The following is a 57,671-nucleotide window of genomic DNA, read 5'->3' on the forward strand; positions in this document are numbered from 1 at the left end:
GAAGCATAAAATTTCTTTAGTAGTAGGAATTGCAGTGCTTGCAATATTAGCTGTAGGAGGAAAAATATATATGGATAATAAATCATTTAATGATGAAATGGTGGATATTGTACATACACACAAATCGATAGTAGAAAAAGAACTAAGAAGTGAAGATCCTTCTAATAGAATAAAAAAAATTGAGATTGATGACTCTACGATAAAACATAATCCCATGGGGGGCATAATGTTTGAAGGGTTTGTTAATGGTCAAAGAGAGTTATCATTCTCAACAGGATTTAGGAAATATAATATGTCTGATAATGGTGAATATAGTGATATTGAATCTACAGGAATAGATATAACCGCAGAATTGTCTGATTATTTGTCAGGAGGTAGTAGTGGTGACAAGTAATTTCACAGATAAAGACAGAGAAAATATAGCTTGGAAACAGTATTCTGATTATAAAGAAGGTCAATCTGTCAATATTCCGGATAAAGGAACGATTGGATATGTGTCAAAGGTTGTAAATAATAAGGAGACTGGAGAACAGTCCTATATTATTACAGATATACGATTACCTGAAAATCCCACACAAGCGCAATTAGAAAGTGTAAAAAACGTTACGGTTCTTTATAGAGGGTCTACAGCACCTTTTAGTGGAGACGATTGGACGACAGACTGGTTTAAAAATGATATACCTATAGCAAAGCAAATCGTAACAAACGATTTTACAGGACCAACCTCACAATTAAAATCAGCAGCTGAAACGCTTAACCAACAGATGGGACGCTATCCAAATGCTTATTTTGATATATATGGTCATTCTCTAGGATCAATGAATGGCCAATATGCTCTTGCAGAAAGTGATTTTCCTGAGCGTATACGTAGTGCCTATCTATACCAAGGACCAAATATCTATGGTTTATTGACAAAGGAACAAAAGCTACAAGCAGATAAATTGAGAGACCAGGTTTTTAATTATGTAGATTTTCAAGATATGATCCCAATCGGCTATGACCTGAAAGGAATAGGAATCATTATACCAGTAAACTAAAGATGATGTAGGGTTCACAGATCGTCATATGTGGGGCGGGTATCAGTATGATAAAAATGGAAATTTAAATGTACCTGAAGGGAAAATGATCGCAATAAGAACCGCTCAAACAAAGATTTTTATCAATGATCAATTGAATACTTTGAATAAGCTAGCGGCTAAATTGAAAGCAAGTGGTGGCGGATTGTCTTTTCTGAAGAAATCTTTTTAGATAGTCAACGCGTCTTGGCTATTGCTAATGGTGTCTATCAACTAGTGGAACAAGCAATCCAAGATTTATCAAAAGAATATGATTCAATAATTGAAGAAATTGGAGAGTTATGGAATAAAACACTGGATACAGCTAGAAATACGGGAGCACATTTGAATGAAAGTGAAGTTATTGCTGCATTGTCAGCTGGTGGATGTACAAAGCAAACACTAGTCACTCAGCCAGTTAACGATCTTAAAGACAAGCTTTCTGAAATTAAGAATATTGGTGCAGATTATGTTTCGTTAGTGGATCAAATCAAAGCAGGCGTTGCAGAACAGTTGGCAGCTGATCAAGATCTTGCAAGGCAGGTGGCCATATATGACTAAAGATATAGAGAGAGTTAAACTTGAAAAAACATTAGAAACTCTAGAATCAGACTTTCTGAAGAGAAAAAGAACGTATGAAGAACAAAGAAGAGTTGATGTATGGATGTGATCAGACCAATCGACTATTTGATGATCTTGCAGACTCAACGATATACTATTTAAGAAAGTTTGAAGTAGAAGATTATGAATTTAGAAGTGCAATGTCTATTATAGAACAAAACAAAGAAGAGCTAGTAGAAATCAAGCAAAGAGCAAAGAAAGCGTGAATCAGCCTTTGAAGAGCAAAATTATGCCTATCAGAAGCAACGTAATGAGTTAGAAGACAAGATACTTAGCGTTAGGAGTGAATAAAGATGGATCTAGGGGTACTAGTTGGCGGTGCAGCGTTATACATTGCTAAAAGAAAGACAAAAACAAGCAGAGAAAGCAATTATTCAGGCTTCAGTTGCGAGTGCTGCGCTTTCAAAAATGCAGGGGAAAGTAAACAAAATAGAGCAAAGTACAAAAGATACGATGAATGTTACTAAATCAAGTGTCAATAATGTAACAACAGATATGTCTAGTTCCCTTAAAGGTTCCTGGGGAGATAGAGCAAAAGAAAGTTTTGCGAAAAACAGTGAGAAACTAGATAGTATTTAATCAGATGAGTGAGTTGATCTTCCCTAATATAAATAGAAAGAGAGTAAAAATAGGATACCAGATCAAGGTATCTTATTTTTGTAGATAATGTTCAATAGGGTATAGGCAATTGACCGTTTTGTGAACGCTGCTCTTACAAGGTTATTCAGTGTTTAATAGAGTTGCTCAATAAAGAAAAGAAAAACCATCAATTTTTTTGTCTATGGTATAATAAAAAGTAGAAAGTTTATGGCGGTGGCACTTCTTCTAAAAAAGGGGGAGAGGCCTATGTTTTTCATTGTTTTCTTTTTCCCTGGAAAGGGATAAACATTGTCTGTTTATGAAGCGTTGATGTTTGCGATAGCTTTCGCAACATTGATACTGAAGATCAGTAACAAAAACAATAAAAAATAGAACCGTCATAATCTTCAGCATGGATTAACGGTTCTATTTCTATTATTCGGCTGCCGCTTTAAACGGGCTACATAAGAGGGATATGTTGAAGCATATCTCTCTTTTCATTTGTATTATAACATAAATCATACGTATAAACCAAACGTATGATTTATACGTATGAAAATGTATTGATTTAGATAATGTATTACATAGAAACTATCAATCAATTAATTTGAAAGTCGCTTAGAATCGTTCTCTGAAGCACTAAGATCAAGCTTTCGCTTGATTTTATAGACTGTTTCTCTTGATACATGATTTTTTTTAGCGATATGGACCACCGGATCACCAGCTGCAAGCATTGAAACAATATTATGATAGATAATTTGTTTTTGTGGATCGGGAGAATCTTCAGTATAAACGGTTGGCCGTCCTTTGTAGATTCCTTTTGCTTTAGCTGCTGCAATTCCTTGTCGTTGTCGGTCTCTAATTTTTTCACGTTCATTTTGAGCAATATAGCTGAGTAGAGATAAAAACATATCAAACATGGCTTTGTCTAGTAAATTATTGCCGGTGTTGAAATTTAAAAATGGTGCGTCTAAGAAGTTTACTTCTATATTATTGTTTCTGAAATAAAGAACTGTTTCTTTGATGTCGTCGTAATCTCTTCCCAAGCGATCAAGAGAGTCAAAAAAGAGAATATCCCCTTCCCTGGCGTAACTTAATAATTTTTGGAACTCTGGTCTGTTTGTATTCTTTCCACTGATCTTTTCTTGGAAGATTTTTTCAACTTGGAGTTTTTCCATTTCAATAATTTGCCGATCAAAATTTTGATCGATCGATGAGACACGAATATAACCAATTTTAGTCATTTTTTTCTCCTTTTTGAAACTGAATAATAGGCATGTATAATGGACAGTCGTAAATAGTGTAACATAGCGTTTTTAGGAAGTCCATTTTAAGTATACTCAAAAATGACAATAAATAATGTTTCTTTAATTAAAACAATAAATATTGTCTAATAGTAGTAGACAATATTTATTGTTTTTCGGAGGTGAGAAAGTAAAGTGATCAATTTAACAGAATTAGAAATAATGACGTTTCCTGAAGCAAGTGAACGATGGAATCGAGAGCGGACGTATGTCTTTCAAAAATATTTTAGTTCTCAAGATAAATTCCTACCAGGATCAGTTGATGTCATTGGGAATGGTAAAGGAACTTGGATCATTACGAAAGAAGGAATGGAACATTTAACGGGTCAAACCGAGAAGGAAGCAAATACAGGCTTATGGCGTGTAATCGTAGAGTTTGATTTCAGGATATTAGAGGAACACAGCTGCGACTCTGAAGGAGAAGCAAAAAGTCTTCTTAAAACGTTAACTAGAAAAGAATTAATGAAACGATCACCGGAGCTGCTTGATAAAGTTGAGTTCTCCTACTTAGATAAGCAGAAGCGAAATTATGGTGTTAGGATTGCTGGTAATACACTAATCTATTCAAAAAAGGTCAGCAAGAAATAAAAAATTGGAGGAGTAGAAAATGGCAAGAAAAGCATATGATCAATGGAAAATAGAACATACTCAATTTAATCGATCAGAAGTATTCTATGTAGAATGCGATTGTGGTGAATTAGCCCAAAGTGCCTTTCCAAAGAACTATTTTGAATGTTCAGAATGTGGGAAAAGATACGCACTGCATTATGGTGATTATGTTGAAATTGAGCAAAAAAAATGAGAGCGATGGAACTATTAACTATCCTGTCAGTCGATTTTCAGCATGATGTTGTCCAGGACATCAAGGTGGAACTTCAGAACAAAATAGCTCCAATTGGCAAAGTAGAGCAGCAAGAAGGTTGCCTGGTATTAATGGCCACTGATGGGAACATGAAACCGTTGACAACTAAAGAGATAGTGACAACTTTGATGTTAAACAAATCACTGCAACTGGTTAAAAAGGCTGAAATTAGTGAACCAATATACGGTTGTAGGGTTGTTGATCGTTCGCTAATATTGTAAACTAAATCTAACGGACTAGCTTAATGCGTCAGACTGGAGGAACGAGTGGAGAAAATCCCACCACAGTTACCGAAAACTTATTTTGTTCGGAGCGGTTATTTCAAAGGTTGGTTGAAAATTGATCCTAATTGGACGAAAAAAGAATTTAAAGCAGTGAAAGAGTATCTAAGTTCTAAAGAAGAAAAGATTAAAAAATAAATTAAAATTTTATAGACCACTAAGTTAGTTCGCGTGTAGAGAAGATTTTTTCATTCTAAAAAACAAAAAAGAGTATGGCTCCTATGTCAATACTCCGAACAAAAAAAGGCGAAAGAATTGCTTAATGCTCATTAAAAATAATAAATAAAAGAGACGTGTGAACCAATGCCTCTAAATTAGACGGCACATTTCTCTACTGATCAAAAGAAGACGCACTTAAATAACCCCTTCAATCGTCTTTTTTTGAAAAAAGGGGACGTTACTAAGCAACAAGAGAAATTCGATCTGTATTGTACCAACGAATGTAACTGTCAATGCCAACGATGGCTTCCTCAAGTGTTTTAAAGGATTGGAAATTCACATATTCGCGTTTCAAAATAGAGTGGAAGCTCTCTATTCTTGCGTTGTCCCCTGGACAACCTTTTCTTGAATAAGAATGCTTTATTTTTTTATTCGTTAATGTCTGATTAAATAAGTCGCTTGTGTATTGGCTTCCCATGTCGCTGTGTACTATTTCTATTCCTTGTGCCTGTAAATTTACTTTTTCTAGCACGCTTGTTGCTAATTCTTTCGTCATGTGGGCACCAACTTTATGAGCAATAACCCGACGGGTTTCTGGATGATAGAGACTGGCTAAATACGCCCACTTTCCTCTCACTGGAATATACGTGATATCCGTTAAAAGAACCTTAGACCAATCACTCTTTTTTCTGATTAGATTAGGTAATTGAGCGACTTCAGTATAAGATTTAGGTTTTTTCATTTTCTTTATCATCCGAGAGTGAATCCCTAATTCACGCATTAAACGATAAATTAGGTAACGACTGACAGGGATATTCAGTTCTTCTTTAAAATATTTTGTCATTCTTGGATATCCATACATCGGATAGGCTAACCAGGATTTCAATACCTTTTCTTTTATCTGTTGGCGTCTGCGCATTCGATCGCTAGGCATCCAGTTTAAATACGCATAATAGGTGGTTCTTGGGATTTTAAGAACCCTTAAAATACGAGTAATGCGGTGCTTTGCTTCTAAATTGACACGAACGACTCGTAAGACAGTCGCTCGTCCTTTGGCCATCAACTCTTTGCCAAAAGCACCGCCGCTCGCTTTAAAATAGCATTTTCTTCTTTCAAGCGTTTATTTTCTTTTAGCAATTCTTGCTCTTTTATTGAAAGAACATTTCGATCCAATGGATCTGCCTGCCGTATCCATTTCGTAAGTGTAGAGACACTTACATTGTATTCTTTCGATAGTGAGTTCGCAGACCGACCGGTCTGACTTAATGAAATCATGGATTCTCTAAACTCTTTTGAATATCTTGTAGCTGTGTTTTTTGTCTGCATAATAAAAACTCCTTTAATAGATTATAGCGAACAACTTGTCCGTATTTCTAGTATAGGAGCCTAAATCTCTTAAACGCAATCCCGTTCAACAATTGGTAAAAAAGGTTCAATCAACAGAAACACCCGAAGATGATATTCATGTTGCTTGGTATGTCATTTCGGGATCAGGATCACGTATAGAAGAGGCAGAAATTGCCTTTATTAAATGGTTGCAAGAGAAAAAAGTACCTGTGATTATTGTTCTAACAAAATCTTATGATTTAAATGAAGCAATTTTATTAAAAGATCAAATTGAACAACTGCTTTCAATAGTAAAAGGAGTAGTTATAGTGCTTGCAAAAGAGACAGAGACACAATCAGTTTTTGGGATTGAAGACTTAATTCAGACAACTGTCAATTGTTTACCAGAAGGACTACAGGCGTCTTTTATTCATTCACAAGAAGCTTCGATTGGTGTCAAACATAAAGAAGCTATTAAGATTGTAACTACTACGATGGCAGCTAATTTTGGAACAGGGTTTACTCCAGTACCAGGAACAGATGCTCCTATAATGATGACCTCTCAGTCAGTGATGATCACGAAAATAACATCAATTTATGGTATCGATATTGATAAGCAAAAAATTGAAACGGCGCTTGCGGGAATGTTAGGTGTTTATACGGCAATGATTTCTGGAAAAGCAATTGCTGGGGGTATTGCTAAAATGGTACCCGGAATTGGTACTATTGGTGGTGGATTGATTTCTGGCGGAGTAGGAATGGTTATCACTGGAGCATTAGGATTTGCTTATATAGAATTAATGGAATTAGTTTTGAAAGGACAAGTAGATTTAAGTACGATCACACCAGATGCGCTAACAGATGTTTTAGTGGAGTTACTACCTAAATATTTACCAAACAATCAATAGAAGCAATTCAATATTTTTTGTTTGTAAGTTAGAAAGAAACGTTTAAAGGAAGGGAAAAAATGAATAGAGATTGGCAAAAATTGAAAAAATCTTCAAATCAAATTCCTACGAATGAATCATTACTTCCCTACATTTTGGAAGTACTAAAAAATGGCGAAGAAGTAACAAATCAAGTGGTCATTAAAAGAGTGAACGAGTTTTTAAAAATTCCAGAATCAATCTCGGCAATCAAATATCCCAAATATCCAGACAGTGAGGGTATATTGACGAACAGGTTTAGTTTTGCATTGAGTACATTATACAAGGCTAAGGCAATTGAACGTCCCAACCGAGGTATTTATAAGATTACTGAAGAAGGCTTATCTTTGTTAAACCAATTTGGGGAGAATTTAACGAAGAAAATAGTAGAACAACAACCGTCTTATAAAGAATATATGGAGGAACTAGCAGTTAGAAACGAGCGTTCAGGGAATAGATTAATTTTAAAAAATGACTCTAAGACAATAAATAATGAAGTTGAGGCGCTCATTACTACTCAAAATAATGAAGTAGCTATTGAACTTTTGGATAAAGTACGCTTAGTAGAACCTTATTTCTTCGAGAAACTTGTAGTTGATTTACTTGTTTCAATGGGTTACAGTGGCGAAAATGGTGAGGCAAAAGTAACAAGTCGAACAAATGATGGTGGGATCGATGGCATTATAAATCAAGATCCTTTAGGAACAAGTACTGTATATATTCAAGCAAAAAGATATAAAGAATCGAATACAGTCAGCCGTCCAGATATTCAGTCTTTTTATGGGGCACTTGCAGGAGTTAATGCAGATAGAGGGGTTTTTATTACAACGTCTAAATTTTCTATCGGAGCACAAGAATTTGCAAAAAAATCAAGGAATTGTTCTAATTGATGGAATAAAGCTTACAGAATTAATGATGCAGTACAGCGTCGGTATTGAGGAAGCAAAAGTTTATAAACAGTTTCGCATTATAACGACTATTTTGAAGAGAATACTTGAAGGAATTTTAAAAATAATTATTATACCGCAGCAGCATGCAATAAGTGCATGTTGTTTTTTTTGTCTTCAAGGAAAATATCTCATGCTAGACAAGGGGAACGTAAGTTTGTATACTGTTTGTATTAAATCATTCGAAAAAGGTGAGGTTAATGAAATTTGACTACGAAAAAGAACCAAGCAGAGATATCCTTTGTATCGACTGTAAATCATTTTATTCTAGTGTAGAATGTGTGGAAACGTGGTCTACACCCTCTTAAAACGATGCTAATTGTAATGAGCGGTGCAGAAAATGCTGGAGGCTTAGTGTTAGCGGCCTCTCCCCTCGCAAAAAAAGTATTAGGAATATCCAATGTGACTCGCTCAAACGAAGTGCCTTATCACAAGGATTTATTGATTGTCCCTCCCCGTATGTCCTATTATATGGCTAAAAAATGTAGAGATCAATCAGATTTATAAATCGTTTGTTGCAGATGATGATCACGCTGTTTTTAGCGTTGATGAATCGTTTCTTGATGTGACCAATTCTCTTAAATTATTTGGCTGTAAAAATGCGTATGAAATGGCTCAGTTGATCCAGCACAAAGTAAAGGATCAAACAGGCATTTATGTAACGGTAGGAATTGGGGAAAATCCGCTTTTGGCGAAGCTTGCTTTAGATAACGACGCAAAGCATAGCAAGGACTTTATCGCAGAGTGGCGTTATGAGAACGTGCAGGAAAAAGTTTGGGGTATCCACCCTATGACTGAGTTTTGCGGTATCGGTAATCGCACCAGTTAGGAGACTTAATTGGTTGGGAATTAGGACTATCAAAGAAATTACTGAAGCCGATCCCTACCGATTAAAACGAGAATTTGGTGTAATGGGTTTACAGCTGTATGCACATGCTCATGGGATCGATCGCAGTTTTTTAGGTCAACGAAAACCAGCTGCTAAAATGGATAAATCTATAGGCAATAGCCAGGTACTCCCTAGAGATTATACTCGACAAGATCAGTTAGAACTCGTGTTAAGAGAAATCGCTGATCAAGTTGCTACCAGGTTTACGCAGCAGTCACTTAAAAACGGGCTGTGTCGCTGTATCAGTGGGCTACTCTAAAGGATATATTGACAAGCAAGGAAGATCAGGATGGCGAAAACAAATGAAAATACAGCTCTCTAATAATACAAGGATCCTATCGGAATATGTCATTCAGTTATTCCGGTCTGAATACAACGGCCAAGATGTACGACACGTTGGTATCTCGTACTCAAAATTAGAAAAAACGGACTCCCTTCAGTTGGATTTATTTTCAGATCCTGAAGAAGAATTTAGTGAGCAGCGCTTAGACTTTTTAATCGATGCTATCCGGAAGAAATATGGCTTTAAATCGCTAATACATGCCTCTTCCCTGCTTGACGGAGCGACGGCCGTTTCAAGATCAGGTTTAATTTCGGGTCATGCTGGAGGAAATGTCGGGGTGCAATCATGAAACGGACTAAGAAGGAGTTTTTTGACTACAATGAATATCGTGATCGTGGGATGGCGTATAAATGGGATACAGCATTTGCTATAGGTGAGCTTCAAGAAGGAATTAAGGAGTCTTCTGCAGAATCAAGTAGAGATTTAGAACGTCTCCCCCAACAGGACAGAAAATATATTGAATACTGCCTAGAACGTTCGATGAAGCATAACAAGATACTAGAGGTACAATTGAACGAATTGGATGAATTAGGACGTGTAAAGGAGCCTATATGGGGAAATTTTAGAGGTTTTTGTGATCTGGATGTTCTTTTGATTGGTGATCAATATGTAGATTATGGAAATATCCGATATATCAAGATACACGACTTTAGGAAATGGTTAGCTGATCCGGAAGATGCCAATACCTCCCCTTTTGAAGATCAGTATACAGAGACTAAAATCTCTGAACAAGTAAAGATAGATGCTGCATTTACGGAATATTTTACTGACAATGAATGGATTGAATAAGAGGTTTAAGTTTAGAAAAAGCCACTTTCTATAAAAATAGAAGTGGCTTTTTTTATATAATTCAAAGATATTTGCTGATATTCAGTTGGTTAGATTCAATTATAAGAGTAACTTAACTACATTTCTACAGAACAATACACCTCCATAGACTATTTTTTTAAAAAAATAGTTTTGTGGCTTTACGTTTTTATTGATATAGTGTATAATCACATTATCAAAGTTAATAACAATCATACTAACGTTAACAATAACATTAATGCTAATATGTTTGTTAGCAATCATATTAGCATTAGAAAGGGAGAGATTTATGGAGGATATTTTAAAAAAAATAAAATGGATTGTTGGTTCGGAACTAACGACGTATGAGATTGAGCGACAAACTGGTATTTCGCGAGCTACCATAGCAAACATGAGAAAGAAAAAAGATACATATGACTATTCAAAAATGTCATTACAAAATGCAATAACTTTGAGTAAATATTATGACTCGATACGAGAATCTTCTCAAATCTTCCAGGATCAAGGTGGATTTATCTCTTTTACAACTTCTTTGGATCGATGGCTTACTAAGGCAGCAAGCATGGAGAATGAATCTGATGAAATGAGAATTATCATTACGAAGCTTAAGGACCTGACACTAAAAGATATGGATTTACTACAAGATTTATACAGTTTGTACAAAGATTCAATTGTTAGAGACAGCAGTACTAATTCAGATAATAAGGAGTGATACAATGAATAACGAAGAATCAATGATTCCCGTCTATAACGCAAAAACAATCGCACCGAGCACCAACAAAGGTGGCGTGCTTAAAACAACAATAGCGGTTAATGCAGCTGGATATTTGGCTAAACAAAACAATAAAATCCAACCTTGGAGGAAAAATAAAGTACTTTTGATCGATATCGATAGTCAAGGAAATGTATCGTTATCTTTTGGTTTAAATCCTGATAGGTATGAAAATTCAATTTATGATGTTTTAGTAAATAATTTATCTCCAGAAAAAGCAATTGTTTCAGTTCATGAAAATATTGATATTTTACCTGCAAATGATGACATGGCTTTTTTTGAGTTAGATGTTTTAACCAGTACAACCCCACCGGAGGTTGTTAAAAATAATGAAAAAACAATAGAAATCATAAGAAAGACAATTGCTTCATTGAAAGAATTGAAGAAAAGATCTAAAAAAGAAAATCTTGATCAATTTACTGATTTAGTTGCACAAATTGAAAAAGACATACAACAACAACTAACAGAATTAACCAACATGTTATCCCAAGATAACAAGAGAGTAGGGGATTTCTATACACTTCTAAGAACTGCTATAGAGCCTTTGAAACAGAAATATGATTTTATAATTATTGATACGCCTCCACAATTAGGTGTAACAGCAGCGAATGTGTTTACGGCAGTTGATGATGTATTGATTCCTTTTCACCCTGAAAAGTACTCATTTAGAAGTATGATTAAGACGATTAGAGCTATTGATAATTGGAAGGAATCCAATCCAGCTCTTACAATAAAAGCGATAATACCTGTTAAAGTAAAGGAAAAAACAATTACTCATTCTGTTTTCTTAGAAAACTCAGAACAGATTATTACTAGCAGTGACCCAATCGAAATAACAAAAACATATATTCCTGAATCAATTAAACCAGCTGAAGCAATAGCGAAGTATAACTTACCTTTTGAACTAATTGATGAAAAAGATTTGAAAACAAAAAAAGATAAGGAGCAGGTTCTTCCAATTCAGAATATTTTTGATAAGCTGTTTGAAGAACTTGGCTACTAATTTAAGGAGTTGAAACTTTCATGGCCAGACAGTCAAATAGTAACAGGAAGGGTTTCAGCCCACAGAACTTATTAGCAGGTCTAGATACAGAGCTGGATAATGATATCTCCCCTACTGACAAGCCTTCAGATAATGATGAATTAAAGGAAACAATAGATGATCAATCAAAAAATGATATGGATAAAAAAGAAAAAGACGATAACCTTACTGATCTCAATAGCTTAACTGAAGAACAAATATCGGAAAACAATGCTGATACAGTGGAAGAATTAGATCATGAGAATGAAGCTCGTACAGATAAAATACAATCACAAAGACCTTCTGAAACGACCAATATCGAAGAACCAACGAGACCATCGTTAGATGACTTAGTGAACAAAGTTGAGTCCAAAAAAGCCCAAGAGAATGTCTATTTACATGAAGATGTTAAGGATGATTTAGAGGTATTTGGAAAGCTTATTGGGAAAAATAACGGTGGGAAATCTTTTGTTGTTGAGACCGCCCTGCTAGAATATTTTGAACGAAATAGTGACTATTTAGAAATTGCTCGGAGTAAATATGGTAAGAAAAAGAAGAGATAAAATACGATAGACCCAAGGAATGTAAAGTTCTTAGGGTCTTTTTTTCACTAGCATAAACATTAGCGTACATATTCTCAACGTCAATCACATTAACGTTATCGATATTGACTATAATAATGTAGTTGTTAATATTAATGTTATTGTTAACGTTAATATTAATGCTAGCAACAGTAATATCATTAATAAGGATAATTATAACGTTGATAACAATATAGTTAATGTTATTGTCATTGAAAATATAAATGATAGTGATAACAATAATGACAATATTATCCATAGCGTTTAATCGTTAAACGAATAAAACATAATAAAAGATAATCACTTTACGATTATTCGGAAACGTGGTATCATTAGTCAGTATAAAAACGACTAAAATGACATACGAACAAACGAAATTTTAATTAAGTTCAGTATTTACAAAATATATGAACTAGGTTAATGTATATTCGAACAATAAAAAAAAGAGACCTAAAATTAATTTGATTGGAGTCAAACTAATTTTTAGAAATCACATACCCAAACTATGTGTTCCACTTGTCTCAATTTGTGTAAGTATATAAGTGTTTTAACCGGCACTTTTATTGATATTATTATACCAAATTTTGACAAAAAATACAATAGATTTAGGCTTATTTGTTGCGCAAAAATGGCTATTTTGCTAGTTTTTGGTAATAAATTTATTAAATCCAGTATTCGTGAGGACACAAGGGTTACTTTGTGTCCTCTTTTTTTGGAAAGGAAACCAAAATGAGCGTACTGAAGCAAGACCTAAATCTTATTTATGCTGCCATTCTAAAGGGTGGATTAAGACAATATAAATATAAAAATAGCAACTTGCGCTCATTTGTTCAGCAACCAGAGGGAAAAAAGGGTGCTATATTTGGTTTCCGATCAAAAGAAGCAATGAATATGGCTCGTGGTGTAGTGTTAACCTCTGAAGAAGCTCTTTGGGAAAATGAAAACTCGTTTACTCATTGGACGCCAAACGTGTTTAGATATGGTACCTACACAGACGATCGTAGACTCTTTGTAACAGGGCACAAGGATCAAAACTTAAAACAGATAAACACGTTCATGATCGATATCGATGTGAAAATTGGCCAATCATGCTCCGGCCAAGATATTATGGATCGCAGCATGGACTTAGGGTTTATACCCACTATGATTTTGGAAACTCCAGGAGGTTACCAGGTATATTATGTGCTGGAAAATCCCTGGTTTATTTCGAGTGCAAATGGCTATAACTCAGTAAAAATTGCAAGAAACGTTTCGAATAATTTAAGACGATATTTCGCTGAAGAACTGCCGGTTGATATGGGCTGTAATCATTTTGGAATCGCTCGAATACCTAGACACGACAACATTTTACAGTACAATCCTGAAATGACTTATGATATGCAAACTTTGATTGACTGGTCATTTAAATACTCAGCAGATAACCAAATTGACATAGAAAGACCTAAGCTATTTCTGTTGCCTAAAAAAAGTAAGCAAAAGGATGCAGCTTGGGTTGATCAGCTGCTTAATAACACACAAATCGAAGGAGATAAGGGTCTACTAGGACGTAATAGTGCTATTTTCACGATGGCATTGGCTTATTATTCTTCCGGAGAATCACTAGAAAATTGTTACGACGATATGGATCAATTCAACACTAATTTAGGCAATAAAGCTTTGAAAGATTCTGAAGTTAGACGTGCGGTTGAATCAGCATACTCAGGAAGATATCACCAAGCAGAACAAGAAAAAATCGATTTACTTATCGAAAGTTGGGGTGCAGAGAAGGCTTCTAAGGCTCCATTTAGCAAAAGAAAAGGGGACAGTGGGTATAGAAGTCACCCAAGTACCTGGTATAAATTCAAAAAAGATCGATCAGAGAGAAAATACTCTCACAAACATGAGTGGAAAGCTGATTTGTTGGCTTTTTTGAAGGAAAAAAGTTATACGTATAAACCGTATTTCGTGACGACCAAAAGAGAAATTACTGAAGAACTGAAGATCCCTAGTCGATCATTGGACAAAGTACTTAAAGAGTTGCAGCAAGAAGGACGTATTTTTTTCACTGTGAAAGCTGGTAGAGGTGGTGGAATTAGGATGGCTACAAGAAATGCCTTGATCCAAACAATACTGCACGTAAAAAAAGAAGTACAAGCAGCATATGTAGAGTCCATTTTAAGCGTCTTTCCCTGGGCAGGTAACTTAGTTAATCAATATTTTAACCAACCAAAAAGCAGAGAAAAACGCTATATACAGCTGGAATTAGGAGGCTTGGACACAGGTTAAAATAAAACGCGCAAATTGCCTATTACTTTATATCTATGATACGTTTTCTTCTTGTGGTACGATTATGTCTGTTCTTTCTGTATTTGTTGTTTATGATTTTGTTAGTGCTATTTATTTTACTCATAAAAATTAAAGGTTTAGAGGATGTGACAAGACGGGTTCCTATTTAATGTATCTGTAAGTAGCTCTATGGTATTTTTTATGTTTGAATGTAATTACCCATTGTTAGTGTATTAAGAAAACTATTATTATTTGAGGAGAAATTAAATGGAAAATGTTGTCAATATTTTTGATGAAGAGAAACAAATTATTCTGATTGGTACTAATCATGTGGAACAAAGTAGTGTTGAACTTGTTCAACAAATAATTGAGCAGGAGCAGCCGGATACAGTTTGTATAGAGTTGGATGAAAAACGTTTTGAAAAATACACTCAGCCTAAAATGTGGGCGGAGATGGACATTATTAAAGTTATAAAATCAGGAAAATTACCTGTGCTGTTTTTCGAAGTTTTGTATTCTGCATTTCAACGGAAATTGGCTTCAAATGTTGGTACCAAAGCAGGTGGAGAAATGTCTCAGGCAATTACTAGTGCGAATAAAATCGATGCGAAAATAGAACTAATTGATCGAGATTCTCAAATTACATTTAAACGTTTGTGGCGGAACCTTTCATTTTGGCAAAAGCCGAAGTTATTCGGTGCATTTGGAAACGAATTTGACATGGCTGAACAGGATAATTTAGCTGATTTACTAGAGTCTGAAAATTTTGAGAATGTATTTGTTAACATACGAGAAAAGTTTCCTAGTGTATATAAAGATATGATTAGTGACAGAGATCAGTATATGGCAAGCAGACTCACTGATTCAAAAGGGAAAAAGATTGTTGCGGTTGTCGGTAGAGCACACTTAGAAGGGATAAAAAATAATTTTGGTAATAGAATTAACATTTCTGAGTTGAACACAATCCCACCTAAAAGACTGAGCAGTAAAGTTTTAGAATGGGTATTTCCAATGTTAATAATTGCATTATTAGGTGTGTCATTTTTATCTGGTACTACGGTTGGTATTCAACAGTTAATCCGATGGTTTATGTGGAATGGTGGATTAGCAGCACTTTTTACATTACTAGCTTTAGGTCATCCATTAACTATATTGACTGCATTAATTACAGCACCTATAGGAGCGTTAAGTCCTGTTCTTTCTGTTGGTGTTTTTACTGCTATTGTTGAAGCTACTGTAAGAAAGCCACGTGTTAATGATTTTTTAAAAGTTCAAGATGATTTAAAGAAAATTTCTACGGTTTATAAAAATAGAGTTTTAAGGGTTATTTTAGTGTTCTTTTTTGCTAATATTGGTGGAGCAATAGGCAATATTGTTGGTGGATTAGACATTATAAAAAGTTTATTAAATTGAGGGGATATGTTATGAAAAAGAGTATTTCAATAATTATAACTATTTTTTTAGGCAGTTTGTTAGTTGGTTGTAGTAAGGAAAATCAAAAAAATTCAACGGATTATCAAGTTATGAAAAGGGCGGAAGCTACTGAACTGTTATCTGTGGATATTTCTTTAGCAACTGATACAGTTAGCCATACTGCATTGTATAATACGTATGAAGGGTTATATCGGTTAGGAAGTTCAAACGAAGTGATCCCTGCAGGTGCAACCAAACTACCACAAGTTAGTGAAGATGGACGAAAGTATACAATCGAATTGAATAAAAAATCTAAATGGTCTGATGACAAGCCTGTAACAGCAAAAGATTATGTTTTTTCTTGGCAAAGAACAATTGATCCTCAAACAGAATCACAATATGCACAACTATTTTCAAACATAAAAAACGCAAAAAAAATTATGACTAAAGAATTAAAACCTACCGAATTGGGAATTAAAGCTATTGACGATTATAAGTTAGAGATAGAACTAGAATCAGCAACGCCCTACTTTCAAAATCTTTTAGCATTTCCTAATTTTTTTCCACAGCGAGAAGATATAGTAAAAAAATATGGTTCTGAGTATGCTACAACCTCGCAAAAAGCTGTTTATAACGGTGCTTTCACTTTAACTAATTATGATGCAAGTTCAGGTGGAGCAACAAAGTGGACATATAAAAAAAATCAGAACTATTGGGATAGATCAAAAGTTAAACTTGATAAAATTGAAAACACAGTGGTTAAAGATGCAGGAACTGCCTTTGCTATGTATGAGTCAGGAAAACTAGATGAAACTTATCTTTTAGGAGAGTATGTAAATCAAAATAAAGGTGAAAAAGAAGTGATAACCATTTTGAAACCTTCAACATACTATTTACAATTTAATATGATTGATAAAGATTCTTTTTTGTCAAACAAAGAAGTTAGACAAGCAATGTCCAGTATTACAAACAGAAAAGAAATAGTTGAAAATGTATTAAATAATGGCTCAAGAGAAGCGATCTCATTTGTACCTAAAGGCGTATATTATAATCCTGATACTGGAGAAGATTTCTCTGAAACATATGAGCCCAAAATGGAATATAATGTTAAAAATGGAGTAGACACTTGGAACAAGGTTTTTAACAATCAAAAAATGGAAATTAAATTATTAATCCCTGATGATGACGGAATAAAAAAAGTAGCAGAGTATTTACAAGAGTCGGGGTTCACGTATCAATGGAACGAAATTTTACTCTAAGATTTCTTACATGAATTTGTAAACCCTATAAAATCAACGTTTCTAAATTTAATTATGAGAACTTACTCATTTTACAGAGGTTTTCTCTCGGAACAATGGAACGAAATTTTACGGTAGGGGTTAAAACACGAACAATAAAAAGAGCTATCTATCTTTTTTAGATAAATAGCTGTGTGATTATTGTCCTAAGGGACGAAATTCTCCTTCGTTTAATTGCTCATTATATTTGAAAGAATATTTCCCCATGAAATTAATGTGTTCTGATACTAGAGGGGAAGAGAATTGAAGAACTTCTTCTTGTATTTGGTTCTCTGAATTAGCTTCCTGAAGTTGTTCTATAGCTTTTTCCATATAAAGCGTGTTCCAATAAATAATTATATTTGCAACAAGTCCTAAAGCGTTTAATTGGTTTTCCATACCATCAAAATAGCTTTGATAGATTCGTCCATTTTTACCATAGCATATTTTTCTATACAAGCTATGGCGAGATTCTCCTTTATTCAGTTGTTCTAGAATATTTCGTGCGTATTCTTCATCAGATAGATATCTGAGTTGATGTTTTGTTTTAAATATTTTTCCAACTTCAATTAATGCACGCCCCAATGGAGTAGGATTTCCTTGATGTTGGAGAGCACGAATAAGATAGCTGGCTTGGACGGTTCCTGATTTTAGAGAACCTGCAATTCGTAAGATATCATCCCACTCTTGCTCTATAATTGTTGTATTTATAGTATTTTTTGAATGTTCGTTCAGAATTTTGTAATTAGCATTTTTGTCTATTCTCCATATTTTTGTTTCGTTTGCTTTAGCTATTCGGGGGCTAAATTGAAAACCTAGTATTCCAAATAATCCAAATACAAGATCACTGTATCCAGCAGTATCAGTCATTATCTGACTAGGTGTTAATGTACTTGTTTGATTTAACAGTCCTTCAAGCAAATAGACTGAATCTCTAATCGTCCCAGAAATAACCATACCATGAAATCCAACATAGGAATCAGATAGAAAGTTATAGTATGTGATCCCTTTACCTCGACCAAAATATTTAGGGTTCCGTCCTGAATGTAGAGATTTCTTTGGTGTAGTAAAGCGTATACCGTCCGCTGAAGCCATATCTCCTGTTCCCCATATATAAGGTAAAGCAAGTTTCTGATAGGCGTCTACGACCTTATTATTGGCTGCTGTTAAAGTATCTAATCGTATATAGTTTTGATTGACGTAGGATAAGCGGTCATTTTTTAAACTTTCTGTACTCTTCTTAGCAACGGGTGACAGCCCTATATTGCACGCTTCAGCTAATAACACTGCTAAGATACTTATATCCAGCTCTTTCATACGCGATCGATTTTCATTTAAATGTGAAAAACACTCTGTAAGCCTTAGTCGCTGATTTACCTCTAATAATATTTCAGGAAGGTCAACAATGGGAAGATTTCTATGAATTTCCTCAATAAGACGTGGTTTAGATAAACTTTGTCTTTTTAGCGGACTAATAATCAATTCTGTTTGTCCATTTTTTTCCTCTATCCTAGCCATGTTGCTATTATTCCAGTTTTTTAGTGTTTCTCTATAAGACATTTCTAAACTGATTTTAAAATCTTCTACAGCAATAGCTCCGTCCTCTGCAAGACCTAACTGATTTACAAAGGATTTTCTTTGCTCATTCCATACATTTTTAGGTATTAGATTTTGCAATGGATCATTATATCTATGACTATAAGGGACATAAACAGTATGTGTCTTTATGCCTTTTATAAAAAGTTCCATAGCAGCAATTATGATTCCTTTATTAGCATATGCTTGATTTTTATCGATAAAATTATGCCACTTGGTTGGCAGATAGTCTTGTATTTTTTCAAAATCTTGATATCGAAGAAATAGATCTCCTTTATCTCTTAAAAAAGACCAAATATAAGCTACTGGACTATCTTTATCACTAACTAAAAAAGGAATATGAGCAAGAATATCCGGAAGTAACCTTTTAAATTTTGAAAATGAGTTTAATAATTCTTTGATTGCCACAGGTTCTTTATCCGAACTCACAATACGTTTTACTTTTGACACAGCTGCTACTATCTCTTGTTTCTCGCGTAGCTCTAAAACATAATCTAACAGCTTCTCAGGTGGAGTTTGTTCGTCAATCAGATCCTCTACAATATGAGACAGCATGGCTGCTGCATTGTCCAAATCTTTTAGTGATCGGAGTCGTTCTTGCTGTTCCTTTTTCTTTGCAAGGTTGATAATACTAGTAAAATACTTTTCTAATGCTAATAATAATTCGTCCATAGCAACTGATCGATACTCTGCAATAAATGAAACTAGGTAAGCTAAACGTCTACTTTCAGGCATACGCTGAATACTTTGCGATTTGGCTTTAGCTGTATACTCAGCATATAATTTTATCTTCCCTTTAGGAATCTGGCTGAAATCCCAAAAATCAACTGAAAAAGAAGCAAATTCTTTTATTCTTTGAAATCCACGTTTAATCTCATAATAAGACGGTTCTTTTAGAGGTTCTCTTAAAGCGTCCAACTTTACTGTAAACAAAGACGTTTTTCCTTCCATAAAAAACAGCGTCAATTGATTGATTCGTTCAATTTCCTTCTTACTAGGAATATTTACAATTGCTTGCTCTATATCTTTGGTTACAGCGTCTATAATGCGCGATATAAACCGTTCGAATGTAGTAAGACCTGGGAGAATTATTTTTTCGTTTATACACTTATTCAAGAAACGATCAGCAAGAAGAGTTGTTTGCTCTGTAGAATACCAAGCACCTTCATATATCCACTGCTCTAAATAATCTAAAACGGCTTGGTCATGGAACTGCCTGTAAGAGTATAGTTCCTGAATCATGAGTGCATGCTGCTTGATTGTAGGAATTCTTGTATAGTAAGAGAACATACGACTTTCAATAGACAACTGCTCTGCCATGTACTCTATTACTTCATTAGGAACATTTGTTAAATCAGAAAGAAATGTTCCTAAAAATCGTACAGTCCCTAACTGTACTGCAAAACCAATTTTAGTACTATCGTTTCGCAAAGTTTTAATAATTGATTTGTCATAATCGTCCAAATGAAAGTATTTCACTAATTGTTCATCGGAAGGAAGGCCCGCATAAGATCCAAAAGACTGTTTTTGTTCTTTACTCATTATCTGTACAGGCATTTAGTCACCTGCCATTTCTTGTTCGAACTCTTTTACTCGACGATAAAATGTGCTTGGGGACAATTCTAGTTTATTTATAGTATCAGTTGCTGTTTGCTCCCCATTTTTCCAACTAAAATACTGTCTTTTGAATTCTTCTGTTATTGCCAATTTAGGTCTACCAAAGACCGTACCAGCAGATTTTGCAATTTCAATCCCTTCAGTTTGACGCAGTTTGCTCTTCTTTCGTTCCTGATCTGCTACATAAGAAAGCATGCTCAAAAACTGATCTTCTAATAAAAGACCAATGTCCCCCATAGTTTTAAACTTTCTACTATCAAATAATTCTGAATTTTCTAGAACAATAATATCTGCTTTTATCTTTCTTGTAATATACTTCCATTCTTCAATTACACCAGAATAGTTTCTCCCTAAACGATCTAAAGAGTCTAAGTAAACAATATCTCCAGAACGAAGCATATGAAGTAATAGTTGATACTGTGGACGATCAAACTCAGCACCTGATTGTTTATCGACAAATATATAACGAGATTCAATACCTAAATCATTAAACTTCTGTATTTGTCGATCTAAATTTTGTTCTTTAGTGGAAACTCTAGCATAGCCAAAAAGCATGTTTATTTTCTCCTTTCATATATCAAAATGTCATTAATAATTATGACACATATCAAAAGTGAAAAACATAGGTTTTGACACATGGTTTTGCATAAGAAAAGACTTTATCAAAAAGTATACTTTTTGACAGACCAAATTTAGAAAAACAAACATTATTATAGAGAAGAACCAAAACATTCGACTTTATACCGTAAAGTTTCGTTCCACTGATACCTGAACCCCTTAACTGATGAACCTATAGTGCCGTTATTTCAACAAGCAGTTGTTATTATGAGAAAAACAGAGTTTAAAAAAATTGAACAATATTCTTTTGGAACAAATTTTGACTTTAAAAATGCAGAAAAAATAAACTAAAAAGACAGTGCCTTTCAATCAACTAGAGGCACTGTCTTTTTAGTTTATTGAGTAAGCTTGTGTATAAACAGCTATTTCTTTAGGTATTTGAAAATTCTCGTTGATGGCGATTTTACTAATTTCTTCAACCAAAAGTTTGTGGATTTGTTTGTATCCTAATTTTAGGAATAAATTCGCTATTTTAGATGCTTCAAGAAATGCGTTGATATCTCTTGTTTCATAGAATTCTTTTAGATGTTCTAGATAAACCACTTCTAAATTTACGGTTGTCGAGATATTAAAATGTTCAATACTACGAAGGTTGTCAAAATACTCATTATAGACTTTCCATTGATCGTATTTTTTTTCATGAATGCTTGAAGATATAAGATTTTTCAAAGCATTTTGAGCACAAAGATCATAAACTTCTCCCTCAGATTGAGTAATTGGAAACATTTTTGAAGTCATGAAATTAATGTCTATTTGTGGTAGAAAAAATGTTAAATTACCTAATACTTCATAGTCTATAGCAAAAAAAATTTTTCTGTTAGAGTACATTTTTTCTAAAGAACGTAGGTGTTTTTTGCTAGGCATGTAGTCTGTAATTAGTCCGCTTAATATACCTAATACTAATAAACCCAAGTATAAGCTGTAATCCCCTATACTATCAAATCTCGTTTTTTTGTAAATATTAAACTGCTTAAAAAATAATTCTCTGTCTTGTGTAAGGTTAGGTAAATTGATCTTATTTTCCCAATATGGGAGTGATTCAAGGCGAGTAAAGTCTGTCCTGTATAATAACTCGGATGGTCTCATTCTGAGCCTTTCACAAATGAGAGATAGTTCACCAATAGTAATATCTTTTTCTCCTTTTTCAAGTTTGTAGTAACTAGAACGAGATAAGATATCTTTATACAAATCAACTTGAGAGATTCTAAATTCTTTTCTAATATCTCTAATAATTTTTGAGTTAAACAATAAATATTCTCCTCCTCTAAAAAGCTCTAATTTTAGCACATAAAACATCAACTTTAAAAAAAACTAAGTGATTACTATCGAAACAGTGTATAAATAAAAAGCGAAATTGTTCTTTTTTGAAACTAAAATAGGCATAATAGTAAAATGGTTTTTACTTATAATAAAAAAACGTTGATAATGCTTTTTTTATATGCTATTATATAACCAGTAGGAGGGGATATTATGAATTTTAACAAAAAAGAAAAAATAAAAGCTTTATTATCTCTTGCAGTAGCATTTTCACTTACACTTGTTGCATAAAAAAAACTAGAACAAACCGTAGAAGAGTGATCTAGTTAAAGCTTTATTAGTTTCATTATAACAAAAATTCTTATTAATTCCAACAACTACAAAAAATTTAATTGAGCTAATCAAACTCTAAGTAATTTTAGGTGTGAGGTTAGCGGGAAACAAAAAAAGAGTCGTCTCCATAGGACTGGTAATCCTAGAGGGAGATGAAACAATTCAAGGTACGCTTGAACTGTACAACTCTTTTGTCGTAGCAGTGCTACAACTTTGTATTATATCAACTTTCTAAGAAAAAATACAGTATTAATTCAATACTTTCAATAATATCAAAGCCCCCAAAGTTCTGATAAAATTATTTTTTCTTTGAATGGATGTATACGAAATGTAGGGAATTGCTATTACAAAGGTGTAGTGTATGCAGTTTAAGCATACACCACACCTTTTTTGTTTTCCGTTAACCTGTCATTTGGTCAGAAAGGAGGAAGTTATGAAGCAGAGAATGATACTTACACCAAAAATACTTTTACGGGTTGAAAGTGGCAGGGTACAGTTATTCAATCATCATTTTTATAGGCTCTGTAAAGGAAAAGCATTCCGTCAAATGGTGACCTATGAGAACGGAGTACAGCAATTCAATGATTTTGGGAAAGAGGTTGAGATCTTAAAAATTTATGATCAAATTAAATTAGTTTTTGATCCTGAAGGAAAGATCGTAGCAGTTAGACCTGCTGAAAAGGAGTCTTTATTAGCGAAGGACGATAGTATTTGGAGTAATTTTCATGCTTTAAAACCTGAACCAATGAGTAATGCTCTTAAATGCTACTACGAACATGAAGCACTGGAGTATTACAGGTGGATCAAAAGAGAAAGAAGGTATTGTTCTCAGAAGTATGGCAAAAAGAAAAACAAAGGAGCAACCTGTTGATGGATAATTTAGAATCTATTAGTCAGTTGATGGCTAGTCATAGGAAAAAGTATACAGAAACTATGAATAAAAATCAGGGGAAAGTGTTGACAGAACTAGCAGACTTCAAGCATGGCGATGTTGTTCGAGTGATTTCTCATGAAAGGAACTGTGGCATTGATCAAACTGTATTTACTGCATTAGTAGTGGAAACCAAAGACTATGGTTTAATTGTGATTCCACAAGACTTTCAGACCTATATCTACAATCAAGAAGTACTAAAAGGGGCTGCTTGGGAAACAGAAATCAATTGGTTATTAGAAAATGATGTTGAAATTGAGTTATTACAGCGTTTTTGAACATGGACCAATACATTTAGGGGGGATTTGTTATGGTAGATAAGTTAAAAACACTGAAAGCAAGAGATATTTTTTGGTGGGTGTTTTCAGCTGTAGGAATATTATTAGTAAGCTATTTCATTTTTAAATGGTTAATGTTGAGTGACGTGTTTTTCTTATCAGTCATTATGACGATAGCAATCTATTTAGTTGTTATAGCAGGCGGACTTTTATGTGCTGCTATTGAGCAAACTAGCATTCCAGTGCATGCTAAAGTGGTTTGTTTTATTGTTATTGGCTGTGCTGCACTATATGTGATTTTTAATAATTTTGATGGAAAAGTGGAATCAATACTAGTATTCTATGAACAATTGACGCACTAAGAGAGAGGCTAAACACTTTTTGTTTGCTAGTTTTTTAGCAAATATATTTAAATCAAAAGGTTCTAATGCGGTCAATCGATAACGGATTGACTGTATCGAAATCTTTTAACCAATTGAATAGTTTTATTGGGTTTAAGGACGACCCCTCAAATCAATCAGCGTGACTTATAAAGGATTTGAGAAATTGCCAGTGTCGAGAGACGGGCGTGTCACATACATGCAAAGATTTTGCGATGATAGAAGCAAAATATCCGGCTTTGCTAGAGTTTACGTTTACGGTTGCTATAAAACGTGCAAATTATTTCGTCCTGTTAAAACTGGTAAACAAAAAGTGTTTAGAAGAAATCGAGTAGGGGGAGAAGAAATGAAGGATGAACAAAATGACAAAGACAATTTCATTATTTTACGACCAAGAAACACGCAACCAATTGTACTTAAGCCAACTTTTGGAGAAGAGGTCGAATTTGAAGAACATGGGCCAAGTTTTGGATTCGTAATTATGTTTCTACTAGGAAGTATAATTATCTTAATATCTCTACTAACTTTATGGAACCAACTTAGAAGTAGGCGCCGAAAACAACAAGTGCTGACCTTGATTGAATGTTCAGCTAACCGTACTCTGGTATATGATGAGCACGTCTTTTCTAAAGAGATAGATATCTACGCATATGATTCGGTAGGGTTAATCAGAGAAAAACTAAGTTTTCCTTTAAAATACAAAAAATGTATCGAAATAATCACTCAAGAGAACAAATGCAAGTTAATTTCAAGTGAAGAGTACACCAAAAAAAAGGATAGATTAGAAGCTGCTGGTGATGGCAGCTTGGTCCAAGAAGAGATCTTCTCGATCTATCTAGCTAGTGGAGGAAGTTTTGAACATGATATGAGTGAAGTGAAAACAGACAAAGAATACATAAAAAATGTGGTAATGAATTTTCAAGTAGATCATTTTACGATCGAAGATGCGGATGGAATAAGCAGTTATAAAACTTGTAATGTTGAAGCAATGACAATGGAAGTGGTGTGAAAATGAAAAAATTTAGAATTAGACGTTTTATTCGTCAATTTTTCGAAGAAAACAGAGACAAAGAAATGTTAATTATCGACACAACAAAATTTTCTGAACACCAAAATAGAGTGATTGTGAATGAACTTTGGAAGAAAAACCTACTTGCAAGTAGTCGTAAAAAAAATCAAGTCATATCAATTAATACACACAAGAGTTAGGAGTGAAAAAATGGCTGAATCAGTAAAAGAATCAATAGATTATGCAGAATATAAGCTAAAAAAGAAAAATCTTTTGAAACTTCTTGATAGGAAAACAAAAAAGGTTCTTTATCTAGAAAAAAGAACAAACCTCCTAAAGAAGTTACCATTTTTAGGGTATTTTGATCGAAGCAAACTTGTTTTGAGAACAAAATGGTACATGATTCCACTTCTAGCTGTAGTTCCATTATTCGCCCTTTTCGGGAAAATGATTTACGATTCTGGGTTTGAACAGCCAGATATTGTACATATGATGGTGCCTGCAACATATCTTTCTTTGTTTGGAAATGTAATTTTCACTTTAATTGTACTCTTCTTGTGGTTATTGATTTTAGGAATCATTAGCCTAGCGATACTTGGAGTAATTGTTGAGGTAGTAAAGTTTACTTCTTACGTATTTTCAGATCGTTATTTAGTCATTGAGCTAAAGGAGTTAGCAGAACGAATTGAAAAAGATAAACGAGCGATAAAAAAAGCACAAGAAGAATTGAATTTACTAAATAAGGAGTGGGAACTTTATGCCGAAGAAAAAGAATAGTAGTTTTGAATCCAGTATTCACGTATACAGAGCAATGCAACGTATGACCCAACAGGAGTTAGCTGATAAAGTAGGGGTCTCACGTCAAACGATCATTCAATTAGAACGGAATCGCTACAACCCTTCACTTTTACTGGCGCATGATATCGCTGATGTTTTTGAAGTCCCGATTGAACAAATTTTTACTTTTAAACGAATAAATCAAGATGTTGAAGCTTAGTATAGACTAAAAGTGTTTAATACTTTACTATCAATATAAGGAGGAGAATCAAATGGTTTGTTCAAACGAAGAGTTCCTTACAGTAGATCAAAAATTAGGAATCATAGTGGATGTATATGTTCCTTTGAATCATAGAGAAACAAATTTAGAACCAAACGAAAAAATCGCATTATTCAAAATTCAAGCGAGCAAAAATAAAAGAAGAAAACCTTACAAATGGAATTGGAGATAAATTTTTGACCAGGTCAGACTTTTTTCGAGGATGTGAAAAAATGAAGCAAATAAAAGTGTTGGGTTCGTTACTTATTGCAATTGTTTTGTCACTCATAAATTTTGATCAATTATTTATACTCATTGTTTTATCAGGTGTTTATGCCTTGTTCAAGGCGATGGATCTGTATTATGAATATTCAAACTGAGAAGAAATTGGAGGATTTAAAAATGGAAAAGTTAAGTAAAAAAACGAAATTAATAATTACAAGTGTTGGGGTTATCGCAGCACTAGCAGTTGGTGGTAGTGTTTATGCTAGTAACCAGTCAAAACAAAAACTAGATGAAGCTCAAAAAGTAATCACAACAAAAACAACAGGGCTTACGGATCTAGAAGTAAAGATCAACAAACTGTTTGACGATAAGGACAATAATTTCCTAGCAAAGAATGTTACTAAAGATCAGGTAAAGACACTACGTGAAGAATTTGATCGTCTATCGATCGGGAAACAAACAGAGAAAGTAGATTTAAAAGAGTACAACAAGGAAGCTGGAGACACCGAAAAAGCTTTAAAGGCACTGGAAAAGAAAGTTGATGCTCAAACAGCGATTAACCAATTATTTAAGCAAGAGAAAGAAAATGCGGCATTGAATGGATCTGTTGTAAAAAAAGATTTATCAATTGTAGACGATCTTAAAAAGGAAACAGTAGAATCGACAAAAAAGGAGTATTACAAAAAAGACTCTAAAACGGCTTATGACAAAGCAATCAATGATTTGATTGTAAATGCAGAAAATCAAGTAAAGCAAATTGAGACTGCAAAACAAGCCGTCAGCAAAATATTTAAAGAAAATAAAGTGATTTCAACTGACCATAAACTTTATGATACAGCTAAAACAGAGACAGATAAGATTAAAAATGCAAAAGCTAAAAAATCTCTAAATGATCAACTGTCTAAGGTCAAAACAGACATTGAGAAAAAAGCAGAAGAGTCAAAAAAACAGTCTGAAGCGAAAGAAGCCGCTTCAGCTGATTCGATGCAACAACCACAAAATGGTGTTACTAGTCCTGGAACCGTTGAAGCAGCACAAGAACAAGTTCAAACAGATCAAGGTGCAGCAACTACAGATTATACAGGTGACGGTGCTGCGACAGATACAGGTGGTTATGTGCCGCAAGGAGGAACAGACACAGGATATCAGCAGCCACAATACCAAGCGCCACCTGCTGAACAAGCCCCTCAAACACCACCAACAGGAGGCCAATCTACACCACCTGGAGATAATGGGGGGAGTAATACAATTCATTTAAAACCAGAAGATATTCAAGGTTCAGAAAATAATAACCATGGAGGAACTAATGAGTGGTGGGGATTTGAATAAATAGAACATAGATTAAAGGAAGTCACGTAAGTATATATGCTTACGTGACTTTTTTATGTGAAAGAGAGGAAATGAACATGAAAATGATTCGATCACCTGCGAAGTGAAAAGGTCAACTCAACCAACTAAAAAACAATTTTATAAAAAGGAGAACTTATGAAAATCAATAAAGTATTTAGTAAATGCGCAACAGTTTTAACAACAGCGATGGTGTTAGGCCAAGTAGCGTTAACGCCTATCCAAGCATTAGCAACAGAAGGAACACCAAGTACAGAAGATACCAGTTCCAAAGAAACGATAGAATCTACCACCGAAGAAACAAGTTCAGCGACAGCTGAATCAACAGAAGAGAATGAATCAACCCAAGAAGTACAAATTCCAGAAGTTACAATCGCTCCACCTATAAATAATGCGATTGATAATTTTTTAGCCTCGCAGCCACTAGTTTCTAGCGGTTTTACAGCTGATGGGGATCAAATCACATTTAATCAACGAATGAACTCTTTGTTTAGAGAGATTGGAAATAGTACTGGTAAGTTGACAAAATATTATAGCTCAACAGCCTATATTTCAACACCATATATTGATATTGTTGGTGAGGACAATGGAGCTGTATGGTGTATCAAACCTGACAGTCCATTTCCTGTAAATGTTGAGTATGCGAAAAGCATTTACAATGACGAAGGTGTTGTAAATATCTTATACTATGCCGTAAAAAATGGCTGGGATCAACCAAATGAAAATTACGTAGATGTTTTCGTAGCGCTAAATGCATATTTAGGACACTCATATCAAGGAGTAGATCTAAATATGCCAGTATTTACTTCAGATCCTAATGTTGCTTTCTTGCTTCAAAAAGCGAAAGATAAAGATGCGCCAACTGGTAATTTCTCTATCAAAAATAAAATTCAAACAGCTGGATTCGATCGAAATACAAAAAAACAAATTACTGATTGGTATACACCTGAAACAGATGGACAGAATGTGACATATGATATTCCAACGAACGATTTTGACAAAGAAGTAACAGTGGAATTAGACAATGGACAAACTTTCAGTAGTCAATCAGGTACCAAAACAATTCCGGCAAACGTTAAGTTTCGTCTTATTGCACCAGCTAACTATACCAAAAAATTAAATTTTACAATTAATACAAACTATAAAAAATTAGCAGCATTACTATTTGAACCTCTCAATGCTAATGCTCAATCTGTAGTTAAGCCTGGTGGTATGAAAGATCCGTTAAAAGAAGAAAACGTACAAGCGACATTTTTCGCTCGACAAGGAAAGTTCAAGTTGAAAAAGACTTCAGAAATCAGCAATCTTCCAATGAGTGAAGTTGGTTTCAAGGTAACCATGTCAACTGGTGAAGTATTAGAACTTGAATCAAATGAAAACGGGGAAACGCCTGAAAGTAAAGACTTTGATTTTGGCACAACGGGTGAAGTAACCGAAGTAAAAACACCTGCCGGTTATGTAAAATTAGCAAGTCCAATCAAATTTACGATTGAAGCAGGGACAACGATTGAAGTTGCGATTGAAAACAAGATCCAAAAAGGAAAATTTACTTTCCAAAAATTTGAAGAGGTGTATAATCCTCAAGCGACATGGGATGCAGGGAAACCAATGTATGACAGAAACCCAGCGGCCAATCGTGAGTTTGACCTTGTTCGAGTAAATGATCACACGTTACCTGATGGCAAGACCATTGTAGATAAGGCAGGCGAAGTAGTCGATCATATTGTGACAGATAAAGACGGGAACGGTAGTTCAAATGTGGAATTGTTTATCGGTAGCCAAAATAAATACAAATTAGTGGAAACAAATACTCCTGAAAATTACCGTGATCCTTCTGATATTCAAACAGAGTTCTCTATTCCTTATGGAAACAACACGGAGAAATTAGTCTTGTTTGACCAGGGCGAAATCGACAATGAATTAAAAACAGTGAATCTAACATTCAACAAAAAGAATGCCTTAGATTTAGCAGGATTGAACTTAACAGGTGCTCAATTCTTGGTTCAAGGCTTAACAAATGATGTGAAATTCATGTTTACAACAGAATCTACTTCTACTTTACTAAAATTATTGGCAGATAAAGGAACAGCTACTTATTCATTTACGGAAGTAAAACGTCCAGATGGATTTGACCTAGTACCAGGAACAACAGATACACGAATTGTGACTGTCACTGAAGGAAAAGACATGACCATTGATTGGGAAAACATGCCAAAAGCACAAAAAGTTGGTATTTCAACTCAAGCACATACTGGTGACGGCAGCTCTCAAACGTTTGTATGGGGTGAGGATGCAACATTCTACGATGACAGCAACCTTACACATGAAAACATTCCAAACGGTACTAAACGGAAAAAAGAAGTGAAACTTCATGCAGATTATGAAGATGGAACATCAGCGATTGTTTGGAGATCCGGTGTGGTTGATTATACAGTAGTAGATAAAGAAATGACTGAACGTGCAATCGCAGAATATGACTACAAAAAAGATCCCAAAGCAACACCAAACACTCGCTGGTACTTCTCTGAAGACGGTTATGATAAGGATGGTAAAAAAGATACTGAGCATAACCCTGACGGAAAAGATGCCAAACAAGATATTCGACCAGTTCTAAAAGAAACACCTAAAACACCAGCTACACCAAGTACACCGGCAAAAAGAGGAACACTACCTAGTACCGGTGAAACGATTCAAGCAACATTCGCCCTCATTGGTTTGATGATCACAGCGATTGTTGGTTTTTTCTTTGTTTCAAAGAAAGCAGAAAACGAATTAGTATAAAATAATGATAGCTAAGCGGTGAACTTTTCAGTAAGTTTATCGCTTTTTTATTTTCAGGGAGAGGAATATATGGAGACAAAAAAATTGTTTCTAATGGAGAGTGATACCCTTTTAGACTATCGCAGTAAAGTTAGAAAACTAAGATTTATAAACATAAAACACAATGAAATCATTAAATTAGCAGGGAATCAGGTACTTACGGCGGACAACATTGTTGAGATTGAAACAATTGTATTGATCAAATTAGGAAAGTCAGTTGAAATTCCTCTTAAAAAAGGATCTGGTACATTTCAATATGTTCATACCAGGTATGGCCGTAAGAAAGAAAAGATTGCTCGTTTTGAAGTAGATCCTGCTTATTTTGTGACAGAGGCGATGATTAAGATTGAATTCGGCTCAAACAAAGCTAAATCCCCTTTTAAACAAAAAATACAGTTGGAGGTGAACACCACATGAAGACAGCAGAGACAGGAAATCAAGTAATAGAACGTATTTCTTTTTTAGAAAAATCTAATCACCAATACCACTGTTTATTAGAACAGAAAAAAATAGATTGTCAGCTGTTAGAAGAAGAAAATCGGCAAATGAAGCGACAAATTGATTTATTAAAACGGGAATTATCCCGATTAAAGGCACCTAACTATTTGGTAGCAATCTAAGGAGGATCATACTTTTGAAAAAAGCAGTTACTTTATTTTCAGTACTACTCATTTTTTCTAGCACCTTTCCTATCATGAGTTTTGCGGAAGAGATCAATCAGGAAATAACAATAGGGAGCAACAAACCTATTGAAGTGCCGGAAGAAACAAGTACAAGCGGATCAGCGACACAAGAGTCGTTTAGTCAACCAGAAACGTCGACAACGCAGGAATTGGCACAGGAAAGCCAAACAACGGATAGAACGGAATCAAGCAATGAAACCACTCCTTCAGAAATACCTGTCCAAGTAGAACCAACAGAAACACCACAAGGGGCACCAACGGAAGAAGTTCATGAGGTAATGCCGGCAGAACCAGTTGTAAATGAAGCTGTTGTAACGGTGGAACCGTCAGCGCTTCATTTTGACAAGGACGCTACGACAGAAGCGTTTATCGCTCGAATTGGTGAACCCGCTCGTAAAATAGGACAAGAAACGAATTTATTTGCTTCAGTAATGATCGCCCAAGCCATTTTAGAATCAGGATCAGGTGGCAGCCAATTAAGCCAGGAACCGTATAATAATTTATTTGGGATCAAAGGAGAATTTGAAGGTCAGTCTGTGACCCTACCGACGTTGGAAGACGACGGATCAGGAAACTACTATTCTACTAATGCACCATTCCGAGTATACCCAGGTCCAGAAGAATCGTTAAGAGATTATTCTAAGCTATTTACAGACGGTGTAGATTGGAATCCAACTATTTACAAAGGAGCTTGGAAAAGCGAAGCAGGAAGCTATCAGAACGCTACACAAGCCCTTACGGGTGTGTATGCGACAGATACTCTTTACAACCAAAAATTGAATGGGTTGATAGAAACCTATAGTGCGACACGTTTCCTTATAATCGTGTGAACGAGAAAAAGGAGAATTAACTACAAAAAGGTTAATTACAACTAACTACTTGATAATTGGAATGAAAGCCGTCATGTTGGCTGAAACAATTAATCTGATACTTCTACATGCCTGAAATAGTAACAGATATGCAAGGTATGAAGCTAGATAAAGTCGGTAGAATATTTCCTAAGTGAAGGTTTTTATCCATTCATAAGGAAATAGATATACCGGGATGCTATAAATTTTCTATGGTGAGAATGTAATAAAAAAATTACTGACGAACTTACGAATGTACGGGTCTAAATTTCGATATATATGAAAGTATATAGTTGCGTGCGCAACGAACAATACCGAAAAGTAAGAGTTGTAAGTATGAAATTTGGGATAAGGAACAATGACCTTATAAATTGTTCAGGCTTATAGTAAGCACCTAAGGAAAAATGTAAAGCTAGAGTAGTTGGAACGTGGAAAGCGAAAAACATGTATAAAACGACTGTTATCGGCATGGTGGATATAAGACAACAAGTCAAAAATCCTTAATTTTCGTGAGAGTAAGGGCACAGTACCTATGAAGCGGGTAATGACCGTGGAGGGATAGCCCTAAGACTTTTTCGTAATAAATAGATACTAGTTAAATGAAACTCACAGAATCTGGTAAGAAGATGAGACTATCAATGATAGGAGAGAGACTTCATCAGTGAGTACAAAAAGTTTGCGTTATTCAGAATATTACAATATGCAGTCAACATTTGATTGGCTGTACCAAAGAAGCCAAAATAAATGCACAAAAGGGTTAAATTTATATGAAATCATCACGTCTGAAAATAATATACTACTAGCATACCGAATGATAAAAACGAATACTGGATCACGTACCGCAGGAGTTGACGGTATAACAATATCTGATTTCAAAATAAAAGATACACAAAAATTTATCAAAGAAATCAGAGAAGCGTTAACCAACTTCCAACCTCAAGTGGTAAGACGAGTTGAAATACCTAAAGCCAATGGAAAGAAGCGTCCATTAGGAATTCCGACTATGAGAGATAGGATAATACAACAAATGTTCAAGCAAGTAATGGAGCCAATTTGTGAGGCACAATTCTTTAAACACTCCTATGGATTTCGCCCGAATCGTTCAGTAGAACATGCGATTAGTCGATGTAGTCACATTGTAAACGTATCAAAGAACCAGTATGTAGTGGACATTGATATAGAAGGATTTTTCGATAATGTAAATCATGCAAAATTATTGAAACAACTCTACACAATAGGAATTAAAGATGCACGAGTTTTAAGTTTGGTTTCTAAAATGCTCAAGGCTCCGGTTGATAAGGTGGGTGTTCAAAGTAAAGGAACCCCACAAGGAGCTATACTATCACCACTTTTGTCAAACGTAGTTTTGAACTCGCTAGATTGGTGGATTGCCAATCAATGGGAAACGTTTAAAAGTGATCATCGTTATTTCAGTAATAGTGGTAGATATAGAGCTTTAAAGACAACAAATCTAAAAGAAATGTACATTGTTCGATATGCAGATGATTTCAAAATATTTACAAGGAACCCAAAAAGTGCGATAAAGATATTTCATGCAGTTAAAGGGTACTTAAAAAACCAGTTGAAACTTGATATATCACCAGAAAAATCCAAGATAACGAATCTCAGAAAAAGGTATTCAGAATTTTTGGGATTTGAATTAAAAGTCAATAAGTGTAGAAATGACTACGTTGGAAGTATCAAGATTTCAGAGAAGGCTAAGTGCCGACTGAAAAAAGAAATTAGAGCAAGAATAATAAGATTAAAAAAATATCCAACAGTGGAAAATATCATAGTATATAATTCATTCGTTCGTGGAATACACAATTATTATTGTAAAGCCACCCGAGTAAATTTGGATTTTTCAGCAATCTATTTCTCATGCTTACCAGTAATGTTCAATCGTTTAAAATCTATTGGAAAATATGAAATTCCTAGAAGTCCGCCACAATCCTATGTAAAACTGTATGGTCGAAATCACAGAACCTTCCAAGTACAGGGGATTAATTTAATCCCTATAAGCAAAGTTCGATGGAAGTTAGCGTTGTTTTTCAATCCTAATGTATCAGATTACACATCGGAAGGAAGGGCGCTCCAAATCAAGAAATTAGAACATACAGTCATCGAGGAATTGTATAAACTTTGCAAAAATGACATTGGAAATAAAACAGTCGAATTTTCGGACAACAAGTTGTCAAGGTACTCTATGCAAGATGGAAAATGTGCTGTAACAGGAAGATTTCTAACTGCAAATGAAGTACATTGTCACCATAAAATACCTCGATATCTTGGTGGTAAAGATACATTTAGTAACTTAATTATCGTCCATAAATGGGTTCATAGACTTATTCATATGAAGAAAATAGAAACGATTAATGAGTATATGGCTATACTGAAGTTGAATAAAAAGCAACTTAGCAAGCTGAATACAATGCGAAAATTATGTAATTTAACTGAAATCTATCAATAATGAAAAAGTTGGAACGCCGTATGAGGTGAAAGTCTCACGTACGGTGTGGAGCGGGGGAAAATCTGGAGATGACTTCAAAGGATTACCTATCGCTATACCTAACTCAATACGATCACGAAAAAGGCGATATCGTCGCCGGTGGTGATTTTGAACCATACAACAATGAGAATTATGACAAAGGTAATAGTTATGCGCCAGGAAATTGCACGCAATATGTTTATAACCGCATTACTCAATTAGGAGGTCATGTGGATCTACACATGGGCAACGGTGCAGATTGGGATGCTACAGGTATTGCGAAAGGATATGAGGTAAGTAGTACACCAAAAGCTGGTACAGCTGTTTCGTTTGAACCAGGTGTTTTAGGTGCTGATCCATTTTATGGCCATGTTGCTTTTGTCGAGCATGTCTATGAAGACGGGTCTATTTTGATTTCTGAAATGAACGCACAAGGCTTTGGTGTTATTTCTACACGTACGATTTTAGCTGAGTACACGTATTTAATGAGCTATATTTCCCCTAAATAAAAACATAGAGACTGAAGGAGAAACACACATATGAAAAGAACGAAAATTTTGAGCTACACAACAATGATCACTTTACTTGCCCCGGCAATCATAGGGGTTCACCAAGCCTATGCAGATACTGTTACAAGCACAACAGCAGAAACAGAAGAAATGCTAGAAACAACTGCCACAACAGAATCAAGCAGCATGGAATCAACCACTGAAACAACCTTAGAACAAACGGAAGCAAGTTCTTCAGAAGAACTGACCTTGGATTCGGTTGATACAGAAATTGAAGAACCAATGATCGATAGCAGCGTTCAACAGGATATTCAAGTGCCAGCTGTAGCCAACGCACAACTTATAGGGCAAACATATGCTGATATCTTCCCTGACGAAAACCTAAGAAAAGCCATAATGGAACAACTAGGAGCTACTTCAGAAGCCGAAACGATTGAGCAATACCAGATAGACAAGACAAGTACTATTTGGATACAGGATAAAAACATATCAAATCTAGAAGGAATTCAGGTGTTTCAAAGGTTACATGATTTGAATATTTACCAAAATCCAATATCTGATATTTCTGTTCTGTCGCAGTTTCCACTATTAAAATACTTGAGGTGTGGGGGAACAAAAATTACAGATTTTTCAGCACTAGGAGGACTAAAAAATCTGGAATGGTTAGAACTTGGAAGAACAGCAGCAACTTCACTTGAATCAGTTGCTAATATAACAAGTTTAAAATCCCTTTTTTTTAACGACAGTCCTGCAATTAATGATTTATCACCCCTAGAAAATTTAGTGAATTTAGAGGTAGTAAGTGCGCAATATTGCGGTGTTACGGATATTAGCCCGTTAGGGAAATTACCAAATTTAAAAAAATATTATGTTAATGCAAAAATCGAATTACCTGTTCGAACGCCATTAAACAATGTGCTAACGGTGCCTATATCGGATGTGCAAGTTATTGACATTGATGGTTCTGTGGGAGTTTTTGAAAACTATGTACCAAATATAGATAGTGGAGTGTCGGGGCCTAATTGGACAGACTTTTCTAATGACCAGTTTATATGGAACAACAACTACACTGACAAAGCTAATATTATTGGAGACGTTGTCTATTTAACATACGCAGCACCGTCTAGTGATAGATTTAAAAAATGGTTTGAAGTGTACTATGTAATTCCATACACTGATTCCAGCACGACAGATCCAACAGAAGAGTCAAGCACTGATCCGTCTATTCCCGAGGAACCAACCGTAGAAACAGATTCAACTACTCCGGAGACAAGCACAGAAACTACTTCTAGCGATCAGAAACCGGATAAAGCAGTTGCTACACCTAGTTCAAGCACTCAATCTACAGAAACGAGTACAGCTGGTGCAACAAAAAATTTACCGGAGACTGGAACGGTTAATAATGGGATTCTTGCTGCCTTAGGTGTTGGGGTACTTTCAATGTTAGCAATTTGGTTCGGAGTTAAAACGAAAGCGAGGAAATGATGAGTGATTATGTAAAAAACTTTAGTAGTGATTTAAAACAAACACTGACAAATAAGCGATTTTGGCAAATACAGTGGTTAAATTTGATGTATATCTTGAAATATATAGTTAAATATCGATTTATCATTATAGCTTATTCGCTTTCTATGAGTTATCTGTATGTTGAAATTGAAAAAGCGTCTAATGGATTATTTTCAAAAAACCAAAGTGAAGCTATTGTTGCAGCATGCGTCTCATTTTTTATTCTGATCCGTCATTTATGGCTTTTTATTAGTTTAGGAAAGTTAGTCATGCCAAACTCTGAAGAGCTTGATAGGGTCAAACGATGGAACAATGTATTTAAGCAGGCTCTATTTGTCATTCTTGTTACTAGTAGTAAATATCTAAAAATAGATGTGATTTTTTCAAATACTTCTGTTGAAGCGATACCGAAGGATATGGTTGCCAGTGGAGCAAGTGCAATCTTTACTTTTCTAGGAATGATTTTTTGTATACGTCAATTTTGGAAGCGACTGGACAAACAAATGGTTATATTTGATTATACAACCGATGAGCCGTTAAATACTGATGTATGTAGTCGGAAAGTTTGTTTTTACAGTGATTGGAATCCATTTTTACGAGTAATTGAAACAGGAGTTACGTATCGGAATAATCAAAATGGAGATCTATTTTATGTCGCACCTAACAAATATGCTCATAATAGCGTGACCCAATCGGAAATGAACGTTTCAGTTTCTTTGAAGTATTCATTTATTATAGGAGAGCTAACTCGTTTAAGGGCACCGATGGTTTTTACTGAAAGGCCATAATATAAATGATCACGTAATGTAGGAAGAATTAAACAAAAAAATGACCGGAGAATAGTATGAAAATCTATTATGCTTATTTTAAAAATAATCAATTTAGGGAGGTGAAAAACACTTTTTTTATTAGACAAGTATTAGGCACTGACACGGATACTTTAGCTAATGGTTCTCAAATTTTAACTATTGGCCTAAATGAAGAAGGAATGAATGCTACTGAATTTCTTATATGGAGTAGTAATGAAAAAAATCTTAATTCTTTATTGGAAAAAGAAGTGATCAAAGTGTTGAATTCATTAAGTGATTTTATGGAATCAGACATAAAAAAGGGGGTTGATGAAACACTTAAGTGGTTAAAAGAAAACCCTCTTGATTCAAGAGAGCTCTTCATTTAATTCTTGTTCAATGACAACAATTTCGTTTTCTTTTGGAAAGACAGAATATGCCACAGATATATCATGATCTTTTATAGAGTTAAACAAATCAGGATAAAGTAACCTTGTCTTTTCTAAATTCTTTGGATCACGACCTTTCTTCAACTTTGGATTTTTCACTCTTGCCTTTTCCCAATTTATTAAGTGATCAAAATGAATCTTTTCACTTTCTTCGATTGGAAATACAGCAGAAAGAATGTTTCTTTTTTGGGGTGAACTTTGAGTAGGTAGAGTAGGTATTCGCTTATTTAAATGATCAAAAAATTCAAGGATACTAAATGCACCCTTTTGGCGTTTTATATTGAAGAATCTACAAAACTGATGAAAGTTGTTCCCCTGAATTTCTAGATTGTAGCCTGATTTTACGGGTAATTTCAGCATTTCAGCATTTCCAGTCTTAAAAAAGGTCAAGGTAAAACCTTTTTGATAGTCAGCATTGAAGATAACGGAACATTCGACGTCATTGTAATTATAATCAAAGATATCAACGGATATATTCAACTTTTTCATTTCTTTGTGTAGTCGTTCTAAGTTAGAGAGCTTCATAAAAATCTCCTTTATTTATAAGTATATCAAAACGTTATAAAGATATACAAATTGCATAGAAACGTAAGAGAAATTTGTACTAAAATATTAAAAATGAAAGTAGGAAATAAAATGACATTTTGGACAGCAGTAACGTATGTAGGATTTGTGTTAGGGATCAGCTTGGTTCTCTTTATGGGCTACCAAGTAGGTTCACAGCTGTATAAGAGAAAGAAAAAAACAGGACGCTTTAAATAATGGTCCTAGATTGGAGGTGTAAATGATGAGTACGAAACCAACGCAAAAAGAGCAACAAGCAATGAAGAAACAGGCGCAACAAGTATTAAAAATTCAAGGAAAGGACTATGATGAATACCTTTACGCTATTCATAAAGATATCTGCGTGGAAAGTCAAGATTTGATCCTGAAATCGTTAGAAAATGAAGCGAAACGAATTGAACAAGAAAAAAATAATAAACTGAAGCAGGAAGAACGCAACAAATTAGAACAAGAAAACAGAAATAAACAAAATGGAGGACAAACAACATGATGAAAAGAATTGCTGAAGGGGTAACAAAAGCAGTTATTGATTTTCAGGCTGCGTATTATCGTTTAAGAAAGAAAAAGTACTATGGGGTAATTGTCGCAAGTAGTTGCTTAGCAATTGCTTGCTTCTTCTTATATTCAGGTGGAATTACAGCATTCGCTGACATTCAATCAAGTGCTACATTGGCCGAAACGGAAACAAACAACTTCATTAAAATCATTGGAAACTCTGCTTTATTCATTTGTTTGCTGTTGTTTGGCGCAAGTCAATATTTCGGTACAGAGTTAGGACGTTGGGGGAAAAAACTAATGTTTGGTGCTATTTTAGGCTCTGCCGTGATTTTGAATGCATCAAGTTTGAGAGACCTTATTTGGGGCAATGTCGGCGGTTAAAGGAGGCGTAGTGAATGATAACCGTTGAAGTATTATCGTCAAATCTTGAATTTTTTAACCATTATGTACTAGAAGAACGGTTAACGTACACAGAGTTTCAAAAAATAAGTGAAAATATGCAGGACCAGGAGTATATTGAGTTTGCCCTTTATAATCCTGAAAATGAGCCTTTCTACAAAGGAAAATTTACGAAAGAAGGTCAGCTGACAATTACTGATGATATATTTTCTGTGTTAAAGAAGTACAAGAAACAGAAAAAAATATCAAGCAAGGATAAAAAAGAAATTGAAGAACAAATCAAGGCTAGTCTGTCAGAAAGCGACGTAGCAGAGCCTAAATTAAAAAAGCCGAGAAAAAAACTTCGAGTGCCCAAAATAACTAAGTGGACAATCCCTATAAAAAAAATAGGGATTGTTTTTCTTTTTCTCTGTTTGCTAATTGGTGGAGGGTTTGCTGTAAGAAGTGCTTTCAGTGAAAAAATAGAAAAACAACCGTCTTTCCAAGAATACCTAGATAAAAAAGACTATGAAGGGGCTGCTGAAGCATACCCAAACAAAATTTCAGCAGTAGAAAATGAACTATTCTTGATTGTACAAAACGAAGGAAGGCAACACTTAAAGGTACTTTCTTCTTTTCAAAAGAAATATCCTACCGAACAAGGTTTGTTTGATCTAGCGATGTTTGACTATCAGTATGACGAAGGTATCGCTGTCTATGAAAAAAATGAAAATCTATTTAAACAAGACGATGTCAGACAAGTATTGGTTGGTTATGCTTACTTGAAAGAAGGAAAAGTCAAAAAAGCTGAAGTAATTCAACATACACTCAATAGTCCCGAATTGGAAAAGCTCGTTCGTCAGTACAAGCAGTATCAACTGATAATTGAAGAAAAAGAGAAGGAAATTGCAGTTTTACAGAAGAAACCGTCTGAAAACAAGCAAAAGATTGAAAAAGCGATCGATGAATTGTATGAAGCAAAACAATCACTATCAGAATTGTAAAGGAGAATTAGACATGAAAAAACCAAAGAACATAAAGATTGTGGCTATAAGCAGTGCTTTAGTGTGCGTAATGGCTTTGGGTGGATACATTGGGTATTCAAAGTTCTATTCGTCAGAAAATGAACCGCAAGAAGTAAGGAAAGGAAACATTCCACTAATTAAAAAGAACGAAAAAATTGAGCCAGTGATCCCTAAAAAATCGACTAAAAAGAAAGCAATAGGACCGATCATTAAGCCGGAAACGTCTTCTAGTTCGATTGACACTTTTAGATATGGATCAGGTTCAACTATTCAAGAAGAAAGAAAAGCTGCTTTAAATTTATTAGACAATCAAATTAAAGATGAACAGAAACAAGTAAAAACGCAACCTACAGTTATTCCATTAGTAAATGAAGTAAAGCCGGCAACTCCCAAGCCTGTTGAACAGGCTAAACCTAAACCAAGTATTCCGCAACCCACTCCTACTCCTGTGCCAGATCCAGAGCCTGAACCAACGCCGACTCCTGTTCCACCAGTTGAAACGGTGGATTACACTGCATTGGCAGAACTAGTACAAAAGGCGGAACTAATTCATTTAGACAATTACTTCAAAGCAGGAGCAGAAGTAGTTAGAACTGAATTGATGATTGCACAGCGTATGATTGATGAGCAGGGAAGTTCCCAGGCAGCAGTGAATAATCAACATGTCCGACTTCAAAATGCATTGAATTCATTAGTTTTATTGGGGAATAAAGTTGAGTTACAGGCATTATATGACCAAAGTGAAGAAATTAAAACGGACATATATACAGCTGAAAGTATTGCTGAATTACAAACAGCTAAAACGCAAGCAAATGACGTACTTAAAACTGTAGAAGTAACACAAGAAACAGTCGATCAAGCCAAAACCAACCTTCAGCAATCAATAGATGCATTGAAAGAAAAAGAAGAACCATATTTGAGTTTAGCTTACTTACAACGATTGGTGACTGAAGCAAACGCAATTGATCTTACTGAATATATTATGAGTACTGTTTTGATTTTCCAAAATAAACTAGACCAAGTGACTACTTATCTGGCTGCTGAAACATATACTAAAGCTGAAAATGAGCAACATTTGCAAGAACTTCAAGAAGCGATGGATCAGTTACAGAAAAAAGCGGATCTTACACAACTAAAAGCATTAGAAGGACAAGCAAACTCCATTGATCGGATGCTTTATACAGACGAAAGTTTAGTTGCATTAGATAGCGTGCTATCTCAAGTTACAGAAGCTTTGTCTAATGAAGAAATTTCACAAGAACAAGTTGATACTTTAGTTCAAAATTTGTCCCAGGCAATCAATGGACTAATTGAAAAAGAAGTATCTGCGGATTTGTAATTTATTGAGGAGGAATTGAAGTGGAGAAAAGTTCAACAATAAATGTTCAAAATGTTCAAAAAGAATGGTTAAAAAAATATGTTGAAATTGGGAAGCAGCAACTACAAAAATCTATTGAAGCTCAAAACTACCTGAAAAGAAATATATTTAGCAGAATCAGCAATCGACAAGAGATCAGAGAAAATGAGGAATATATTAACTCTCTAAGTGGAGCGTTAAGTGGCGTAGAAAATCAACAAGAATTGTATTTGCACAAACCAATAGAGTTAAAAGCGCCTTCTAGATTAGAAGAACCATTGTTGCGAGATATGGTTCAGTTAATAAATGAGAAATACAATGAAAAAATTCAGGGATGTATTGAGAATGTTACTCTTGAGAATTTTGAGAAAACATATCGAGAGTATCGAGGATATGAACTTGATCTATCAAATATGAATACAGCAGACTATAGAGCAAATCAAACGTTTCCTTCTCTAACGAAGCAACTTTCCCCAGACCGTTGGGAAGTATTCATTTTGGAAACAGAGTACGGTTTTGATCAATGGGAAGGTGATTTTTATGCACTACCTACCACAAAAGATTACCCAGATAAGTATGTAATGGCCTACTTAGAGAATCAAAATTTATTTCATGAAACGGGTGACATTCGAAATTCAAACGAGGCAGAAGCGATTAGAAGGACGTTTTCTTATGACACCTTAAAGAAAATCAATGAATTTGTGGATGAGGGTATAAATGATTATAAGACGAAAGTTAGCCGATTTTCTCCTTTCGATTTTGATGTAAACCCAATTTTTAAAGAAATTGATCGATTAAAGGATTATTTAAAGATTCCTAACCAGTCCCTCGTTCTACAGGAAAACAAAGAAAAAAAAGATCGATTTGTTGCGATTTATGATTCGTTACCAAAAGAGGAACAAGTGTATTTGAATACGTATAATGATTTTCAACGTGAGCTTCTCAGTAATGAATATTCGGATACTGTAGAAGGTAGATCTTATGAGAAACGTGATTTGTTAGAAGAACAAGCTAGTCAATTGAATGCTGAACAGCTAGAAAAATTGAAAGAAATGTATCGTGAGTATATCTCAACCAACGTGAATGGAGCTGAACCTGACCAGTTACACATGGATAGTTTCTCTGGAGTAATTGAAGAATGGAAGGAACTACAAGTAGCAGATCAAGATTCTCTAGTAAACACACTTTCTCAACTTACGATGAATCAGCAAGAGTATTTAGAAAAATTGTATTTGCAGGTTTCCTTAAAGCAGAACATTTCAGAGCTAGAGGAAAAAATGAGATATGAAATAGGCGAAAAGAATTTCTATGAAAGAGATCAACAGTTTGAAGCTGTTGAAGAAATGGATTCAAGTATTGGGCTAATCCAAAAAGCTATTGATTCTCGGGAAAACTTATTGTCAGAAACCATAAAAACTACTGAACAGCTTGAAAAAAAATTAAAAGAGGGAGAACGAGAGGAAGTAGAATTCATTGCAAAAAATGTGGACAATTCTGAGTACAAATCGGCAGTAAAAGCACTTCAAAAACAAGAAATGGAGGGGAAAGAATTAAAAGTAACACCTACAGTTTATTCGCTTGGAGGAACTCTAAAAATGTTCTTGCAAGGAAATGAATATCAGAAAACTGATAATGTTATTGAAATTAAGGATTTGCATATTTCTGAGACTGGACAAGGTTCTGGTATTTTAGGTAAGATTCACAATCTAACTCAAGAAGAAGCGATCCAAACACTGAATTTTCCTTTTTCTCAGGAGTTTACGGATAAATACCTTTCCATTGGTGATTCGTTTTCTCTTGGAGATCCGGAACCTTTGTTTGAAGTAGAAAGTTTTACTGAGGCACTTCGAATAATTGATCAGTCAGGTGAAAGTTTACGAGCACATTTGTATGAAGATATAATAGGGAATTTTGAAGAAGCAGGAAGAACTGACATTGTAGAAATTCTTAAAGCAAATAGCTTGGAAGAGACAAACGAGCAACTATTTGACAAAAAACTTGAGAATTTGGAGCAAATACAAGAAGCACTGAATACGGTAAATGAATCGAATGATCAACATTCAGATGAGATAGATATTAAAAAAATTGCTGAAGAAAAGGCACGCCAAAATCTAGAAAGAGCTGAAACCATTAACTTTGAGAAACACAATCGATTTTTAGATTTTTATAATGAACTGACTCCAGATGAAAAGAATTTTGTTAAAGCTCTTAATGATAAAGAACTTGAAACATACTTTATGCATGAAGATTTCATTTTATATGAAACGGATGGTACAAAATCTGAACAATATGAAAAAGTAGCAGCTGAATTTCCAAAAGAACGAGTGATGGAACTAGAAAGCCAGTATCATTCTACTGTAGGGTCGTCATTTAACTGGACAGATAAAGAGACAACCATTCATGATGTATATTCAATCATTGGCCACCACCCTGAAACAACTTTTACGTATCAAGAACAGGTGGAACTAGATCCTAGTAAATTCATTGAATCAGAAGAAGCACTCCATAAAGAAACTAAAAAGAACGTGGCTGAAGAAAAACAACAGTCAGGTTCTCTTTTATTTGAAAAAGAGGAAGTCATTGACTTATACGCTAAATTCTTACAAGGTGAATCTCTTACGTATGATGAACGGTCTAAGATTGTCGCGTATGATCAAAAAAACAATTCTTTTGAACAAATGCAGTATCGATTGGAAGCGATCGATACAGTCCATGATGCTAATCCAGAGATCAATCTAAGTATCCAGGAAGAAGCATTATGTCAGACCAGAGGAGAACAGGAACAAATGTCTGTACTCATTTCAGCTGAATATTATCAACAATCAATTTCAGAAAAAAGCGTACAGAATCAGGAGGAAAAAGAACGGAAAGAACAAAAGAAAGAAAAAGAAATGGTACAGCAAGTGATGATGTAGAGGTGAAAAAATGAACTTTTTTTCAAAAGAACGAATAACGAAAGGAAAGCGAAATAGACGGAAAAATTATGAGGAAGCGAAACAATCACCTTTACGTCATTTAGCACGTAAAGACCTGTTGTGGGGCTTGAACATAGGCATGTTTCTCCTTGTCACATTCTTGTTGAACTATGTATTCACAAAAATTCATGTATCTTCTCAAAATGGCGGATTGTTAACAGGAATCGTCGTACCAATATCCAAGCTTTCATTTTTGAATTATGGGAGTATTTTTTACTATCCAATACTCTACTTATTATTAATAGGCTTGTATATTGGTCTTGCAATCAGAGCTACCTATGATTTCTACAATAGCTTCGTTTCATTAGAAGAAGAGTATGTTCAGGGAACGCTAGAATGGGAAGAAGAGAAAAATCTCTTGAATCAATACTATGCCGTTCCTGTACACCCACTGTGTGAAGGAGAAGACTTCTTTCCAGGTAAAGGCGGTTTTCCTATAAGCCGTGTTCCTCGTGCATTGCATGACCAAGTTCGACAACAAGAACCTATTGAAACAGAGAAACCGTTAGAAAGTATCCCTCTATTTGAAGAGTTACCGGTATCGAATGGAAAAATACAGCTAAAAACGAGTGATCTCACAACAGAAAGTTTAGAATCGCTGATGGCCAAAGCAAGAGAACAACACGGATATGGTGCAGTGCCAAAAGGAAAGCATGTCATTAAGCTGTATGATGAGCTAACAGTTCCCGAAGCCAAACCTAAAGAGTTTTACTACTTAATCGCTCAAGAGCCGTCAAACTCGATTATATTAGCGATTACACGTGGAGGAAAGGATGTATACTTCATTAATCCGTTTCTTGATATTTTATCAAGAGCGGAACGAATAGAAGATCGTCCTTCTTTCGTTATGACAGCAACAAAAGGTGATGAACCACGAATGTGGTATGACACCTTACAGAAGCGTGGATATATTGTTCGAATTTGTAATACTGTTCGTCAATATTATTCAGATCCATACAATCCGCTATCGGTCGTCTATAATTTTTATAAAAAATATGTCACGTTAAAGAAAACAAATAAACATGAAAGCAGCCGTTTTTTAGCTGAAGCGGAAAATGCCTTGAAAAGTAGTGCATTAACTTTTTTTCAAGGGAAAGGAAATCAAAAAGACGGTGATTTTTGGATAAAAGCTTGTCATAACTTGTTTATGGCTACAGGACTAGCAATCGCAGATCAAGCAGTCCGAGAAAATAGTCAAGTCAAGTTTAATCCATATGCCATTTATAACGTAGTGAATGAGATGTTAAATATTCATATTTCAGCAGAAACGCCTGAATACTTGGATAAGCTGACGGATAATCCGATTGAAAAAAATAAGCTATTAAAAAAATATGATGGAAAATCAGCGTTACATGTGTTCTTTTTAGAATTACCAATGACGCACCCCGCACGTAAATATTACTGGGCCATTCTAGCTAGTGCTCCGGCGGAGGTAACTTTAGGAAACGTTGTTACTCACTTTGATGGGGATATGGAACCATTCCTAAATGAAGCGAATGCCAAAATGTCTGCAACAGATGATGGGTTTGACTTTGAAGAAATTGGTTTTGGTGATAAACCAGTTGCTTGTTTTATCGTCATGAGCCAATCAGAGAAAGGAAACAACGCTCTAGGCATGTTGTATTTAGAACAGACATACCTGGTAAATGAGAAACGCTGCACGTTAGAAACTCCGTCTCGAACGTATCGGGATATTCACTATATTATTCAAGAAGCTGGTAACTTAGGCATGGGTGTAGCAAACCTAGCGAACAAATGGACGTCTGGTCTAGGACAAGGGCTATTTTTCCATTTGGTGTTACAAGATTTAGAACAATTGACCGAATTGTATTCGGAACCTGTGAAAAAGACGATCGTAGGGAATACCGGGAACCTTATGTATATTCGATCTGGATCGCTAGAAACAAATAAATATCTAGCTGAGCGGTTAGGAAAGCGTTCAAATTATTCAAAAACAAGGCATAGACAGAGTCCGTCGAGCGTTAAAACGTCAGAAACAGAAAGTTCTGAACGAATTGAATTGATGTATGCGTCAGAACTAGAACGGCTTAAAAAATCAGAAACGGTTGTTTTACGGCTATCTCACGTCGATGATTTGGACGGAGAGCCAATTTATCAGTACCCAATCTACAATAGCATAGGCTCTGATTCAAATATGATGCCGTTCTATGAATATAGAAACAATAAGGTGCTGTCTTGGGATGAAATACCCGTCAATAATGAGTTTATGAACTTGGAAATAGAAGATTTACTTATTACCTTGCAGGGAGTGAGCAAAGAAGAAAAAGCAGCACCTTCTCTAGTTATGGATCAAACAACACAAACGAAAGCATATGCTGATGAGGAATCGTTGTTTGATTCGTTACCAGAAACAATCTCTTCCCCAGTAGAATTACGTCCTAAGAAAAAGAAAAGAGGTGATTCAGAAGTGTCGCAACTAACTTTATTTTCAACGAATGAAATGAAAGCAGCCTATGATGAAGCTAAGAAAAAAGAATTACAAAGAAAGCAAGAGTGGTACAAATCATTAGTGTCTATTTTTCCTAAAGGTGCAGAAAATCAATTAGTAAAAGACTACTTCACTTCTGAGGAACGATCAAAATTAAATATCGTGCTAAGAATCACTCATTTAAAAGATAAGATCGTGATGAAAGAATTCAAGACGATCATAGAAAATCAAACAATTCATTCCATGATTTCATTTTTAGCTTCAAATGAAAAGAATGGATTATGTCAAAATATGCGTCAGAAAATTGAAGAAATGAAAGGGGGAACTCTTTCATGACTGAAGATGAAATACTGGCAATATTAGAAAAATTTGCAGATTATCTTCAAATTGGTGATATGTTTCAAAATGGGATTCGTATCGTTGGCATGCTGATTGTAAAGGGATTAGTTTGGTTTATTGATACCATTACAGGAAATTTTAAAGAAGTTTTAGGCGTGTTGAATTTTAGGAATAATGATGCTGTGACCGAATTAATGAATATGTTGCGACCAATTCAAAACTTACTGCTGGGTTTAGCGATCCTGGCAGTGGGTGTTGTTTTGTATTTAGGTAAAAATGCAGAAATGCGGAATATTCCGCTTAATGTGTTTCTAATTATCTGTACATTAGCAATGTTACCCAATTTAGTGACACAAGGTGTTCGATTAACTGAAGCAATCGGAGGAGAGACTGTTGAAAGTCAAGGTGGTTTAGGTTTTAAAACGTTCAAAAACAATACAGTTGATATCTACGAGCTAGGAGCGAAAGGGTGGACAACAGACGAACTGGAGAATCGAAACTATTTAGATAATCTTGATTTTTTTGACATAAATGAACGAATCACGGATGCTAAAAAAGTTGATCCAGATGGTGTTCTTGATTATGAAGCTAGAAATAAGGTTGGCGGAAAAGGACATGAGGTTAAAAAAATCAAATCGTCTGATAGTGTGTTGGACTTTTTTGTAAAACAAATGGTTGTTCCAACTTATTATCGATGGCGAGTCTTTTGGATACCTGTACTTATCACCTTGATTGCTTTAGCCGGCGCGACAGGTCTTTTTGTCATACGAGCCGGACGGTTGGGGATAGAAATAGCGTTCAACTACATTTGGGCCAACATAACAGCATTTGTTCATATTCGAGATTTAAGGAAATTTAAACAAGCCTGTTTTGAAATATTTGTAGGATTCATTACGCTAGCAGCATTAATGGTTTTGTTCTATCTTTATATCGCATTTAACACATTTGTTAGTAACGGCAGCGAACATATACTAGTGAAAGCTCTCCTATATGTAGGTGGGGCGTGGCTATTGTATGATGGACCAGCTATTATTCAAAAGCAAGTGGGTGTTGATGCAGGTCTTTCTACAGCTGGCGGTGTATTAGCTGGATTTGGTGCGGGTAAAGCATTAGATGCGGCAAGTAATACGGCAAAAGCAACTGGAAATGCAGCTGTTGGTGGAACAGGAATGCTTGCCGGAATTTTACAAGGCATAGGAGAATCTCGTGGTAATTCTGATGGAGGTAAAAAATCGGATGAAGACGGACTATTCGGTGGTAAAGATGGACCAGATGATCAAGAGGATTCTTCAGGAAATGACACCAATACGGAAGAAGATAATGAAGGGATTAATGATAAATTAGATGACCCTTCAAAAAATTCAGAAGATAAAAATCCAGAGGGATCTAAAACGCCTGGTTCTTCAGAGGACGATTCTAAGGGTATTTCCGATCAAGAAGAAGAAAAAGGTGCAGATTCTACTGAAGATGCGACGGATCAACCAGGTGTGAATTCAGCACTGGATGAACAAGGAAATAATCCTGATTCTAAATCAACCTCGCCAATGGAAGAGCTGGATTCACATGGTTCTACAGACGAGAAACAATCTGACAGCAATGGAAAAACACCAGGTTCTGATGAGGCTGCTAAGAAAACAGAGCCACCTAAAAAACCTGTAAAACCAAAACACCCGATTGGCGAATTTATTAAAAATGAACTGGCAACACCTAAAAACTTGAAAGGAAATAAAGGGGTAATTGGAAATACCTATGAATCAGCAAGTAAAGGACATGCACTAGGAAAAGATCTAGTGAACTATACAAAAGAACGCAAAGAATATAAGGCGGAAAAACGCGAGTATAAAGCATATAAGAAAAATAAAGGAAGTGATGAATGATGTTTGATATTCAAAAGGAAATTACAACCCCTGTAAAATTTTGGGGTAAATTGTTGTTTGTGGACGGTATTGGTGCTTTAGTAGCCGTTACTTATTCGCTTGATCTCTCACAAAGAGCGTATCAGCCTTTTCGAATTCCTTCTGTTATTTTTCTACTGGCTATGTACCTTTTTTGGGTTTTTCCAAGTAAAGGAAATAAAGGTAAGAGGCACTACCACCGTCTGGTCTATGTTCTTTTTAGAAATAGACAAACTTATTTGTCAGAGCCATACATTTCTTACGAACAAGAAGAGATGTATGATGAATCGATTGAGACAGAAGAAGAATTAGAACTGTATGATGTATCGGAGGTGCCATGAACGAATGATTCTAATTGACGATCAAGAAGTAAAAAATGATGTGATACCAAAAAATGACAGTAAAAAAAGCAAGGAAACGAAACGTAAAAAGAAAAAAACACGAATACCGAAAGTGAAAGGAAAGTCTATTTTAGACTTTCTTTCTTTTCGCCGCATTATTTCAGAAGACTGTATCGCAACAACTTATGGTGTGACCGATTACTTTGAAATGGAACAAGTATCAGTGAAAAATGGTACTAAAGAAGACCGATCCGCAGCGATTGAAGAATTTTGGGACTATCTACGAATTATGACTTATGATCATAAGTTTATTTGTACCAGTAATGCGACAGATATGACAGAAAATATTGAAAATGCGAAACGTCGGTTTGCGTTAACAGAAGAAATCGATACCCCTTATATTAAAGAAGAAAAGGCCTATGCGTTACAACAGCTTGAATATATCAATAATAATTACATGACTGATGAAGTCTATTTGCAGGTATTTGCGGACGATGAAAAAGAATTGAAAGAAATTCAAGGGACTGTTTTATCAGCAAGAGGTACGTTTTTTAGAATGAAACGAATTAGTATGGCGAGAAAAGTGAAGTTGCTTCATTCACTTCATAATATGGGCGACACGAGTTTTCCAGGTGTACCTTACACTGGAAATGACAGAGAAGGCCGGCCGGAAGAAGCACAACGAGTTGTCGATAGAAAAGGCTATGATCCAATCTTTATCAGTCAAATTCAACCAATGGGCAACCTCAATGTAAAAGATCCTCAAGTTTTACAAACAAATACTGGATTTATTAAGACGTTACATGTGACAGACTATAAACGAAAAGGGAATCCAGCATTTTACGGAGACAATGTGTTTAAGTTCAGGAATACTACCTCAACTATCGATGTAAAAAATATCGATAAAACCGATGAAGAATTTACACGTTCTCTTAACCGCTCTTTAGGAGAATATGAAGATCGTGTGTATTCCAGTAAAGATAAAATCAGTCGCAAAAATGCTCAAAATGAGTACCAGGAACTAGATAAAACGGTTGATACTATTTTAGAGGATGATGAAGCAGTAGATTTACTACACGTGCGAATCTATTTGAACGAAGCAACAATGGAAGCTCTGAATGAAAAGGAAAAAGAAGTAAAAACTCGTCTAAAAAAATACGGTTTCCATGCGAACTGTTTCGTTGATGAAGCAGAAGTAGAATATCGTGCCTTGTTTGTATCGTATTCAGAGAATCAAAAACAACGAAAGCGCAAAGGGCAGGAAATCCGTGCTTTATCATTTGCAGGCAGTTACTTCTTTAATTCGGCTAAATTGATCGATATGAACGCCTTATATTCCGGATACACGTTATATGGCAACGGGTTAGTATTAATTAACCAATTCTTTAAAGACCGCTCTAGAAAGAGTTATGGCGGGTTTTATGTAGGGAATCAGGGCTTTGGTAAGTCTACAGAAATCAAAGCAACCGCGAAAAGTAATCGATTGTTAGGAAACAATACGTTTATGTTTATGGTTTCTAATGAATCTGAAACATTCGTAAAAGCTTCTGGCGGTCTACATTTTGATGCCAGGGAGCCACGAATCAATCCTATGCAGATTTATCCAACAGATGTTGATATTCCAACAAATACGATTAAAGATAGACAATCACTTGTCACGAACATTACAAAGATGAAAATTATATTGTCTATGGCTGCTAACCTAAACCGTAGCGCAACAAATTCAAGTCAGAAGTATCTCACACAATTCTATAACGAGTGGATAGAAAACAAGAAGTTATCCATTGATTCTATTACGAAATGTGATCCAGAACAATATCCTCTGTACAGTGATTTCAGAGAACGAATGAAGAAATTTTTAGTCAGTGAAACAGAAACAACAGAAAGGACACTCATTAAGGATATTATCAACGGATTGGATATCATGATTGATTCCTATGGCGATATTTTTAATTCTTATACCGCTTTTTCTCTGGAAGGGCAAAAACTAGTCGCATTCAATTTGGAAAGTTTGTTAAATATTCAGGATAGTGAAGTCTACAATGCGCAGTATTTTAACTTATACAACATGGTGTATTCGCATGCTGTCCGAATTGGCCAACAAGAGAAACATTTATATCTAACGAACCAGAAAAGCGCCCAGGATATCATATACACAGATATTGTTTCCGATGAATTCCATAATCCTATTCGTTCAGAAAACATTGAATTATTAAAACAAATGGACCGAAATAATCGTGAAGGACGAAAAATCTTTATTGGGCAGCACTATGCAGTTCATGATATCAATGATTGTTTTCCTGACACAGACGATAATGGAAAAATGGGTCCTATTTCTAAAGCAGTAATGAATCTGTATAAACTATCGACGTATCGTTACATTTTTAGGCAGGATTCTTCTTCCTTACCTAACTTAGAACGTGTTTTTGGTAAAGAAGTGAGTAAGTCTGATTTACAAGCCATTACTAAATTAGAAGAAGGGGAAGCCCACTTGAATATAAAAGGAACGCTGAATATCCCTTTCAAACGTGAGATCAGTAAAAGAGATAACCAGATATTTGAAGGGAGTATTTAGCATGAAAAAACGGCTGCGGAAAGTAAATTGGAAGAAACTTAAAGATCAATCGAAACGTGTTGTTTTGGGAAATCCAGATGAGAAGAGAGAAACGGGAAAAACAAAGTACCTGTTTCTCTTTGTTGTTGTGTTGTATATTGTATCGATGTTAATGACGTATGTCTTTTAGGTAGTTTTAAACAGGAATACAACGTGCAAACTAATTCTGATAGTTGATTAGGAGGTGTTTTTTTGAAGAAACATGTATTCACGGAGAAACAGTTAACGTATGCTCGACGAACAAATATGTTCGAGTATATGCTTTATCGTGGAGAATCATTTGATCAAATAAGTGGAAAAATGTGGCAACATGAACACCATGATTCGTTACGGGCCAATGATCAGACGGGAGTTGTTACCTGGTTTTCGCAATATGATGAAAAGAAACAAGATAAATTAAGTTCTTTTGATAACTCTATTGAATTTTCTATGCGGTTTTTCCAAGAACCGTATGAACAATCTGTACAACAGTTGCTTAACTTTCAAAGCGGTCAAAGTAAAGAGTTTACTTATGAACGAGCACCTAAAAAAAGAGAAAAAGAACCATTTTCTATGGATAATTGGGTGTTCGGTGATACAGGTAAATTATCACAAGCAAGTAGAGATTACTTACGGTCCCGTTTTATTTCTGATTATATGATCGATTGGTTTGAAAAAAATGATTATTTCAGCTCGGATTCTAAAAATAATATCTTGGTTAAGTGGTACGAATTTGTACCGGATGGGCACCAGACACCAGTTGGTGCCGACGTAATGGGTATTTATCGAAAACCTGTAGAAAGAAGAATTAACAAAAAAGATTTGACCGATGAAAAACTGGATAGAGCAACCTTTAAAGGAGTTTCCAATGGCAGTAAAACGTCAGGAGGCTTCTTTTTTGCTAGTTACACTACATTCAAAGAATCACCGAAGTTATTTGTTTACGAAGCACCATTAGAAGCTCTTTCATATGTAGAGTTGTATAAAGAGCAGCTGCCGAGTGATACTTTTTTTCATTCAATGGCAGGATTGAAATGGGAATCGGTTGAGGAGCGGATCAAAGAGATTCAAAACGCCTATCCAGAAGATAAGAAAGTAACCGTGATAATGTGTGTGAATAATGATGAAAAAGCAAAAGAATTTCTAAAAACGGTAAAAGAAATGCATGACGCAGCGCCAGAAGAGAAACAGACCTATGATCTAAAGGTACATTTACCCAAAATTGAGAATGGTGATTTCAATGAGCAATTAGAACTGAAGCTGACTGGTAAATTAGCCAGTCGTGAATTGAAGGAACAGGAAGCTATGCAAGCGAAAGTTATCCGTCAAAGATTGTTAACTGAAACGCAAATTCATACAGAAAAACAATCGAAACAGGTATCTGTCACATGAGGAATCTGAAAATAAAGCTGATTCTTATCGGAGCTGCCTGTTTTCTTTGTTTTGTCATGATTTCAGGTATTGTGTCGTCAATCACTGTCACAACAACGATGGAACCTGAAGAACGTTTTAGTGTTTCTGCTTCTGGTCTATCACCAGAAGTAGTAGCTTTAAAACCCGATTTTCTTGAAGCAATGAAAGAGGTCGGGATGCCGGAAAAATACATTGATCTTCTTCTAGCTATTTGTATGCAAGAAAGCGGTGGACGTGTTGAAGATGTGATGCAATCGAGTGAAAGTCTAGGGCACAGCTTACCAAATCAAATAGACAAAAAAACAAGTATAAAACAAGGTGTAAAAGTCCTTTGGAACAATATAAAAGCGATTGGTGAGAAAAAGGTAGAGGAAAGCGAAGAACGTCTTAAAACGGCTGTACAGGCGTATAATTACGGTGGCGGATTTATTTCGTTTATGAAGCCTCATGATCACAAATATAGTAAATCATTGGCGCAACAATTTTCTTCTATGCAGGCGGCGATTCAAGGTTGGGGTAGTTATGGTGATCCTGAGTATATCGATCATGTATGGCGTTACTTGAAAAAAGCGAATGGAAATGGTGCAGCCAATGTCACAGGTGATTTCAAAAAAATTCTCGATTCAATCTTGCCTTTTGATGGTCAACCCTATGTGTTCGGAGGGAAGAATCCGTCAATGGGTTTTGACTGTAGCGGGATTGTCTCCTGGGCATATGCACAACATGGGATTACCTTTCCTTCGTATACAGTGACACAATGGGAACAGTCAGTACCTGTAGAAAGGTCAGAAGCGAAAGCCGGTGATTTAATTTTCTTTAGAGGAACATATGGCGCTCCTGATTTTATTTCTCATATTGAATTTTATATCGATGAAACAACGATGTATGGCAGTAATAGTAGTGGTGTAGGGTATCATAATCATACTGATCCATATTGGCAAGAACACTTTGCAGGAATCCGTCGATTGGTGAAGTAAGGCTGTTTAATTCATATCGATAAATTGACAAAAGAGGGGAATCGGTGTATGCTACTAAGTGAATATAGTAGTAACAATTTGGACACCAAACCCCCTCACTCTCGGAAAGTGAGGGGGTTCTTTTTTGGCTTACGGTCGCTTTCATTTGTTCCGCTTATCAAGCCAAACTTTGAAGATCGCAAGGATTACTCCAACAATAAGCGGAGCAATCACCGTGGAATATAGTAATAACACTTTGAACACCTCCTCTCTACGAAAAATGTATCGCTAGAAAGGAAAGCGACCAGTATTCAGTGTAACAGATTCCTCTCAAAAAAACAGTAAGAAATCACGTTAACAGGTGATAAATTCCATTAAGAGGCAACAAAAAAAGCAAGTCACACAACTAAATATAGGAGGCAATCTATGAACAAAAAAAGCATTTTTTTGATAGGTTTGTCGCTCATGATTGGGGCATGTCTAGGAGTTATAGGCATGTCTCTTTTTTCACCTCGACAACCAATCTCAAAGGATGGAAAAATCGTTCAAATGACAACAGAATCAACGAGCTATTCAGAGAAAAATGACCAATCAGATGAGTTAGATAAGGTAGAAGGGAACACTGAAAACCAAAAAGAATTTGATGCATTATCTGCGTTAACTACCGAGTTTATCTCAGTGTTTTATAGGAACTCTTCCACACAAACCTTTGCAGAAAAAGAAAAAGAGCTACAGCCGTTTTTATCCGAAATTGGTAGAAAGAATTTGTTAAAGAACTACGACTATCAAGAAGGAACGGATATGGCGACGACGGCTCCAGTTACTGCAAAAACTTACGTGAATTTTGACTCTGTTACTGGTGAAGCAGTTGTTATGGCTTTTATGATCTATCAAACAAAGTATGAAGACAATCCACCTGTAAATGCACAAACAATCGTGCGAATCGCTTGTACCAAAAATGATGAAAATCAATGGCAAGTTGACGATTCAGAACTACGTTTATTGAATCAGCCAATGCCGAATAGCTACTACGCAATGTGAGGGGAATAACGAATGAAAGTAGGATCAGTTTTACTTAAAAAAATAGTAGAAAGCTTCTCCTCGATTGGAAAAAGAGGGGAGGCAATGTTGTATTATGTCATGCTTTTTTTGTCCATTTCGGGCCTTGTTTTTATTCTTTCCAGTCGCCAGATATTCGGGGATGATAGTCCAATTGTGGATGCAGGAACAGGGAAAAAAAGTACGCAGTCAGTTGGCTCTTCTGAAGTCACTGTAATTGAAAAACAGATGAATCCAAAGACACGATATGGTGAAGTTTTACTTCGTGTAGAACAGCCAGTTACACAAGTGGGTATAAAGTATGAAACGGTTGTGGGTGAGAATGCAACGAAGCAATTAGTGGCTTCAAAAATGACGAACGTTCATGATCAATATTACTTGATTCAACTCGAAAATATCCCTACAAAATGGAAACAATTGGTCGTCGATTTTGGATATACGTCGAAAGAAAAACCACAAATAAATATGAATTATTTAACGGATAATGTGGAAGATATTTTGAAAGACCGGAAAGAAAAAACAAAACAAGTTACGTTCATTTTTGATTATAGAAAAATGACTGAATCAACAGATGTTCAACCGAAAACAAAAGATCAATATATTATAAAAGTGACGTCATTAGAATTGAATAATGTCGAAAAATTAATGAAAAAAGCTGCAGAAAATCGTATTTCTTTTGAGAAGGAAATTCGGTTGTTGAATGAAAAAATGGACGAATTGGAACAACAAAAAGTCTATGAAACAAAAGAACAAATCAAGAAACTAGATCAAGAAATAAATCGCGTACAAGCGGAAATTGATTCCTATAAACAAGCGATTAGTGATATCGATAAACAAACAGATTCACTTGAAGAAAAGAAGCAAAAATTAATTGAGAGAAATAGAAAATCTACTTATGGAGTTGAAGAAAGTAAGTAGGGGTCGTTTGGGGCGAATCGATGGGGGTCGAGTTACACCCAACTAGGGGTCATATGGGGCGAAATTCGGGCGAATTTGGGGCGAATCTGGGGGTAGAATGGGGCGAATTGTCAAAAGATTTCCGGAACGGGTTTCCCTTGCACTGCAAGGGACGGGAGCTTGTCTCCCGACGAAACCCCTTATGCTCTTACAAAAAACAGGAACGAATAAGTGAGTGCTAAGAACAAATAAACGAAAATGAGGTGCCAAAGAGGTATGGCAAGGATAGAAGTGAGTTACGATACGCAGGAAGTGCCGAATAGATTAGCATTGATAGCAAGGAAAAAAGGATACAGAAGCAGAGAAGAATATCTAAGGGATGTATTGACGAAAATTGCCTATGAAGAATACGAATCAGAAGCGGCTGCCTTGTACCGTCAGTCATTGGAAAAAGTCGTTCAAGGGCTTCAAGGTGTGTATGACACGCTTCTATTGAATGCTGAGTTGGGCTTGTTGAAAATGCCAACAGAAAAAATGAATCAGGAGGGATCAATCGATGGCAAAAACAAAGCGTAACTATTACATGGAGGAAGACGTTCATGATACCATTTCACGATTGGCAGATGAGAAAAAGAAATCGAATGGTGATATGATCGCCGACCTAGTTGATCTATATGAGAAAGGCGAATTGCTTCGGACCAAAGTAGAAGCGGAGCAATTGTCGCTGTTGCGGTCGATGAAGAAAATCGTGTCCGAGCTTCATGTCAGCCAAGAGATTGAGTTGAA

General features: G+C 35.3%; 59 protein-coding genes and 3 pseudogenes (1 of these 62 running past the window's edge). 55 read left to right on the plus strand and 7 right to left on the minus strand.

Annotated elements, in window-relative coordinates:
* The 6 genes from CC204_RS19420 to CC204_RS19440 all read left to right on the plus strand — a co-directional run.
* On the plus strand, positions 1-394 hold a 394-nt coding region (locus CC204_RS19420), incomplete at its 5' end, for a DUF1310 family protein (protein ID WP_088271804.1).
* The gene (locus tag CC204_RS19425; protein WP_088271805.1) at positions 384-1,037 is read left to right on the plus strand and encodes a hypothetical protein; all 654 of its coding nucleotides are present in this window, start codon (positions 384-386) and stop codon (positions 1,035-1,037) included. The genes CC204_RS19420 and CC204_RS19425, both read left to right, overlap by 11 nt.
* Before the next feature lie 85 nt (positions 1,038-1,122).
* On the plus strand, positions 1,123-1,248 hold the full coding sequence (locus CC204_RS21740) for a hypothetical protein (RefSeq protein ID WP_257790124.1): 126 nt from the start codon (positions 1,123-1,125) through the stop codon (positions 1,246-1,248).
* Between the two features lie 44 nt (positions 1,249-1,292).
* A complete protein-coding gene (locus CC204_RS19435) occupies positions 1,293-1,616 on the plus strand; it encodes a hypothetical protein (protein ID WP_088271807.1) in 324 nt (107 codons plus the stop codon).
* Between the two features lie 74 nt (positions 1,617-1,690).
* Positions 1,691-1,882, plus strand: coding sequence for a hypothetical protein (locus CC204_RS21265; protein ID WP_157894333.1), 192 nt, complete (start codon positions 1,691-1,693; stop codon positions 1,880-1,882).
* A gap of 127 nt (positions 1,883-2,009) precedes the next feature.
* Entirely contained in the window at positions 2,010-2,255 is a 246-nt protein-coding gene (locus tag CC204_RS19440) for a hypothetical protein (protein WP_157894334.1), read from the plus strand.
* Between the two features lie 602 nt (positions 2,256-2,857).
* Here the strand turns inward: CC204_RS19440 and CC204_RS19445 are convergent.
* On the minus strand, positions 2,858-3,499 hold the full coding sequence (locus CC204_RS19445; RefSeq protein WP_088271809.1) for a recombinase family protein: 642 nt from the start codon (positions 3,497-3,499) through the stop codon (positions 2,858-2,860).
* Positions 3,500-3,694: 195 nt separating this feature from the next.
* On the opposite strand from CC204_RS19445, the gene CC204_RS19450 reads away from it, so the two are divergent.
* Genes CC204_RS19450 through CC204_RS21270 form a run of 4 tightly spaced genes read left to right on the plus strand, consistent with a single transcriptional unit; the run spans position 3,695 to position 4,840 of the window.
* Positions 3,695-4,147: a helix-turn-helix domain-containing protein gene (locus CC204_RS19450; RefSeq protein ID WP_088271810.1), complete on the plus strand. Its 453-nt coding sequence runs from the start codon at positions 3,695-3,697 to the stop codon at positions 4,145-4,147.
* 19 nt (positions 4,148-4,166) lie between these two features.
* Positions 4,167-4,361 carry a transcriptional regulator gene (locus tag CC204_RS19455; protein WP_088271811.1) on the plus strand — a complete coding sequence of 65 codons (195 nt, stop codon included), beginning with the start codon at positions 4,167-4,169 and terminating at the stop codon, positions 4,359-4,361.
* Entirely contained in the window at positions 4,358-4,642 is a 285-nt protein-coding gene (locus CC204_RS19460; RefSeq protein WP_088271812.1) for a hypothetical protein, read from the plus strand. The genes CC204_RS19455 and CC204_RS19460 overlap by 4 nt, the downstream gene beginning before the upstream one ends.
* Before the next feature lie 45 nt (positions 4,643-4,687).
* Complete coding sequence (locus CC204_RS21270) at positions 4,688-4,840, plus strand: hypothetical protein (protein ID WP_157894335.1); 153 nt, start codon at positions 4,688-4,690, stop codon at positions 4,838-4,840.
* Positions 4,841-5,102: 262 nt separating this feature from the next.
* Here CC204_RS21270 and CC204_RS19465 read toward each other — a convergent pair.
* Positions 5,103-6,187 (minus strand): IS3 family transposase gene (locus CC204_RS19465; RefSeq protein ID WP_120308903.1). Its coding sequence is split into 2 segments (ribosomal slippage): positions 5,103-5,950 and positions 5,950-6,187, totalling 1,086 coding nucleotides; the frame shifts between segments, so codons are not numbered across the junction.
* Between the two features lie 92 nt (positions 6,188-6,279).
* Between CC204_RS19465 and CC204_RS19475 the strand changes: the two genes are divergently transcribed.
* The 10 genes and pseudogenes from CC204_RS19475 (at position 6,280) to CC204_RS19520 (ending at position 17,410) form a co-directional block, all read left to right on the plus strand.
* On the plus strand, positions 6,280-7,095 hold the full coding sequence (locus CC204_RS19475; protein ID WP_088271813.1) for a hypothetical protein: 816 nt from the start codon (positions 6,280-6,282) through the stop codon (positions 7,093-7,095).
* 59 nt (positions 7,096-7,154) lie between these two features.
* A pseudogene (locus tag CC204_RS19480) lies at positions 7,155-8,111 on the plus strand (restriction endonuclease).
* Between the two features lie 149 nt (positions 8,112-8,260).
* Positions 8,261-9,581, plus strand: a pseudogene (locus CC204_RS19485) (Y-family DNA polymerase).
* The gene (locus tag CC204_RS19490; protein WP_088271814.1) at positions 9,578-10,081 is read left to right on the plus strand and encodes a hypothetical protein; all 504 of its coding nucleotides are present in this window, start codon (positions 9,578-9,580) and stop codon (positions 10,079-10,081) included. The pseudogene CC204_RS19485 and the gene CC204_RS19490 overlap by 4 nt, the downstream one beginning before the upstream one ends.
* 307 nt (positions 10,082-10,388) lie before the next feature.
* The gene (locus CC204_RS19495) at positions 10,389-10,811 is read left to right on the plus strand and encodes a hypothetical protein (protein WP_088271815.1); all 423 of its coding nucleotides are present in this window, start codon (positions 10,389-10,391) and stop codon (positions 10,809-10,811) included.
* Between the two features lie 4 nt (positions 10,812-10,815).
* Positions 10,816-11,874 carry a ParA family protein gene (locus CC204_RS19500; protein WP_088271816.1) on the plus strand — a complete coding sequence of 353 codons (1,059 nt, stop codon included), beginning with the start codon at positions 10,816-10,818 and terminating at the stop codon, positions 11,872-11,874.
* Between the two features lie 20 nt (positions 11,875-11,894).
* On the plus strand, positions 11,895-12,455 hold the full coding sequence (locus CC204_RS19505; protein ID WP_088271817.1) for a hypothetical protein: 561 nt from the start codon (positions 11,895-11,897) through the stop codon (positions 12,453-12,455).
* Between the two features lie 747 nt (positions 12,456-13,202).
* Positions 13,203-14,738: a primase C-terminal domain-containing protein gene (locus CC204_RS19510; protein WP_088271818.1), complete on the plus strand. Its 1,536-nt coding sequence runs from the start codon at positions 13,203-13,205 to the stop codon at positions 14,736-14,738.
* 267 nt (positions 14,739-15,005) lie between these two features.
* The gene (locus tag CC204_RS19515; protein ID WP_088271819.1) at positions 15,006-16,151 is read left to right on the plus strand and encodes a TraB/GumN family protein; all 1,146 of its coding nucleotides are present in this window, start codon (positions 15,006-15,008) and stop codon (positions 16,149-16,151) included.
* 11 nt (positions 16,152-16,162) lie between these two features.
* Positions 16,163-17,410, plus strand: a complete 1,248-nt coding sequence (locus tag CC204_RS19520; RefSeq protein WP_088271820.1) for a peptide ABC transporter substrate-binding protein — start codon at positions 16,163-16,165, stop codon at positions 17,408-17,410.
* 177 nt (positions 17,411-17,587) lie between these two features.
* Here CC204_RS19520 and CC204_RS19525 read toward each other — a convergent pair whose 3' ends face one another.
* The 3 genes from CC204_RS19525 to CC204_RS19535 all read right to left on the minus strand — a co-directional run bounded on the left by CC204_RS19525 (position 17,588) and on the right by CC204_RS19535 (position 22,546).
* On the minus strand, positions 17,588-20,581 hold the full coding sequence (locus CC204_RS19525; protein WP_227011273.1) for a Tn3 family transposase: 2,994 nt from the start codon (positions 20,579-20,581) through the stop codon (positions 17,588-17,590).
* Entirely contained in the window at positions 20,582-21,196 is a 615-nt protein-coding gene (locus CC204_RS19530; RefSeq protein WP_088271783.1) for a recombinase family protein, read from the minus strand.
* A gap of 393 nt (positions 21,197-21,589) precedes the next feature.
* Positions 21,590-22,546, minus strand: coding sequence for a helix-turn-helix domain-containing protein (locus tag CC204_RS19535; protein ID WP_162288380.1), 957 nt, complete (start codon positions 22,544-22,546; stop codon positions 21,590-21,592).
* 736 nt (positions 22,547-23,282) lie between these two features.
* On the opposite strand from CC204_RS19535, the gene CC204_RS19540 reads away from it, so the two are divergent.
* The 18 genes and pseudogenes from CC204_RS19540 to CC204_RS19625 all read left to right on the plus strand — a co-directional run bounded on the left by CC204_RS19540 (position 23,283) and on the right by CC204_RS19625 (position 38,086).
* Positions 23,283-23,720: a hypothetical protein gene (locus CC204_RS19540; RefSeq protein WP_088271781.1), complete on the plus strand. Its 438-nt coding sequence runs from the start codon at positions 23,283-23,285 to the stop codon at positions 23,718-23,720.
* A complete protein-coding gene (locus tag CC204_RS19545; RefSeq protein ID WP_227011272.1) occupies positions 23,720-24,058 on the plus strand; it encodes a conjugal transfer protein TraF in 339 nt (112 codons plus the stop codon). Before CC204_RS19540 ends, CC204_RS19545 begins: the two co-directional genes overlap by 1 nt.
* Positions 24,059-24,090: 32 nt before the next feature.
* Positions 24,091-24,420: a hypothetical protein gene (locus tag CC204_RS19550; protein WP_088271780.1), complete on the plus strand. Its 330-nt coding sequence runs from the start codon at positions 24,091-24,093 to the stop codon at positions 24,418-24,420.
* Positions 24,421-24,784: 364 nt separating this feature from the next.
* A complete protein-coding gene (locus CC204_RS19555) occupies positions 24,785-25,447 on the plus strand; it encodes a hypothetical protein (protein WP_088271779.1) in 663 nt (220 codons plus the stop codon).
* 2 nt (positions 25,448-25,449) lie between these two features.
* Entirely contained in the window at positions 25,450-25,647 is a 198-nt protein-coding gene (locus CC204_RS19560) for a hypothetical protein (RefSeq protein ID WP_088271778.1), read from the plus strand.
* A gap of 10 nt (positions 25,648-25,657) precedes the next feature.
* Positions 25,658-26,224 carry a hypothetical protein gene (locus tag CC204_RS19565; RefSeq protein WP_088271777.1) on the plus strand — a complete coding sequence of 189 codons (567 nt, stop codon included), beginning with the start codon at positions 25,658-25,660 and terminating at the stop codon, positions 26,222-26,224.
* Complete coding sequence (locus tag CC204_RS19570; protein WP_088271776.1) at positions 26,205-26,444, plus strand: helix-turn-helix transcriptional regulator; 240 nt, start codon at positions 26,205-26,207, stop codon at positions 26,442-26,444. Before CC204_RS19565 ends, CC204_RS19570 begins: the two co-directional genes overlap by 20 nt.
* A gap of 52 nt (positions 26,445-26,496) precedes the next feature.
* Positions 26,497-26,676 carry a hypothetical protein gene (locus CC204_RS19575; RefSeq protein WP_088271775.1) on the plus strand — a complete coding sequence of 60 codons (180 nt, stop codon included), beginning with the start codon at positions 26,497-26,499 and terminating at the stop codon, positions 26,674-26,676.
* A gap of 209 nt (positions 26,677-26,885) precedes the next feature.
* Positions 26,886-28,037, plus strand: a complete 1,152-nt coding sequence (locus CC204_RS19580; protein WP_088271774.1) for a hypothetical protein — start codon at positions 26,886-26,888, stop codon at positions 28,035-28,037.
* 156 nt (positions 28,038-28,193) lie between these two features.
* Positions 28,194-30,836: a SpaA isopeptide-forming pilin-related protein gene (locus CC204_RS19585; protein ID WP_088271821.1), complete on the plus strand. Its 2,643-nt coding sequence runs from the start codon at positions 28,194-28,196 to the stop codon at positions 30,834-30,836.
* A 69-nt stretch (positions 30,837-30,905) separates the two neighbouring features.
* Complete coding sequence (locus CC204_RS19590) at positions 30,906-31,292, plus strand: PrgU family protein (protein ID WP_088271822.1); 387 nt, start codon at positions 30,906-30,908, stop codon at positions 31,290-31,292.
* The gene (locus tag CC204_RS19595; RefSeq protein ID WP_088271823.1) at positions 31,289-31,495 is read left to right on the plus strand and encodes a hypothetical protein; all 207 of its coding nucleotides are present in this window, start codon (positions 31,289-31,291) and stop codon (positions 31,493-31,495) included. The genes CC204_RS19590 and CC204_RS19595 overlap by 4 nt, the downstream gene beginning before the upstream one ends.
* Positions 31,496-31,509: 14 nt before the next feature.
* Positions 31,510-32,388, plus strand: a complete 879-nt coding sequence (locus tag CC204_RS19600) for a glucosaminidase domain-containing protein (protein ID WP_227011279.1) — start codon at positions 31,510-31,512, stop codon at positions 32,386-32,388.
* 718 nt (positions 32,389-33,106) lie between these two features.
* Positions 33,107-34,876 carry a group II intron reverse transcriptase/maturase gene (gene ltrA, locus CC204_RS19605; protein WP_088271945.1) on the plus strand — a complete coding sequence of 590 codons (1,770 nt, stop codon included), beginning with the start codon at positions 33,107-33,109 and terminating at the stop codon, positions 34,874-34,876.
* A gap of 71 nt (positions 34,877-34,947) precedes the next feature.
* Positions 34,948-35,403 (plus strand): annotated as a pseudogene (locus CC204_RS19610) (CHAP domain-containing protein); the annotation flags it as partial.
* A 30-nt stretch (positions 35,404-35,433) separates the two neighbouring features.
* Positions 35,434-36,888 carry a leucine-rich repeat domain-containing protein gene (locus CC204_RS19615; RefSeq protein ID WP_088271824.1) on the plus strand — a complete coding sequence of 485 codons (1,455 nt, stop codon included), beginning with the start codon at positions 35,434-35,436 and terminating at the stop codon, positions 36,886-36,888.
* Entirely contained in the window at positions 36,888-37,697 is an 810-nt protein-coding gene (locus tag CC204_RS19620; RefSeq protein WP_088271825.1) for a hypothetical protein, read from the plus strand. The genes CC204_RS19615 and CC204_RS19620 overlap by 1 nt, the downstream gene beginning before the upstream one ends.
* A gap of 56 nt (positions 37,698-37,753) precedes the next feature.
* Positions 37,754-38,086: a hypothetical protein gene (locus CC204_RS19625; RefSeq protein ID WP_088271826.1), complete on the plus strand. Its 333-nt coding sequence runs from the start codon at positions 37,754-37,756 to the stop codon at positions 38,084-38,086.
* Here the strand turns inward: CC204_RS19625 and CC204_RS19630 are convergent.
* Positions 38,066-38,671, minus strand: coding sequence for a DUF6037 family protein (locus CC204_RS19630; RefSeq protein WP_088271827.1), 606 nt, complete (start codon positions 38,669-38,671; stop codon positions 38,066-38,068). The two genes, CC204_RS19625 and CC204_RS19630, sit on opposite strands and share 21 nt — an antisense overlap.
* Before the next feature lie 111 nt (positions 38,672-38,782).
* Between CC204_RS19630 and CC204_RS21745 the strand changes: the two genes are divergently transcribed.
* The 13 genes from CC204_RS21745 to CC204_RS19685 all read left to right on the plus strand — a co-directional run bounded on the left by CC204_RS21745 (position 38,783) and on the right by CC204_RS19685 (position 54,950).
* Complete coding sequence (locus CC204_RS21745; protein WP_257790125.1) at positions 38,783-38,908, plus strand: hypothetical protein; 126 nt, start codon at positions 38,783-38,785, stop codon at positions 38,906-38,908.
* 25 nt (positions 38,909-38,933) lie between these two features.
* A complete protein-coding gene (locus tag CC204_RS19635; protein ID WP_088271828.1) occupies positions 38,934-39,200 on the plus strand; it encodes a hypothetical protein in 267 nt (88 codons plus the stop codon).
* Complete coding sequence (locus CC204_RS21615; protein ID WP_227011280.1) at positions 39,197-39,589, plus strand: hypothetical protein; 393 nt, start codon at positions 39,197-39,199, stop codon at positions 39,587-39,589. The genes CC204_RS19635 and CC204_RS21615 overlap by 4 nt, the downstream gene beginning before the upstream one ends.
* 14 nt (positions 39,590-39,603) lie before the next feature.
* Entirely contained in the window at positions 39,604-40,590 is a 987-nt protein-coding gene (locus CC204_RS19645; RefSeq protein WP_088271829.1) for a hypothetical protein, read from the plus strand.
* Positions 40,591-40,603: 13 nt separating this feature from the next.
* On the plus strand, positions 40,604-41,950 hold the full coding sequence (locus tag CC204_RS19650) for an FIVAR domain-containing protein (protein ID WP_088271830.1): 1,347 nt from the start codon (positions 40,604-40,606) through the stop codon (positions 41,948-41,950).
* Positions 41,951-41,970: 20 nt separating this feature from the next.
* Positions 41,971-44,883, plus strand: coding sequence for a synaptonemal complex protein 1 (locus tag CC204_RS19655; protein ID WP_088271831.1), 2,913 nt, complete (start codon positions 41,971-41,973; stop codon positions 44,881-44,883).
* Positions 44,884-44,893: 10 nt separating this feature from the next.
* Entirely contained in the window at positions 44,894-47,728 is a 2,835-nt protein-coding gene (locus CC204_RS19660) for a type IV secretory system conjugative DNA transfer family protein (protein WP_188634526.1), read from the plus strand.
* A complete protein-coding gene (locus CC204_RS19665; protein ID WP_088271832.1) occupies positions 47,725-49,608 on the plus strand; it encodes a pLS20_p028 family conjugation system transmembrane protein in 1,884 nt (627 codons plus the stop codon). The genes CC204_RS19660 and CC204_RS19665 overlap by 4 nt, the downstream gene beginning before the upstream one ends.
* Positions 49,605-49,967: a DUF5592 family protein gene (locus CC204_RS19670; protein WP_227011281.1), complete on the plus strand. Its 363-nt coding sequence runs from the start codon at positions 49,605-49,607 to the stop codon at positions 49,965-49,967. Before CC204_RS19665 ends, CC204_RS19670 begins: the two co-directional genes overlap by 4 nt.
* 4 nt (positions 49,968-49,971) lie before the next feature.
* Complete coding sequence (locus CC204_RS19675; RefSeq protein WP_227011282.1) at positions 49,972-52,542, plus strand: conjugal transfer protein TraE; 2,571 nt, start codon at positions 49,972-49,974, stop codon at positions 52,540-52,542.
* Position 52,543: 1 nt separating this feature from the next.
* A complete protein-coding gene (locus CC204_RS21425; RefSeq protein ID WP_188634527.1) occupies positions 52,544-52,711 on the plus strand; it encodes a hypothetical protein in 168 nt (55 codons plus the stop codon).
* A gap of 62 nt (positions 52,712-52,773) precedes the next feature.
* Complete coding sequence (locus CC204_RS19680) at positions 52,774-53,952, plus strand: toprim domain-containing protein (protein ID WP_088271833.1); 1,179 nt, start codon at positions 52,774-52,776, stop codon at positions 53,950-53,952.
* Positions 53,949-54,950: a bifunctional lytic transglycosylase/C40 family peptidase gene (locus tag CC204_RS19685; RefSeq protein WP_088271834.1), complete on the plus strand. Its 1,002-nt coding sequence runs from the start codon at positions 53,949-53,951 to the stop codon at positions 54,948-54,950. Before CC204_RS19680 ends, CC204_RS19685 begins: the two co-directional genes overlap by 4 nt.
* Positions 54,951-55,091: 141 nt before the next feature.
* Here the strand turns inward: CC204_RS19685 and CC204_RS21750 are convergent, their stop codons facing one another.
* The gene (locus CC204_RS21750) at positions 55,092-55,193 is read right to left on the minus strand and encodes a type I toxin-antitoxin system Fst family toxin (RefSeq protein ID WP_308422475.1); all 102 of its coding nucleotides are present in this window, start codon (positions 55,191-55,193) and stop codon (positions 55,092-55,094) included.
* Between the two features lie 231 nt (positions 55,194-55,424).
* Here CC204_RS21750 and CC204_RS19690 point away from each other — a divergent pair, with 231 nt between their 5' ends.
* From CC204_RS19690 to CC204_RS19705, 4 genes are all read left to right on the plus strand, one after another.
* Positions 55,425-55,970 (plus strand): hypothetical protein, encoded by a 546-nt coding sequence (locus tag CC204_RS19690; protein WP_157894338.1) that lies wholly within the window; start codon positions 55,425-55,427, stop codon positions 55,968-55,970.
* 12 nt (positions 55,971-55,982) lie between these two features.
* A complete protein-coding gene (locus CC204_RS19695; protein ID WP_088271836.1) occupies positions 55,983-56,906 on the plus strand; it encodes a hypothetical protein in 924 nt (307 codons plus the stop codon).
* Between the two features lie 255 nt (positions 56,907-57,161).
* On the plus strand, positions 57,162-57,461 hold the full coding sequence (locus tag CC204_RS19700) for a hypothetical protein (RefSeq protein WP_088271837.1): 300 nt from the start codon (positions 57,162-57,164) through the stop codon (positions 57,459-57,461).
* A protein-coding gene (locus tag CC204_RS19705) for a hypothetical protein (protein WP_088271838.1) crosses the window boundary here: on the plus strand, positions 57,442-57,671 show its 5' portion. 166 nt of this gene lie beyond the right edge of the window; only the first 230 of its 396 coding nucleotides appear in the window; its start codon is at positions 57,442-57,444; its stop codon lies off the right edge, out of view. The genes CC204_RS19700 and CC204_RS19705 overlap by 20 nt, the downstream gene beginning before the upstream one ends.

The sequence above is a fragment of the Enterococcus wangshanyuanii genome, from assembly GCF_002197645.1.
In the GTDB taxonomy this organism is placed as follows: Bacteria; Bacillota; Bacilli; order Lactobacillales; family Enterococcaceae; genus Enterococcus_L; species Enterococcus_L wangshanyuanii.

What these genes read in the sequence shown, in the direction of transcription:
- CC204_RS21740 (WP_257790124.1), top strand. Translation starts at nt 1,123, where the DNA reads ATGATCGCAATAAGAACCGCTCAAACAAAGATTTTTATCAATGATCAA.
- CC204_RS21265 (WP_157894333.1), top strand. Translation starts at nt 1,691, where the DNA reads ATGAAGAACAAAGAAGAGTTGATGTATGGATGTGATCAGACCAATCGA.
- CC204_RS19445 (WP_088271809.1), bottom strand. Translation starts at nt 3,499, where the DNA reads ATGACTAAAATTGGTTATATTCGTGTCTCATCGATCGATCAAAATTTT.
- CC204_RS19455 (WP_088271811.1), top strand. Translation starts at nt 4,167, where the DNA reads ATGGCAAGAAAAGCATATGATCAATGGAAAATAGAACATACTCAATTT.
- CC204_RS19460 (WP_088271812.1), top strand. Translation starts at nt 4,358, where the DNA reads ATGAGAGCGATGGAACTATTAACTATCCTGTCAGTCGATTTTCAGCAT.
- CC204_RS19490 (WP_088271814.1), top strand. Translation starts at nt 9,578, where the DNA reads ATGAAACGGACTAAGAAGGAGTTTTTTGACTACAATGAATATCGTGAT.
- CC204_RS19495 (WP_088271815.1), top strand. Translation starts at nt 10,389, where the DNA reads ATGGAGGATATTTTAAAAAAAATAAAATGGATTGTTGGTTCGGAACTA.
- CC204_RS19500 (WP_088271816.1), top strand. Translation starts at nt 10,816, where the DNA reads ATGAATAACGAAGAATCAATGATTCCCGTCTATAACGCAAAAACAATC.
- CC204_RS19505 (WP_088271817.1), top strand. Translation starts at nt 11,895, where the DNA reads ATGGCCAGACAGTCAAATAGTAACAGGAAGGGTTTCAGCCCACAGAAC.
- CC204_RS19510 (WP_088271818.1), top strand. Translation starts at nt 13,203, where the DNA reads ATGAGCGTACTGAAGCAAGACCTAAATCTTATTTATGCTGCCATTCTA.
- CC204_RS19515 (WP_088271819.1), top strand. Translation starts at nt 15,006, where the DNA reads ATGGAAAATGTTGTCAATATTTTTGATGAAGAGAAACAAATTATTCTG.
- CC204_RS19520 (WP_088271820.1), top strand. Translation starts at nt 16,163, where the DNA reads ATGAAAAAGAGTATTTCAATAATTATAACTATTTTTTTAGGCAGTTTG.
- CC204_RS19525 (WP_227011273.1), bottom strand. Translation starts at nt 20,581, where the DNA reads ATGCCTGTACAGATAATGAGTAAAGAACAAAAACAGTCTTTTGGATCT.
- CC204_RS19530 (WP_088271783.1), bottom strand. Translation starts at nt 21,196, where the DNA reads ATGCTTTTTGGCTATGCTAGAGTTTCCACTAAAGAACAAAATTTAGAT.
- CC204_RS19540 (WP_088271781.1), top strand. Translation starts at nt 23,283, where the DNA reads ATGAAGCAGAGAATGATACTTACACCAAAAATACTTTTACGGGTTGAA.
- CC204_RS19545 (WP_227011272.1), top strand. Translation starts at nt 23,720, where the DNA reads ATGGATAATTTAGAATCTATTAGTCAGTTGATGGCTAGTCATAGGAAA.
- CC204_RS19550 (WP_088271780.1), top strand. Translation starts at nt 24,091, where the DNA reads ATGGTAGATAAGTTAAAAACACTGAAAGCAAGAGATATTTTTTGGTGG.
- CC204_RS19555 (WP_088271779.1), top strand. Translation starts at nt 24,785, where the DNA reads ATGAAGGATGAACAAAATGACAAAGACAATTTCATTATTTTACGACCA.
- CC204_RS19560 (WP_088271778.1), top strand. Translation starts at nt 25,450, where the DNA reads ATGAAAAAATTTAGAATTAGACGTTTTATTCGTCAATTTTTCGAAGAA.
- CC204_RS19565 (WP_088271777.1), top strand. Translation starts at nt 25,658, where the DNA reads ATGGCTGAATCAGTAAAAGAATCAATAGATTATGCAGAATATAAGCTA.
- CC204_RS19570 (WP_088271776.1), top strand. Translation starts at nt 26,205, where the DNA reads ATGCCGAAGAAAAAGAATAGTAGTTTTGAATCCAGTATTCACGTATAC.
- CC204_RS19575 (WP_088271775.1), top strand. Translation starts at nt 26,497, where the DNA reads ATGGTTTGTTCAAACGAAGAGTTCCTTACAGTAGATCAAAAATTAGGA.
- CC204_RS19580 (WP_088271774.1), top strand. Translation starts at nt 26,886, where the DNA reads ATGGAAAAGTTAAGTAAAAAAACGAAATTAATAATTACAAGTGTTGGG.
- CC204_RS19585 (WP_088271821.1), top strand. Translation starts at nt 28,194, where the DNA reads ATGAAAATCAATAAAGTATTTAGTAAATGCGCAACAGTTTTAACAACA.
- CC204_RS19590 (WP_088271822.1), top strand. Translation starts at nt 30,906, where the DNA reads ATGGAGACAAAAAAATTGTTTCTAATGGAGAGTGATACCCTTTTAGAC.
- CC204_RS19595 (WP_088271823.1), top strand. Translation starts at nt 31,289, where the DNA reads ATGAAGACAGCAGAGACAGGAAATCAAGTAATAGAACGTATTTCTTTT.
- ltrA (WP_088271945.1), top strand. Translation starts at nt 33,107, where the DNA reads ATGCAGTCAACATTTGATTGGCTGTACCAAAGAAGCCAAAATAAATGC.
- CC204_RS19615 (WP_088271824.1), top strand. Translation starts at nt 35,434, where the DNA reads ATGAAAAGAACGAAAATTTTGAGCTACACAACAATGATCACTTTACTT.
- CC204_RS19620 (WP_088271825.1), top strand. Translation starts at nt 36,888, where the DNA reads ATGAGTGATTATGTAAAAAACTTTAGTAGTGATTTAAAACAAACACTG.
- CC204_RS19625 (WP_088271826.1), top strand. Translation starts at nt 37,754, where the DNA reads ATGAAAATCTATTATGCTTATTTTAAAAATAATCAATTTAGGGAGGTG.
- CC204_RS19630 (WP_088271827.1), bottom strand. Translation starts at nt 38,671, where the DNA reads ATGAAGCTCTCTAACTTAGAACGACTACACAAAGAAATGAAAAAGTTG.
- CC204_RS21745 (WP_257790125.1), top strand. Translation starts at nt 38,783, where the DNA reads ATGACATTTTGGACAGCAGTAACGTATGTAGGATTTGTGTTAGGGATC.
- CC204_RS19635 (WP_088271828.1), top strand. Translation starts at nt 38,934, where the DNA reads ATGAGTACGAAACCAACGCAAAAAGAGCAACAAGCAATGAAGAAACAG.
- CC204_RS21615 (WP_227011280.1), top strand. Translation starts at nt 39,197, where the DNA reads ATGATGAAAAGAATTGCTGAAGGGGTAACAAAAGCAGTTATTGATTTT.
- CC204_RS19645 (WP_088271829.1), top strand. Translation starts at nt 39,604, where the DNA reads ATGATAACCGTTGAAGTATTATCGTCAAATCTTGAATTTTTTAACCAT.
- CC204_RS19650 (WP_088271830.1), top strand. Translation starts at nt 40,604, where the DNA reads ATGAAAAAACCAAAGAACATAAAGATTGTGGCTATAAGCAGTGCTTTA.
- CC204_RS19660 (WP_188634526.1), top strand. Translation starts at nt 44,894, where the DNA reads ATGAACTTTTTTTCAAAAGAACGAATAACGAAAGGAAAGCGAAATAGA.
- CC204_RS19665 (WP_088271832.1), top strand. Translation starts at nt 47,725, where the DNA reads ATGACTGAAGATGAAATACTGGCAATATTAGAAAAATTTGCAGATTAT.
- CC204_RS19670 (WP_227011281.1), top strand. Translation starts at nt 49,605, where the DNA reads ATGATGTTTGATATTCAAAAGGAAATTACAACCCCTGTAAAATTTTGG.
- CC204_RS19675 (WP_227011282.1), top strand. Translation starts at nt 49,972, where the DNA reads ATGATTCTAATTGACGATCAAGAAGTAAAAAATGATGTGATACCAAAA.
- CC204_RS21425 (WP_188634527.1), top strand. Translation starts at nt 52,544, where the DNA reads ATGAAAAAACGGCTGCGGAAAGTAAATTGGAAGAAACTTAAAGATCAA.
- CC204_RS19685 (WP_088271834.1), top strand. Translation starts at nt 53,949, where the DNA reads ATGAGGAATCTGAAAATAAAGCTGATTCTTATCGGAGCTGCCTGTTTT.
- CC204_RS19690 (WP_157894338.1), top strand. Translation starts at nt 55,425, where the DNA reads ATGTCTCTTTTTTCACCTCGACAACCAATCTCAAAGGATGGAAAAATC.
- CC204_RS19695 (WP_088271836.1), top strand. Translation starts at nt 55,983, where the DNA reads ATGAAAGTAGGATCAGTTTTACTTAAAAAAATAGTAGAAAGCTTCTCC.
- CC204_RS19700 (WP_088271837.1), top strand. Translation starts at nt 57,162, where the DNA reads ATGGCAAGGATAGAAGTGAGTTACGATACGCAGGAAGTGCCGAATAGA.